This is a genomic window from Nostoc sp., assembly GCF_036919815.1.
Classification (GTDB): Bacteria; Cyanobacteriota; Cyanobacteriia; order Cyanobacteriales; family Nostocaceae; genus Nostoc.
Window position 1 is genome coordinate 1 of record NZ_JBALCE010000102.1, and the last position, 57,671, is coordinate 57,671.

48 protein-coding genes and 1 pseudogene (1 of these 49 running past the window's edge) are annotated in these 57,671 nt (G+C 41.4%); 26 read left to right on the top strand and 23 right to left on the bottom strand.

Going from position 1 to position 57,671, the window contains the following annotated elements; genetic code table 11:
* The first annotated feature begins 1,044 nt into the window (after positions 1-1,044).
* From thiD to V7K15_RS23675, 4 genes are all read left to right on the top strand, one after another.
* Positions 1,045-1,866 (top strand): bifunctional hydroxymethylpyrimidine kinase/phosphomethylpyrimidine kinase, encoded by an 822-nt coding sequence (thiD, locus tag V7K15_RS23660; RefSeq protein ID WP_334909378.1) that lies wholly within the window; start codon positions 1,045-1,047, stop codon positions 1,864-1,866.
* Positions 1,867-1,947: 81 nt separating this feature from the next.
* On the top strand, positions 1,948-2,157 hold the full coding sequence (locus V7K15_RS23665; RefSeq protein ID WP_334909379.1) for a hypothetical protein: 210 nt from the start codon (positions 1,948-1,950) through the stop codon (positions 2,155-2,157).
* Between the two features lie 60 nt (positions 2,158-2,217).
* Positions 2,218-2,826, top strand: coding sequence for a cell division protein ZapB (locus V7K15_RS23670; protein WP_334909380.1), 609 nt, complete (start codon positions 2,218-2,220; stop codon positions 2,824-2,826).
* 358 nt (positions 2,827-3,184) lie between these two features.
* Entirely contained in the window at positions 3,185-3,523 is a 339-nt protein-coding gene (locus V7K15_RS23675; protein WP_334909382.1) for a P-II family nitrogen regulator, read from the top strand.
* Between the two features lie 112 nt (positions 3,524-3,635).
* On the opposite strand, the gene rdgB is transcribed toward V7K15_RS23675, so the two are convergent.
* The 10 genes and pseudogenes from rdgB to V7K15_RS23725 form a co-directional block, all read right to left on the bottom strand.
* The gene (gene rdgB, locus V7K15_RS23680) at positions 3,636-4,214 is read right to left on the bottom strand and encodes an RdgB/HAM1 family non-canonical purine NTP pyrophosphatase (protein ID WP_334909384.1); all 579 of its coding nucleotides are present in this window, start codon (positions 4,212-4,214) and stop codon (positions 3,636-3,638) included.
* Between the two features lie 79 nt (positions 4,215-4,293).
* Positions 4,294-5,730 carry a phosphoglucomutase/phosphomannomutase family protein gene (locus tag V7K15_RS23685; RefSeq protein ID WP_334909386.1) on the bottom strand — a complete coding sequence of 479 codons (1,437 nt, stop codon included), beginning with the start codon at positions 5,728-5,730 and terminating at the stop codon, positions 4,294-4,296.
* Positions 5,731-5,860: 130 nt separating this feature from the next.
* The gene (locus V7K15_RS23690; RefSeq protein ID WP_334909388.1) at positions 5,861-6,460 is read right to left on the bottom strand and encodes a hypothetical protein; all 600 of its coding nucleotides are present in this window, start codon (positions 6,458-6,460) and stop codon (positions 5,861-5,863) included.
* 53 nt (positions 6,461-6,513) lie between these two features.
* Positions 6,514-10,905 carry a tetratricopeptide repeat protein gene (locus V7K15_RS23695; protein WP_334909390.1) on the bottom strand — a complete coding sequence of 1,464 codons (4,392 nt, stop codon included), beginning with the start codon at positions 10,903-10,905 and terminating at the stop codon, positions 6,514-6,516.
* Between the two features lie 321 nt (positions 10,906-11,226).
* Entirely contained in the window at positions 11,227-11,790 is a 564-nt protein-coding gene (locus V7K15_RS23700; protein ID WP_334909392.1) for a hypothetical protein, read from the bottom strand.
* An 88-nt stretch (positions 11,791-11,878) separates the two neighbouring features.
* A pseudogene (locus tag V7K15_RS23705) lies at positions 11,879-12,241 on the bottom strand (P-loop NTPase fold protein); the annotation flags it as partial.
* 66 nt (positions 12,242-12,307) lie between these two features.
* Positions 12,308-12,655, bottom strand: a complete 348-nt coding sequence (locus V7K15_RS23710) for a hypothetical protein (RefSeq protein ID WP_334909394.1) — start codon at positions 12,653-12,655, stop codon at positions 12,308-12,310.
* Between the two features lie 393 nt (positions 12,656-13,048).
* Positions 13,049-13,528: a plasmid segregation centromere-binding protein ParR gene (locus V7K15_RS23715; RefSeq protein WP_334909396.1), complete on the bottom strand. Its 480-nt coding sequence runs from the start codon at positions 13,526-13,528 to the stop codon at positions 13,049-13,051.
* 5 nt (positions 13,529-13,533) lie between these two features.
* Positions 13,534-14,679 carry a ParM/StbA family protein gene (locus V7K15_RS23720; protein ID WP_334909399.1) on the bottom strand — a complete coding sequence of 382 codons (1,146 nt, stop codon included), beginning with the start codon at positions 14,677-14,679 and terminating at the stop codon, positions 13,534-13,536.
* A gap of 236 nt (positions 14,680-14,915) precedes the next feature.
* A complete protein-coding gene (locus V7K15_RS23725) occupies positions 14,916-15,539 on the bottom strand; it encodes a DedA family protein (RefSeq protein WP_334909523.1) in 624 nt (207 codons plus the stop codon).
* Positions 15,540-15,961: 422 nt separating this feature from the next.
* Here V7K15_RS23725 and V7K15_RS23730 point away from each other — a divergent pair, with 422 nt between their 5' ends.
* The 5 genes from V7K15_RS23730 (at position 15,962) to V7K15_RS23755 (ending at position 19,149) form a co-directional block, all read left to right on the top strand.
* Positions 15,962-16,084 carry a hypothetical protein gene (locus V7K15_RS23730; protein WP_334909401.1) on the top strand — a complete coding sequence of 41 codons (123 nt, stop codon included), beginning with the start codon at positions 15,962-15,964 and terminating at the stop codon, positions 16,082-16,084.
* A gap of 902 nt (positions 16,085-16,986) precedes the next feature.
* On the top strand, positions 16,987-17,481 hold the full coding sequence (locus V7K15_RS23740) for a hypothetical protein (RefSeq protein WP_334909403.1): 495 nt from the start codon (positions 16,987-16,989) through the stop codon (positions 17,479-17,481).
* Positions 17,478-17,711, top strand: coding sequence for a hypothetical protein (locus tag V7K15_RS23745; RefSeq protein WP_334909405.1), 234 nt, complete (start codon positions 17,478-17,480; stop codon positions 17,709-17,711). Before V7K15_RS23740 ends, V7K15_RS23745 begins: the two co-directional genes overlap by 4 nt.
* 147 nt (positions 17,712-17,858) lie before the next feature.
* Positions 17,859-18,506: a pentapeptide repeat-containing protein gene (locus tag V7K15_RS23750; protein WP_334909407.1), complete on the top strand. Its 648-nt coding sequence runs from the start codon at positions 17,859-17,861 to the stop codon at positions 18,504-18,506.
* A 283-nt stretch (positions 18,507-18,789) separates the two neighbouring features.
* A complete protein-coding gene (locus tag V7K15_RS23755) occupies positions 18,790-19,149 on the top strand; it encodes a cupin domain-containing protein (protein ID WP_334909409.1) in 360 nt (119 codons plus the stop codon).
* Between the two features lie 69 nt (positions 19,150-19,218).
* Here the strand turns inward: V7K15_RS23755 and V7K15_RS23760 are convergent, their stop codons facing one another.
* The 3 genes from V7K15_RS23760 to V7K15_RS23770 form a co-directional block, all read right to left on the bottom strand.
* Positions 19,219-19,758, bottom strand: coding sequence for a hypothetical protein (locus V7K15_RS23760; protein ID WP_334909411.1), 540 nt, complete (start codon positions 19,756-19,758; stop codon positions 19,219-19,221).
* 213 nt (positions 19,759-19,971) lie between these two features.
* On the bottom strand, positions 19,972-20,778 hold the full coding sequence (locus tag V7K15_RS23765; protein ID WP_334909413.1) for an inositol monophosphatase family protein: 807 nt from the start codon (positions 20,776-20,778) through the stop codon (positions 19,972-19,974).
* A gap of 46 nt (positions 20,779-20,824) precedes the next feature.
* Positions 20,825-22,258, bottom strand: coding sequence for a BCD family MFS transporter (locus tag V7K15_RS23770; protein ID WP_334909415.1), 1,434 nt, complete (start codon positions 22,256-22,258; stop codon positions 20,825-20,827).
* Between the two features lie 306 nt (positions 22,259-22,564).
* On the opposite strand from V7K15_RS23770, the gene V7K15_RS23775 reads away from it, so the two are divergent.
* Complete coding sequence (locus tag V7K15_RS23775; RefSeq protein WP_334909417.1) at positions 22,565-23,362, top strand: Rpn family recombination-promoting nuclease/putative transposase; 798 nt, start codon at positions 22,565-22,567, stop codon at positions 23,360-23,362.
* 153 nt (positions 23,363-23,515) lie between these two features.
* Here the strand turns inward: V7K15_RS23775 and V7K15_RS23780 are convergent, their stop codons facing one another.
* Together V7K15_RS23780 and V7K15_RS23785 are read right to left on the bottom strand one after the other, a co-directional pair.
* The gene (locus V7K15_RS23780) at positions 23,516-23,809 is read right to left on the bottom strand and encodes a hypothetical protein (RefSeq protein WP_334909419.1); all 294 of its coding nucleotides are present in this window, start codon (positions 23,807-23,809) and stop codon (positions 23,516-23,518) included.
* 37 nt (positions 23,810-23,846) lie between these two features.
* Entirely contained in the window at positions 23,847-23,990 is a 144-nt protein-coding gene (locus V7K15_RS23785) for a hypothetical protein (protein WP_334909421.1), read from the bottom strand.
* Between the two features lie 32 nt (positions 23,991-24,022).
* Here V7K15_RS23785 and V7K15_RS23790 point away from each other — a divergent pair, with 32 nt between their 5' ends.
* The 5 genes from V7K15_RS23790 to V7K15_RS23810 all read left to right on the top strand — a co-directional run bounded on the left by V7K15_RS23790 (position 24,023) and on the right by V7K15_RS23810 (position 31,345).
* Positions 24,023-24,781: a DEAD/DEAH box helicase family protein gene (locus V7K15_RS23790; RefSeq protein ID WP_334909423.1), complete on the top strand. Its 759-nt coding sequence runs from the start codon at positions 24,023-24,025 to the stop codon at positions 24,779-24,781.
* Positions 24,782-24,805: 24 nt separating this feature from the next.
* Entirely contained in the window at positions 24,806-27,475 is a 2,670-nt protein-coding gene (locus tag V7K15_RS23795) for a hypothetical protein (protein WP_334909425.1), read from the top strand.
* Positions 27,472-29,580, top strand: coding sequence for a hypothetical protein (locus tag V7K15_RS23800; protein ID WP_334909428.1), 2,109 nt, complete (start codon positions 27,472-27,474; stop codon positions 29,578-29,580). The genes V7K15_RS23795 and V7K15_RS23800 overlap by 4 nt, the downstream gene beginning before the upstream one ends.
* 359 nt (positions 29,581-29,939) lie before the next feature.
* Positions 29,940-30,164 carry a hypothetical protein gene (locus V7K15_RS23805; protein WP_334909430.1) on the top strand — a complete coding sequence of 75 codons (225 nt, stop codon included), beginning with the start codon at positions 29,940-29,942 and terminating at the stop codon, positions 30,162-30,164.
* 233 nt (positions 30,165-30,397) lie between these two features.
* Complete coding sequence (locus V7K15_RS23810; RefSeq protein ID WP_334909432.1) at positions 30,398-31,345, top strand: aldo/keto reductase; 948 nt, start codon at positions 30,398-30,400, stop codon at positions 31,343-31,345.
* A gap of 10 nt (positions 31,346-31,355) precedes the next feature.
* Here the strand turns inward: V7K15_RS23810 and V7K15_RS23815 are convergent, their stop codons facing one another.
* The 3 genes from V7K15_RS23815 to rimO form a co-directional block, all read right to left on the bottom strand.
* The gene (locus V7K15_RS23815) at positions 31,356-31,934 is read right to left on the bottom strand and encodes a Uma2 family endonuclease (RefSeq protein ID WP_334909434.1); all 579 of its coding nucleotides are present in this window, start codon (positions 31,932-31,934) and stop codon (positions 31,356-31,358) included.
* A gap of 350 nt (positions 31,935-32,284) precedes the next feature.
* Positions 32,285-33,814, bottom strand: coding sequence for a DEAD/DEAH box helicase (locus tag V7K15_RS23820; RefSeq protein ID WP_334909436.1), 1,530 nt, complete (start codon positions 33,812-33,814; stop codon positions 32,285-32,287).
* Between the two features lie 245 nt (positions 33,815-34,059).
* Positions 34,060-35,379, bottom strand: coding sequence for a 30S ribosomal protein S12 methylthiotransferase RimO (gene rimO / locus V7K15_RS23825; RefSeq protein WP_334909438.1), 1,320 nt, complete (start codon positions 35,377-35,379; stop codon positions 34,060-34,062).
* 759 nt (positions 35,380-36,138) lie between these two features.
* Here rimO and btpA point away from each other — a divergent pair.
* The 4 genes from btpA (at position 36,139) to V7K15_RS23845 (ending at position 41,854) form a co-directional block, all read left to right on the top strand.
* Positions 36,139-36,987, top strand: a complete 849-nt coding sequence (btpA, locus tag V7K15_RS23830; protein ID WP_334909525.1) for a photosystem I biogenesis protein BtpA — start codon at positions 36,139-36,141, stop codon at positions 36,985-36,987.
* Positions 36,988-37,150: 163 nt separating this feature from the next.
* A complete protein-coding gene (locus tag V7K15_RS23835; RefSeq protein WP_334909440.1) occupies positions 37,151-38,137 on the top strand; it encodes a vitamin K epoxide reductase family protein in 987 nt (328 codons plus the stop codon).
* Between the two features lie 361 nt (positions 38,138-38,498).
* Complete coding sequence (locus V7K15_RS23840) at positions 38,499-40,700, top strand: CHASE2 domain-containing protein (protein WP_334909443.1); 2,202 nt, start codon at positions 38,499-38,501, stop codon at positions 40,698-40,700.
* An 836-nt stretch (positions 40,701-41,536) separates the two neighbouring features.
* A complete protein-coding gene (locus V7K15_RS23845; protein ID WP_334909445.1) occupies positions 41,537-41,854 on the top strand; it encodes a hypothetical protein in 318 nt (105 codons plus the stop codon).
* 22 nt (positions 41,855-41,876) lie between these two features.
* On the opposite strand, the gene nadB is transcribed toward V7K15_RS23845, so the two are convergent.
* From nadB to V7K15_RS23860, 3 genes are all read right to left on the bottom strand, one after another.
* On the bottom strand, positions 41,877-43,574 hold the full coding sequence (gene nadB / locus V7K15_RS23850; protein ID WP_334909447.1) for an L-aspartate oxidase: 1,698 nt from the start codon (positions 43,572-43,574) through the stop codon (positions 41,877-41,879).
* A 184-nt stretch (positions 43,575-43,758) separates the two neighbouring features.
* Positions 43,759-44,187, bottom strand: a complete 429-nt coding sequence (psbU, locus tag V7K15_RS23855; RefSeq protein WP_334909449.1) for a photosystem II complex extrinsic protein PsbU — start codon at positions 44,185-44,187, stop codon at positions 43,759-43,761.
* Positions 44,188-44,710: 523 nt separating this feature from the next.
* On the bottom strand, positions 44,711-45,490 hold the full coding sequence (locus V7K15_RS23860; RefSeq protein ID WP_334909451.1) for a DUF3120 domain-containing protein: 780 nt from the start codon (positions 45,488-45,490) through the stop codon (positions 44,711-44,713).
* A gap of 572 nt (positions 45,491-46,062) precedes the next feature.
* Here V7K15_RS23860 and V7K15_RS23865 point away from each other — a divergent pair.
* From V7K15_RS23865 to V7K15_RS23895, 7 genes are all read left to right on the top strand, one after another.
* A complete protein-coding gene (locus tag V7K15_RS23865) occupies positions 46,063-46,887 on the top strand; it encodes an undecaprenyl-diphosphate phosphatase (RefSeq protein ID WP_334909453.1) in 825 nt (274 codons plus the stop codon).
* 423 nt (positions 46,888-47,310) lie between these two features.
* Positions 47,311-48,651 carry a TIGR03279 family radical SAM protein gene (locus V7K15_RS23870; protein WP_334909527.1) on the top strand — a complete coding sequence of 447 codons (1,341 nt, stop codon included), beginning with the start codon at positions 47,311-47,313 and terminating at the stop codon, positions 48,649-48,651.
* Positions 48,652-48,748: 97 nt separating this feature from the next.
* Positions 48,749-51,523, top strand: a complete 2,775-nt coding sequence (locus tag V7K15_RS23875) for a family 10 glycosylhydrolase (RefSeq protein WP_334909455.1) — start codon at positions 48,749-48,751, stop codon at positions 51,521-51,523.
* 680 nt (positions 51,524-52,203) lie between these two features.
* A complete protein-coding gene (locus V7K15_RS23880; RefSeq protein ID WP_334909457.1) occupies positions 52,204-52,359 on the top strand; it encodes a hypothetical protein in 156 nt (51 codons plus the stop codon).
* A 551-nt stretch (positions 52,360-52,910) separates the two neighbouring features.
* Entirely contained in the window at positions 52,911-54,122 is a 1,212-nt protein-coding gene (locus V7K15_RS23885) for an EAL domain-containing response regulator (protein ID WP_334909459.1), read from the top strand.
* Between the two features lie 393 nt (positions 54,123-54,515).
* Positions 54,516-55,859, top strand: coding sequence for a PQQ-dependent sugar dehydrogenase (locus V7K15_RS23890; RefSeq protein ID WP_334909529.1), 1,344 nt, complete (start codon positions 54,516-54,518; stop codon positions 55,857-55,859).
* A gap of 159 nt (positions 55,860-56,018) precedes the next feature.
* A complete protein-coding gene (locus V7K15_RS23895) occupies positions 56,019-56,426 on the top strand; it encodes a phosphomannose isomerase type II C-terminal cupin domain (RefSeq protein WP_334909461.1) in 408 nt (135 codons plus the stop codon).
* 90 nt (positions 56,427-56,516) lie between these two features.
* Here the strand turns inward: V7K15_RS23895 and V7K15_RS23900 are convergent, their stop codons facing one another.
* Positions 56,517-57,275: a HEAT repeat domain-containing protein gene (locus V7K15_RS23900; protein ID WP_334909463.1), complete on the bottom strand. Its 759-nt coding sequence runs from the start codon at positions 57,273-57,275 to the stop codon at positions 56,517-56,519.
* A gap of 176 nt (positions 57,276-57,451) precedes the next feature.
* Positions 57,452-57,671: the end of a GNAT family N-acetyltransferase gene (locus V7K15_RS23905; RefSeq protein ID WP_334909465.1), read on the bottom strand. Its footprint extends 293 nt past the window's final position; only the last 220 of its 513 coding nucleotides appear in the window; its start codon lies off the right edge, out of view; it ends in the stop codon at positions 57,452-57,454.

The window sequence follows — 57,671 nt, forward strand, 5'->3', positions numbered from 1 at the left end:
ATTTCTCTGGACTTTTCAGGACAGTCACAGTTATCCGAGCGCGACTTGAAATCGCATCGGTTGTAGAAAGGCTGTTGTCAAACTGAAAAATTTTTTTCCTGTTCAACCGTTGATGGTTAAACTAGGGATATCAATACTGTTAATCGTCAGGGTTTTGTTGAGAGTGATCGGACGATTAGTGCATAGATACTTCGCCTCCGGGCTTGTCGTCAGATATCGTCTGATTAACAAGGCTGGATGGAGTCGAATTGAATCGTATCTTCATCTGTAGCAACCGCGTAGGAGTAGCCCGTCGTAGACATCGCTGCTCTTTGCGAGCTAGGTTTCCTATCTGCTATATTCGATACGATGATCATATTTGGCATAGGAATTCCTCTGAACTTTATCCGTTGTCTTAGGTCAGGAGGTTGCAAAATCGGTATGGTAAAATGCACCCTTGGCTAATAACTGGGGACTTAAAGTTACAGTGGTAAAAGTTAAATTGGTTGAAACTTGAGTAGGTTGACCCCTTAAGTTAAGGGAACTAATGTAAGAACTTAGTCGAACCTGTTGTAAGCGGTGTGACTCAGCCTTGTGGACTTATGTATTAAAACTAGCCTTTACAAATGGTACTTGATATCAGCAAATACGCTGAATCTAGTTATTATTTTTACAAAAAAAGAGATAATTTTACGCAAGTAACGTGGTGAGTGCTGTTAATTTCCAGAGTGATATGGGGATGGAGGGCGCTTTGTGCGAGGATTTGATAAAGTTTCTCTAAATATTTTTAAAGAAGCAATGCCTTCTCTACCAAACGCCATCAGCCGAACTTCTCCCTTGGCGTAGCGTCTGGTAGACAAGGGAAGCCACGGGGGGTTCTAAGAGTTGTAGCAAGTAGCGTGAGACGCTAAAGGCGAACGGTGACTGGGCACTTTTAAGTCAGGTTGCCGTAAATGTTTGTCGTTATGATCAGGCAGGAGGTAGGACGGAAGAGGGTTTTAGCCTAGTTGATCAATCTTTGAGATAGTTTGGTTTGATTGCCCCGACTTACTTAATCTTTATAATATGAACACTGAAATAAACTTCAGAATACCTGTTGCTTTAACCATTGCTGGTTCAGATAGCGGTGGCGGTGCAGGAATTCAAGCTGATTTACGCACCTTTGCTTTTCACTGTGTCCACGGTACTAGCGCTATAACCTGTGTCACGGCACAAAACACTCTCGGAGTGAAGAGGGTTGATGCCATGCCAACAGAGGCTGTTGTAGCGCAAATTCAGGCAGTAGTTGAGGATATTGGTGTACAAGCTGCCAAAACGGGAATGTTGCTTAATCAGGAAATTATCTTTGCTGTTGCCCAGCAGGTGGAAGCTTTACAAATCGATAATCTAGTAGTTGATCCAGTAATGGTGTCACGTACAGGAGCACAATTGATTGATGATGATGCTGTGAAGACTCTGTGCCATGCCCTGATTCCCAAGGCGGTTATTATCACGCCGAATCGCTACGAAGCCGAGATTTTGAGCGGTTTACAAATTAATTCCTTGGAGGATATGCAAGCTGCTGCTGAAATTATTCACAAAAGTTTAAGGACAAAGGCTGTTTTAGTCAAGGGCGGAGGTATGCAGGGAGATTTGCGTGGCGTTGATATCTGGTTTAATGGGGACAAGTTAGAAGTTTTGACTACAAAACAAGTAGAGACAAAAAATACCCACGGTACTGGTTGTACACTATCGGCTGCGATCGCTGCTAATCTGGCTAAGGGGAAAGACTTGTGGCAGGCGGTGCAACAGGCAAAAGAATATGTGACTACTGCACTCACTTACGCCCTAGATATTGGCCAAGGGCAAGGTCCCGTGGGGCACTTCTTCCCATTGTTACAAAATTAACCTTTTGTGATCAAGGGGATTGGGAACTGGGGCATGGTATGGGGGCAGAGGGAGCAAGGGAGGTAGAGGAGAAATCATTAAATGTCCAATACCCAATGCCCAATCCTTGATAATAAATCTTTGCCGTTTTGGCATTTTTCTATTATTCTTGGGCATAGTTTCAGGGCTAACCGAAAAATAAAAGGATACAAGCCTCTAAATTTATTTATGGGGATTATTAATTTTGAATTTGGAGCATACCCTTTTGAGGAAACAAGCTACGCGCAGCCTCTCCTTAGAGAAGCGACGTGACTATCTCTGTTAGCATCTCTGTACGATCTAATTACCTTGATTTTTAATACCAAGCCCCCGATGCGAACAACCATAGGTTCTGTTCACAGGAATTCACCAACACCGACTACTCAAGCCTACCCTCCCTCTGTACCACTATCTGTATACAGGGAATTGTCAACAGAGTTGCAAGCAGCACAGGCGAGGCTAAATGCACTCACCACCCAAAATCAGCAATTAGCACAAGAAAATCAACTATTACGCCAAGAAATTACCAAAGTCGTTGAGTCTTTTTCTCACTTGCAAAATTTTGTTAATTCCCATACTATACCTAGTTATCACCAAGTCCCCCAAGCTTCTGGCGACTTTAAAAGTGCTGCCAAACAGCCAGTAAGACAAGCGCCTCCACGTCAGCAGGTTTCTCGTTCGCATCCACCTGTTGTCCCCAAAGCCCCACCCGAAAAAAGCCGCCGCCAAGACTTTTCTAGACCTGTAATGGAAATAAATTTCCCGATACCAGAACCAGTTTTTATAGAAGAGCAACAAGTAAGTTATTATTCCACTACTCAACCAGATGCCAAGGGACTCAATGGCTGGTGGTTAATTATTACTATCTTGTTAATCATGCTGACTGCCTTTAGTGCTGGATATTTCGTTGTGCGTCCCTTGTTTGAACATCAGAAACGTTAGTTGACACTCCCACAGTCAGCAACAGCAGGCTTTCAGGCTACTGTGAAATTTGTCTGTAATCACTCTCTAAATATCCGAACAAATCTGCTAAATGGCGGAGTTGATCTATTTTTAGGTTATAAAAGCTACATAAAATGCTAAATTGATAGCAACTTCTTTATGTTAAAACCTTAAAGATTATCCAATTAATAAATCCTGGCTGGTTCTCATGTCCTAAACCCTCAAGCAAAGCATTTAGACTTTAAAAAAAGTGGTAATTATTACATATCTTTTAGGAAAAGCACTGCTAGTTACAGCTTCAGACAACGGATCTGGTTAGATATATAAACGAAGCTAGTAGAAGTCAGGAGTCAAGAAGATGAAAAAAGTAGAAGCTATTATCCGACCATTTAAGCTAGATGAGGTGAAAATTGCCTTAGTTAACGCTGGTATTGTTGGCATGACTGTTTCTGAAGTTCGAGGGTTCGGACGGCAGAAAGGACAAACTGAACGGTATCGCGGTTCTGAATACACGGTTGAGTTTCTGCAAAAACTCAAAGTGGAAATCGTAGTTGATGATGAGCAGGTTGATATGGTGGTGGATAAAGTTATTGCAGCTGCCCGCACTGGTGAAATCGGCGATGGTAAAATTTTCATCTCGCCTGTTGAGCAAGTGATTCGGATTCGCACCGGGGAAAAGAACACAGAAGCAGTTTAAAAAAGTTATGAGTTAAGAGTTAAAAGTTGTGAGTCAGGAATAATGAATGAGGATTTAGCAGAATTCCTAACTCCTAACTTCTGTAGAGACGCGATTAATCGCGTCTCAACTCCTAACTCCTAACTCTCTCCAGTTGTGCAAGTAAAGCTGTAAAAGCCTTGCCTCGATGACTAATTGACCCCTTCAACTCCCGTGTCATCTGAGCAAAGGTCAATTGCAACTCTTGCACATAAAAAATTGGGTCGTAGCCGAAACCACTATCACCACGAGGTGTATGGAGAATTTCACCGCGACAAATACCTTCAGATTCTAATACGATCGCACCATCAGGACGAGCGATCGCTACTGCACAAACAAATTGAGCTTGCCGATTGACTTCGTTATCTAATTCTCTCAATACCCTAGCAATGCGTTCTGAGTCCGTTTTGGCGTAACGTGCAGAATACACCCCTGGTGCGCCATTTAGGGCATCTACTTGCAAACCCGAATCATCAGCAATCGCCCAGTTTCCTGTGGCTTTAGCAATTTGTGACGCTTTCAGACAAGCGTTGGCGGCAAAAGTTTCGCCCGTCTCTTCAATTTCCAATTCTTCAGGTTTGAGGGTTAATTCCCAACCAGAATTTTCCAGGTAAGCTTGCATTTCTCGCAACTTACCTGGATTTCCTGTGGCTACTACAAGTAATTTGGTCATTGGTCATTGGTCATTGGTCATTAGTCATTAGTCATTAGTCATTTACTAAGGACAAAGGACTAATGACTAATAATTAATTTTACTCCGCCCAGTGTTTCGCCCAAGCAAGAGTTTGATGTACTTGCTCAATTGTCGGGGCTTCGCAGTAGAGGCGTAAAACTGGCTCAGTACCGCTAAACCGAATCATTAACCAGCTTTTATCAGCGAGGCGGTATTTGTAGCCGTCAATTGTCTGGCAATCAATTACAGCTTTCCCAGCAATTTCTGTTAAAGGTTGGCTTTGCAGTTGTTGCAAAAGACGCGATCGCACTTCCATACTTGCTAAGGGTAAATCAATGCGATCATAAGCTGAGGTAAACCCTGTCTGCTTCTGCAACTGGCGATAATATTCACCTAAATCCAAACCAGATTCTACAATTGCCTCTAACACATACAATGCTGACAGCAGGGCATCACGTTCGGGAATATGGCTGCCGTAACCAATTCCTCCCGACTCCTCCCCACCCAGCAACACTTTTGCTACTAACATTCTGTCAGCGATGTATTTATAACCAACTGCTGTCTCAAAGACTGAGAGGTTATGTAATGCTGCTACAAGGGGCATTAAGTCGGAACCACTAACGGTTTTGACTATTTCACCAGTAAAGCCGCGCCGTAGGGTTAAATGGTCGATTAATATCGGGATTAATACTTGGGAACTTAGGAAATTTGCTTCTCCATCCACAGCTGCAATGCGATCGCAGTCTCCATCAAATACTAACCCCACCGTTAAACCTGATTTATCGGTTTCTCGGTGAGCTTTGATGACTTCAAATAGCTTTGAAAGGTATTTAGGCAAGGGTTCCGGCGCACCGCCACCAAATAGGGGATCGCGTTCTGAGTTGATTTCTTTGACCTGATTGCCTAGTAGTCTCGCCAATCCGCCAGCAGCAGCGCCATGCATGACATCGGCAAATAAAGTCAATTTACCAGATGCGATCGCTTCTCGAATTTTGACGATATCAACTTTACCCTCTAGTGCTTGGGTATAACTAGGCCAAGGATCGAATTTCTCTTGCTTACCTGGGGTAGCTGCTAGTGGTACTCCAACCGACAACTGCGCTTCTATCTCTTTTGTGACTTCTGGCGGCACTGAGCCACCAAAACAACCCTTGACTTTTAATCCTAAATATGCTCCCGGATTATGGCTGGCCGTAATTACCAGCGCCCCTAAAGCATTCAGTTCTTTTGCTGCCCAACTATAAGCTGGGGTTGGGGCATAATCCTCGCTCAGAAGTACATCAAATCCAATAGCGGTGACAGTATCGGCAACAGCACGAGCAAAGTCTTCGGCCATGAATCGGCGATCGTAACCGACTATAATTGTGCGGCTACCCACCGTAGAATAATATGTATCATATAATACTTTTGCGGCAACTGGCGCGACCAGGGCTAGGCGTTCAAAGGTGAACTCGTCACCAATAACGCCCCGCCAGCCGTCTGTACCAAACTTGATTGAGTTAGCTACAACTGGCATCTAGGTATCCTAACTGTCTACTTGAGGATTTTAGCATTCCTACAGTGTATAAAGTAAAAAAAGAATCTAGTAATAATATTCGGCTGTTTCAACACAAAAGTGAGCAGACTTGTTTATGTAGGGGTGAATTCTAATCGCTAGGTATTCCAGTATTATCCAGATTTGAATGCATTAGCTGCTCTACCTCAGCAGCTTTTTCGCTTAAATCAAGCTCTCTGTAGATTTGTAGACTTTCAGTGAAAAATTGGGTAGCAGTTACCTTATTACGTGATTGATGATGTTGGGAGCGGTTCAAGTATATTTCGCCCAAGAGTTTACGAGATAAAGCTTCTAGTTCTCGGCGATTGTACTCCTGAAAAACTTGGAGGAATTCTTGGGCTAGTTCTTCGGCTCTGTCAAGATTTTTTAAGATGCTGACTTCCAGATAAGCACGAGCGATATCAAGAGCTTCATCTGCTCGATTTACTATCTGCCCCAGTTCGGCAAGATATGTCAAGCCAGTATTAGAATATTCTTCAAATTGGGCAATTTGTTCTTGCGTTAACGAGTCGTCAATAGACAACAGGCGTAAGCGTTCTGACCAGATTAAGCTAAAGATAATGTAGTCGTAAGCAAGATTTTTTTTATAGTCTCCTGTAGTATTTATTTGGATAGCTTGACGCATATTTTGTTCAGCTTGCGCCAGTAATTCAAAAGCTACTACTGTATCTGGAGTATTTTTTGCTAACAAACGTTGACTGTTACCAAGTTGCCTACAGCGTCTAGCTGCACTCTCATCATGGCCTAACTGCTGATGGAGATTTCGACTTTGCTGTAATACTCAATCGCCTTCATGTAATCCTTTAAATTGCGGTAGCAACTAGCGATCCAAGATAGTTGATTAGCTACATTCTCCTCTAGACCTAATTGCTCATAGAGGTCACGGCTTTGTTGGAAATAGGCGATCGCTTGTTCATATTTGCCCCATGCTTGATATATTCTTCCTAGTTGATTGTAGCCATCTGCTACATTTGTTTGGTCGTCCAGTTGTTGACGGATTGCTAAATCCTTGAGTTCATATTCGAGTGCCTGCTCATATTTGCCCCAATCTCGATAGCAACTAGCCAGCCAGTACCACATAGTTGCTACATTCTTCTCTTGACCCAATTGCTCATAAAGTTCACGGCTTTGTTGGTAGTGGGCGATCGCTTGTTCGTATTTGCCCCATGCTTGATAGATGTGACCTAACTGCCAGTAGGCAAGAGCTAGTCGGGGTTGCTCATCCAACTGCTGGCGGATTGCCAATTCTTTTTGCTCATACTCTAATGCCTGTTCATATTTACCCCATTTCCGATAGCAATTAGCCAACCAATAACACTGGCTTGCGACATCCTTCTCTTTACCTAATTGCTCATAGAGTTCACGGCTTTGTTGAAAATAGGCGATCGCTTCTTCATATTTGCCCCAAGCTTGATAAATTCGACCTAGTTGATTGTAGCCATCCGCTACATTTATTTGGTCATCTAACTGCTGCCGAATTGCCAAATCCTTTTGCTCACAGTCTACAGCTTTCTGATATTTACCCCAATCACGATAGCAACTAGCTAGCCGATACCACAAGTTAGCCACATTCTTCTCTAAACCCAATTGCTCATAGAGATCACGGCTTTGTTGGTAGTGGGTGATCGCTTGTTCATATTTACCCCAAACTTGATAGATTCGACCTAGTTGAAAGTAGGCACTAGCTATATCTGGTTCGTCTTCTAAGCGTTGACGTTGTACCAAGCACTTTTGCTGACACTTAAATGCTTGTTCATACTTACCCCATTCTCGATAGCAATCACCCAACCACTCCCACATAGTTGCTACAATCTCCTCTTGACCCAATTGCTCATAGAGATCACAGCTTTGTTGGTAGTAGGCGATCGCTTGTTCATATTTGCCCCATGCTTGATATATACGTCCTAGCTGATAATGAGCAAGAGCTATTCTGGTTTGGTCATCTAACTGCTGGCGAATTGCCAAATCCTTTTGCTCACACTCTACGGCTTCCTGATATTTACCCCAATCACGATAACAACCTGCTAAGTTGTACCACTGGTTAGCTATATCTTTCTCTTTACCTAATTGCTCATAGAGATCACAGCTTTGTTGGTAGTAGGCGATCGCTTGTTCGTACTTGCCCCAACTTTGATAAATGCGACCTAGCTGATAGTATCCTAAAGCTACATCTGATTGGTTTTCTAACTTCTGCCGTTTTGCTAGACACTGTTGCTGAAATTCAACCGCCTGTTCATATTTTCCCCATTCTCGATAGCAATTACCTAACCAATACAATTGGTTTGCTACATTCTTATCTAAACTCAATTGTTGATAGAGATCACGGCTTTGTTGGTGGTGGGCGATCGCTTGTTCATACTTACCCCACTCTTGATAAGTTTTACCTATATTCCACAGATCATTTGCTTCATCTTCAGACTTCTGACGTTCTCTGTCTATATTCAACGCTTGCTGGAAGCATTCTAGTGACTGCTCGTATTTGGTGTGTAAGCGGTAACAAACACCCCAATTTTTCCAGAACAGCCGAAAAGGTGATGGATGAAGATATAAAGCTAGTTTTCCGTAGCATTCTTGATAATAATCAATTGCTTGATCAAATTTATCTTGTTCCTGATAACAAGTTGCAATTGACCAAGCTATATAAGCACTGTGCCTGACATTTGGCTGAACATTGATTTCTTCTAGAAGCTCAATAGCTTTTGTATATTTATCTGTACGAATATAAGATATTCCCGTGAGTAAGTTTAATGAAATTTGAGAGTCTTGATCGCTACCATAATTTTCCCGACTATTTTCTAAAGCAGGTGTCATTTCTTCACCTACTTCTTTAACCAACTCTCTAAGACTACAAAATATATTAGGCTCTAGCTGATTAACAATATCAATGACACAACTAACTAATCCTGCCCCTGATTCACCACAAGCAACATAAAGAATAGCTATCTGTGCTTTTACCCGTATCTCTTCAGTAAGTATCGAGTCATTAGCAAATTCTTTCAGTAGTGCGAAAACTTCACCTTTCTGATTAAACAGTTCAATTTGGCGTAACAGCCTTAATAGTTGTTTAGTTGTATCATCCTCAAAGTCTGTATCTAAACTCAGATAGGTAATAACCAATTTTTGAATTAGCTTTTTCCGAGGACTGCTATTAATCTCAACTTGAGTTAAAACCTCACCAGCAAATAATAAATCTTTCAACTGTAATTCCGACTGCTTACAGTTAGTAGTTGATTCCTCTTGCAAACCTGACCAGATGATAATCGCATCCTGCGAAGATGCATTTTTTATTTTTAACTTACCACCTTGAATTACAGGTTTATAAGTCTCAATATTACTGAAAAACTGCTCAACTAGCTTATTAACCTGTTTAGGAGAATAAATTCCGTAATAGCCTAAAGCCAGTAGAATCGGCTCATTCCAACGCGGCTCATGCAAATGTTTACGGATGATTTCTAAAATATCGCTTACTTCATTGTCAGCGATATAACGTGCAGCAAAATACTCCTCAAATGTCAGGTGCATAAAGCCGTAGACTCCTGGCGCACGTTCCACAAATAGACCTGTGGTTTCCCGCACTTTTCGTAAAAACTCCTGCACGGCTAGCTGTACTAAGTCTGATTCCAGGTCAGTATCATTTAGTTCTGCTAGCTTTGCTGCTAACTGTTGTTCAACTTCTGCCTCAGTCACTAAACCAGAGGGCTTCTCCTCATGCATCCAGTAAGCCAGTGGTGCTAAAAATGCCACTACTTCATTTTGGTTCAGCAGCACTTTCGGAGCATCTGGCAACTTCTTACCTAGCTGCCAATCTTCGGTCAAGGTTTGCACAGCCAATTCATAAAGTTTCACCCGGCGGTTAGGTAGGCGCTCACCATTGCGGTGAATCAGTGCCAAAATTGTCAACAGTAGAGGGTTCGCAGTCAAGCGTTTTACACCCTCATTGTCTTTAATTGCCTCTAAAATTTTCCTTGCTTGGTCATCTCCGGCTTTTTGCCATTGCGCCTCATTAGCCTCTGGCTGCTGCGCTCGTTCTATCACCAAACACCAGCGTTCTAGGAATTTTTCTACCTGTTCGCCACCCATATCTTCAATAGTGAACTCAGCAAAACGGCTGCTCAGTTTCACATCGCGGTAGCCAGCTATCCGGCTGGTAATGACAAACTTATTAGTAGAGAAAGCATTGACAAACTGATCAATTCTTTCCACAATCAGCCTGCGGCTTTCTTGTTCAAATACCTCATCTAGCCCATCCAGCAGCATTAAGCACTGCCCTTGGTGCATTTTTTCTAATAGTAGGGTCGCCATCTCAGTTCCCGCTTCAGCTTCATCTTGAAAGTCAGCCTCCCACTGGCGGTAAAATTGGCGCAAATAGTCCAGCAGACTTAACTCAGGTTCTTGTTGAAGTCGTTCTGCATAGTCGGCAATGCGAAAGAAAATTGGCAACAGAGCTTTACCCAATTCTTCTTGGGGTTCGCCACCTATTACTGTTTCATTGCCATCACGTTTTGCTGTGGCAAAATGTAGCGCTAGATAACGCAGTAGCGTTGTCTTTCCCGCACCTGGAGCGCCGAGAATCACGCAGTGTTGGTTCTCCCGTACTGCATGGGATAAATCAATTCTTTGTGTTACTGTTTTGGTGCTAGTGGCAGGTATTGAACTTAGTAAAACTGGTTCATAATAGGAAGGTTCATCTAAATCGTAAGGGCTAGAGATGCTCATGCTCAACCTATGTTCAGCTTTGCGAAATGTAGTCATCTCTTGGTCTAGTTTCGATGTTTCAGTAATCTGCTGTCGCCTGACTGCTTGTAGTGAAACATAAATTTGATCCAGAAAAATATCCACTTGGCGCTGGACTTGCATCACGCCACTGATTTTGAGATAGGAATTCTCAGCTATCAACCACTCCAGATAAGGATAAAATAGGGGATTTACGGGTGGACGTGCTTCAAATTTCACCAACTTACCCCGCCAATCCCAGAAATCAGGCGCACGGTTACGAAACTCTTCTAAAAATTCCTCTTTATTCAGCCAAAAAATTATGCTCAATTCCCGACCAAATAGCGAATCTCTCCCTAAATTCAACTGCTTCATCTCTTGTTTCAGGCGTGATGTAGGCAGTTGATCAATTCCAAAGGCCATTATCAATTTGCGTTTATTTTGAGAATTATCCTGCCCAGTTTCATCTAAAGTGTAGAGAAAATTATATAGGGAATTATCACTGTAAAAAAAGTTTTTAGGTTCATTAAAAGTATAATCACGATCTGATAAAAGTAACTTGATTTCCTCGACTACCGGATGTTGTGGACTACTCTCCGGTGCAATAGCAAAAATTGTCGTTGTCCCACTAGATAATTCTAAGAAACTAACTAATTTCTTTAGCTATTTTGCGTCATTTGCACTTATAGAATCGTTAGAAGCCATTGTTCTTGATGAATAATTGCTGATTGCAAGAGAAAATAATTATTGAAGTTTGGGAGAGTTAGCAGCTTGCCAACGTTGTAAATCTTCTAATAGAATAGGGTTCACATCAAACCAGGATTTTTTGCTGCGATCGCAATAACCTAATACAAATTTGTTTTGCAAAAGCTCGTCACAAATCACAAACTGACCTTTATTAGGCAAACTATGGGTATTAGTAGTTAAGCAACCTATGCGGTGAACCTTATCTAGTTCGGGGAAATGGTAATCACTCAAGTTGTATTCTCTGCGTATTTCTTGCACAGCCTCTTTAGCAACATCTAAGTCTACATATATCAAATCTAGTCTTAAAGAAACTTCACAAGCTGTACGAGCTAGTCGTATCAAATCACGCATCACACCGCCACTTTTCTGAGAAATTAGTTCTAGCGCATCTGGATTAAATAAACCCTTATAAGCAACACCCAAACTTGCTAAACGCTTATGAATTACACTATTAAGAATGTCTCTCCCAAATTTATTAGGAATTGTAGTAGGACATAAATTTTCATCGCACTCAAATACTGGTGCATTAGTTAAATCTAAGCATTTTTGAAAGCTTTCCATTGGTTGACGAAAGCTTGGAGAATACCTGAGTGAAATGGGAATCGCATATATAATATGGCAACTTATACCAATTCTGTATGAAGATGCGTCAAATTATATGAGTAACGAACCACAAAGGGCGCAAAGGACACAAAGAAAGAAAGAATAAGCCAAGAAAATTTGGCGCAGCCTCACAAAGAAATGGTATTAGCTCAGTCAGCAGTGGACTAGCGAACATTTCCAACGCTGTAACTTGATCGTGTCGGTCAAGACCATCTACAATCACCAGTAACTTCTGCTTGTTTCTTTTCTCGGCAGCTTCTATAATGGCATTAACTCGCTCAATGATTTTACTAAGCTGCGGACGAATATTGAGAGTTGTAGTAACTTTTTTAGTTAGACCTTGTTTAAGAATCAAACCTAGTTTTTTGATAATTTCTGGAAGTTCAAGACCACTATTTTCAGCGTCTTCATCTTGATAAACTACAGTTTTTAGACTTTCGAGTAAATCATTTAATAAATCGTCTTTTAAACGCCACTATCGTTGAATAACTTTTTCAAAAATTTGAATTCCAATTAGGACTACAACCTCAGCATAGCCAATGTTGTACTGGTCGAGAGCAGTTACAGTATCAATCCAAATTACTGTATACTTGCTGTTAAAATGTTGTTCTAATCGCCGCAATTCTGTAGTTTTGCCACCGCCCCTGTGACCTGCTAGTAAAAATTTAGCTGGGTCGTCTTCCATATCTAAGAAAGTGATTAAATTCTCTACAGGACTGTTAGCTCGCTTGACATAAAAATTTCTCAGTTCTTCAGGTGTAGTAAGTGGTTCCTCTGGCTTAAAAAGCTGATAAGCAGGCTTCCAAAAACTAATATTACTCATAGTGAAAAATGTAAACTGACCTCAAAGGGTGTTTTGAATTACACTGATTTATCTCAGTATAACTGGGTGATTTGCTGCTGTAGATTCCTAGAAGTGAAAAACTTTATACTATAGTCTTAAATAATACTTTATCCCCCTTTGATCTCACACTAAAAATTGATGTGCGATCGCTCGTTTTAGATAACTTGATTAGCTGCATCTATGCATCTACGTAAAACGGGTTCCCGAACCTGAGTGCGTCTCCTTGGCGCAGCCTCTCGTAGAGAAGGGTAGTGGCTCGTTGCCAAATATTATATCTATACAAAATATATATAAACATTAATAATCCTTAATAGTATTAACTATTAAGGATTGTTGAGAGGAGCAAAATCTGCTCACAAACCTGATTGTTTCTTAAAAATCATCCAGAAACTGACTAAGGCGACTGATTAAGGGGTCAACCTCTTGAGGAGGGGTAGCAACAGTATAAGAAGTATTATTTACTACTTCTAATCGAGATGGAGACTGAATAATTGATCGATCATTGATTATGAGCGCCAGTTGTGCAACTTGTTGAGAAAGTTGCAGTAGATGGTTTTCCATCGCCTCCAAACGATTAGATCCCTTAGCAAAAGAACGTTCCTCAAGTCCAGCCACTTGACGTTGCAGTTCACCAATTTGTTGTTCAATCGGTGTTATTGCTGCTGTTTGTGGAGCAGGTCGTACAGATTCCGGTACACATAAAGATTGCCACAAGGCTTCTTTACAGAGGTCACTGAAAGTCTTGTCTGGTTGTTTTTCCAAATAACTTTCTACTTGCGCTAACAAGCTTTCATCAGCAAGCTCTGGGTTGAACGTGACGGATTTAACTACCTTTTTTGACCATTGGAACATCAGCTTTATGCCCTAGCAGCGCGATTTGAGGATAATTGTGCCTCTCCATAAATATACTGCCCCAAAGCATTCGCTTGTCGGGAAGGTGCTGCTAAATGAGCATTAATCTTTGCTTCTTTGAGCAGACGTTGAACGTCGTCCCAGAAGAACTCACCACCCCCTCCAGTCAGAATCACATCAGTGACGCGTTCTGGCAACCAGGCTAGCACACGGCTACAGATTTCACGAGAAAACATCTCCGTGAGGTTAGGAAGAAAATCATCTAGGTTGGTGGGCTTGCTAGCACCTTTAGGACGGTAATAGCGTTCACCTCTGGGTTTGTTCACCGCAGAAATCAGCGCTAGAGATTGACTATCTGCTCCCTCGATTTCGGCGGACACCAATTCATAAAACTTATTCATCCCGAAGTCTTCGCTCTTAGAAGCACCTCTGGCAAAACGGAAGTTATCTACCATCAAAAGATCGACGGTTTGATGTCCAATATCGACGATCGCTACCGATATTTTTGTAAAATCGGGACTGCCAGGGCTTTTCTTTGGTTGAGCTTCAGACCATAGTAGGCTGCCGTAACCCTCTGGCATTACCCATACTTTGCTGACGTTCAGCGAGATAGATTCGCCTCGGAAGTTCAACACATGAGGGCCACCTACTTGGCTAATCAACTGTGCTTTTTCCTTTTCAAATTGCTCTAAGGAAAGAAAAGGCAGACCCAGTACGACTGAAATATCATTTTTGAGTTTGAAGTAGCCAGCACTTGCTAACACTTTTACCAGTGCCGCCTCTACCTTAGATTGGCCGACTCCTAAATTTGCCCCAAAATCTGCTGCTAGTTGACCAACAGCATATCCATTTCCTTGATACTCCAGCCACAAATCCATTAAGGGGTCAGTAGCCCTGGCTTCAAAAACACCGCCGCGTACTTGTTCTATTGACATCTGCTTCACGTTGGCAGGTACGAACACCACATTGTTGGGTTCCCGACTCACACAAGTTTTTGTGGAAGTTCTGCCTAAATCAACACTGAGAATAGTTTTTCCACCTGCGACTGGGATGGTAGGAGTCACAGCATTGATGGGAGTCGATGCTGAGACTCTATTCATCGGTATAGCGGCGGCATTCATTGGGGTAGCGGCGGAAGGTTGGTCTGTCATGAAAGCTCCTAATTCAAACTTAACTGTAAAAAGTTGTCATGCTGATCTTACAAAAATACGAGCAACCAGAAATTCTAGGTTGGGTCAAGTGTAGCTAGAAATACGCCAAAAATTAATTCCGGCGATACATCTGGTGGATGCGAACATACATCTAGTATTATTTGGCATAGTGTAGGCGAATTTTGGCCAGATGTAACCCCTGCTTTCACTACTTTCAAACCAAAAGCGGCCGTGTTTCATCTTCTAGTACTTCTTAACTGGCGCTTGAATATCCAGAAAACAAATGCCAAAATCAAACCCCCAAGTACGATTTTGGATACAGGAGCAAGGTACTTGTCCACAAGTTCATACTGACTACCCAACGCGTATCCTGAGTATGTTAGCAAACCCACCCAAGCAGCGCTACCTAATGTTGTGTAAAACAAAAATGGTAGCAAGTGCATATTGCTGATACCTGCGGGAACAGAAATCAAGGTACGGATTCCGGGTACAAGACGACCAATTAATACTGCTTTTCTACCTTGTCGGTCAAACCACTCTTTGGCCTTGGTGATATCTTTACTAGATATAGCCAGCCATTTGCCATACTTATCAGCCCAAGCTTTCAAACGGGTTTCGCCTAAAAACTTACCCGGATAATACCAAATAAGTGCGCCCAATACAGAACCCAAAAGTCCTGCGAAAAACACACCAATGATATTCAGCTTTGCCCCTCCTGGTTGATATGGACTTGCTGTAAATCCAGCCAGTGGCATGATCAATTCTGAAGGAATGGGGGGAAAGAGGTTCTCTAGGAACATTAGTAGGGCGATTCCCCAATAGCCAAAATAGTTGATAGTATTAGTTATCCATTCAAGCATTGAGTTCATTTCTGAAATTGCTGGACTAGTCTTGTTACTAAATTCAGCCTTAGCTTTTTTAAAAGGTAATTATCCCCGCTTGCTAGAGTCAAGGTAACTTGGCTGCACTAAAAGTTGGCATCGCAACTCAGAATAGGTTTTGTTCTCTAATTTTTTAGATCCCCCTTAGCCGATTTTTTAAAAGAACTAGGGAGGATCTAAAAATTTGATGGCAAATTTTAAAATACACTTCAACGGGGAATCAGTGCAAGTGAATTAATACAGGGCTTACGTATTGAAAATCTGAAACCTCGATCCCCCCTAAAAATGGGGGGATCTATAAAAGCCCCCTTTTTAAGAGGGTTGGGGGATCTATTGTGCGTAAGTCCTAAATAGAGGAATAGGGACGGCGAATAAATTCGCTTTCCTGCTAGCCCCCATAAATGAATTTAGTTGCTCTGCCCACCGTTGCTATTTTGGTCAAGAAGGCGATCGCTATTTGTCCTGATGCTCAAAATAAATCTTTTGACTCAGATATTCAACAGAAGCGATGCCTAGGGCGGTAAACTACGCTCTCAACTAGAGATTTAAGCAGCACAAAAAATCGGGGCAGGTTTAAAACCCGCCCTGATCGCTTCTGATATATTGCGCCCAAGGGCTGTTGCTATAGGCTTTAAACTATCAACTAAATGCACCATATCTTTTAAAGAAAGTGCTTGACGAACATCACAAACAGATTTTTCTGTCGATTCACTCCCGGTGAACCACCTTAAACCAAAAATAAAACTAGGAATTTGTGTTAAGCATTTGTGGGGCTTTTGCTGGAAAACTTAAGAATTATACCTATGTCTGGTAAGATTACCAGGAAGAGTAGGCGGTGTCAACACCCCCACAAACCATAAAAAAGCGATAGACTCAGTAGAACTGTGGAAGTCAAGACTAGTACAGTTTGGCGTAAATAAACCACCGATTCCAAATCAATACTTCTCTACCAGACGCTGCGCCAACGGCAAGCTCAGAAACCAGGAAACCCTTACGCTGTATACCTATTTGAATTTGAAATTTGGAATTACGCCTGGCGTTAGTAGTTACTTGTTTGCCTAAAGGAAGAAAGTGGCTTGTGATTAGATATCACCATAGTTATATAAGTTTACAAATATTGTTGTGTCATGACTAATGAGTAGTGTAATTGATTAAAAATCAATAGTGAAAAATCTAAAAATTCCGAATATGGCCATTCTTTAATGAATAGAATACAGTCAACTCAAGGTAATCAGAGAGAACTCTAAATGGTGGCTTCCGTCCCTCAGAAGTTCAAAGAGCCAGGATTAAGAAATTAAAATTATAATTCTCCTGACTTGTCAGATCACCTTACGAAAATTGATTGCAGACAATTGAGAATCGCCATAGATTATTCTTACCCAAGTCCTCATGACCAGATAAACTTTTTAGGATCATCGGTTTCATTATGCTCAGTTCCAAAATCTTAGCCCAATCTTTCGACTATTATGGAGTTTACCCCTGCCCAGTCTGTCGGATAGGTAAGATTTCTCATATGCCATTGATGGAAGCTATGGCTTGTGACTTTTGCCAGGAAATTTTTACAGTCAACTTAGAACGACAGCAAATCAAGATGCCTTCTAGGCAACCACCCTTAAGTTGGCGTTGGAATGGGTTTAGTTGGACAGAAGGCCAGTTGGAAGGTGTGGAATTATGTTGGGGTTATGGACTAGCAGCAGCAATTTTTGTAATTCTTCCTACTACTCTAATTGGCATAGTAGCTTACTATTTTCCTGCTAATCTCAAGGAACCGATTACTTGGATGCCATATATTTGGACGATATTAACTTTCTTATCACATTTAGCAATTATTGTTTGGATTTTTATTGAAGTCTATCAGATTCCACTTGGAGCATATTTGAGAGCGATCGCTCGATGGAGAAATGGGGAAATAGGGAGATGAGGGAGAAATCAATTCAAAATTCACGCATTCAAAATTCACGCATTGTTCGCGTAGTCACTGAGCAGTTCGACAGGTCTTACCCTGAGCTTGCCGTTGGCGTAGCCTCTCGTAGAGAAGGGATCACTGTGCCACCTTGCCGTACCACTTCTCTACGAGACGCTCCGCGTAGCTTGTCCTCCGCAGGAGTACGTGGAAGCAAGCTACGTGCAGCGTCTGGTAGAGAAGAATAAAGACTGGGAGAGATGTAGCTTTCGTTTCCCGTCGGGTGGGAGATGAGCGAGTCAGAGAAATCAATGCCCAATGACTAATAACAAATGATGCAGCGAATAGATGGCTCCATCACTGATAATTAAGTTGATTGTCCATTAAAATATCGTATGAGCGATCTGGAGCGGTACTATAGAGTTTTGGAATTAGAGCCTGGGGCAACACTTGAGGAAGTGAACCAGGCTTACAAAGATTTAGTTTTTGTTTGGCATCCCGATCGCATTCCCAAAGACAATCTCCGTTTACAGCAGAAAGCACAAGACAAGCTCAAAGCCATAAATGAAGCTCGTGAAAAGTTGCGCTCTTTAAAAATCAAACATCAAACTATACTTAGTTCACCGCCACCTCAAGAAGAAAAACCATCTCAAACAACCCAGAAACCACCAAAGCAAAACTCAGACTTGAGTGGCAAAGACTACAGTCGGGCAAATTTGAGCAATAAAGACTTATCTGGCAGAAATCTGAGTTATGCCAATTTGAGTGGTGCTAATCTCAGTGATACTTTTATGCACAAAGTCAACCTCAGAGGTGCGAATTTATCGGAAGCAAATTTATTTCGGGCAAACTTACTTTTAGCGGATCTCAGGGAGGCGAATTTACGTGGTGCTAATTTGATTGGAGCTGATCTCAGTGGCACTGACTTGCGCGGAGCTGACTTGACGGGAGCGCGGATTCGCTCTGGCGAACGCCTTCTAGTTAAACTAATTGGTGCTAACTTAGCTGGGGCAATTATGCCTGATGGTGCAATTTATCAATAACTGAGGTTGCGCCATCACAATTCTTTAATTATGAATTATGAATTAATAATTATTTGGTCAACTTCAGCCCAAACCCCCTTTAAATTTTCGTTCGGGCTAGAAATTCTCCTGATTACGGTTCTGCCATAAGTGAATACTGATGATTATTGGTGGCAGCCCAATATAGGCATTCATATATTTGGTAATCTTTGTATGGTAATCTTTGTATATTAGAAAATGAAGTCAGGAAAGTAGGCTTATACTTCTATAGTGAGATTGAAAACCTCAAATCAAAAATTGATTCATGCTAATTCAAAAACTTCAAGACTGTCCAGAATTTATCGCAGGAGATAACACCATTCTGCGAGAACTTCTACATCCAGATAAGCAACCTCTGTCATTGCGCTATAGTTTGGCTCATGCAACACTGCCAATAGGAAAAACCTCTCAACCCCACTCGCTCTCTACCTCAGAAGTCTATTATATTCTCAGTGGCACGGGAGAAATGCACATTGATGATGAAACCCAGATAGTTCAGCCGGGAGACGCTGTGTATATTCCTCCTAATACACGGCAATTTATTTCTAACTCTGGTATCGAACCTCTGATATTTATTTGTATTGTTGATCCAGCGTGGCGGAAAGAAGATGAAACAGTTTATTAAAAACCAGTTACAGTCATAGTCTCAAAGTAACCGAAAAAAATCTCAACATTTTTGAACAATTACTCACTTTCAGTCGTCAATTTTACTTAACCAAGTAACCAAGTCATCTGAATCAAGTGATATCTCACTTCCTAAGGTTTTGATATACAGAAGTCCGTTACTAATAATTAAATCTCGGATTGGATACCATGAATCTCGTGTTCTAATCAAAAGTTCCAACGGAATTCCTGGTATTAAATTATACTTGCGATATTTCCACCAAGCTCGCCATAGAAGTACAGATTTAGTACAGTGCATCTGATAGCCTTTGGGAACTTTGCAGTATTGACACTGATAGAAACCGCGACTATCTACTTCTCCTTTGAGGAGATAACCATATTCTGCTAATGCCTCATTTATCAATTCCCACTGGGATGATTTTCGATAAATCAAGAATTCAGATAGCGTGTTAGATAGTTGAACGGTGGCAATTACGCCTTCAGATTTCGCTGTTAGTTGGTTGGTATTATACACTGTTTGCGCTGTCAAAGAATGATTTGACAACAAAACTTCTTTTTTCTGGATAGAGTTTTGCACAAACTCTCTAATTAAATCTAGATTAGATAACATAAAATTCTTCATACTAACTTAACCAGTGTAACCTAAGCTATATTAATACTTAAACTATTAACTACACTAGTCTTGCACTTATACCAGGGTTATTACTAGCTTTATTTATACTCAATTCTTTGTTTGACTAGAGTTTTGTTAAGTTTAATATCGATATGCCGCCTCCACTAGGCTGGTGAGAAAATTACTGTTTCCAGGCAGCAGAGCGGCAAATTAAATTTTTACGTCTTCAAGAAAAGGTTGAAATACCGGAACTAATTCCGGACGACTGACAACAAGGGTGGGAAAAGAGCGATCGCTATAATCTTCTCCTGGTGACAATGGAAACGGTTCTGACTTGGGCGATAACCAAACACCACCAGCCGCTTGGACGATTACCCAAGCCCCCGCTAAGTCCCAAACTTTTGGTGTCGCCTCAATCCCACCGAGAGTAGCCCCAGTAGCAACCATCAAAAAGTTATAGCTAGCCACACCCAACATCCGAATTTTGCAGGGAAAGCCGTTTTGGATGACTGCGGTGCTACGGGAACAGAGGTTAAAAAAGTGATTATTGCTGGGACTATCAGTACTGGTGTGGATGGGGTGGTGATTGAGAAATGCTCCTGTTGGTGTTGTTAAACCAGATGAACCTGCCCAGAAACCATGAAAAGCTTGATTTAAGGTTGGTGCATAAACATAACCAAAAATCGGTGTGCCTCGATACAGTAAACCCAGAGATATTGTCCAGATGGGAATGCCGCGTGTGAAGTTGGTTGTACCATCCAGAGGGTCAATTACCCAGCACCACTCAGTACCGGGAAATGACTGTTCGCTCTCTTCGCTCAAAATGCCGTAACCAAAAAAATTAGAAGCGATCGCATCCCGAATTTCCTGATCTGCCCATTTATCTGCTTGCGTCACCAAACTACCATCAGCTTTTTGCGAAGCCTGTACTTGCCCAAAATCTTGCATTAGCTGCTTGCCGACTCTGGTAGTCGTAGTTTGGGCAAAATCAAGAATTGTTGTCCAAAAATCATTCATTGGTTAATTGTCATTTGTCATTGGTCATTGGTCATTTGCCCCATGTTTAGTCTAAATCGCTTTCTAAAACTGAAGCAATCGCTTGCTTTGTACTTGTTTGAAATTCTGCCACATTCACCCGATTCAGAAACCATATCGACACCACCATTCCTACAGCTTCTAGAGCAAATACCAGTCCATAGGCTAACTCTAGGCTAGGTAGCAGCTTGCGTCCAATATCCAAAATGCCACCGCCTGCCACTACCGCCACTCCCCTAGCCATAGCTTGCGCTAGTCCCCATGCGCCAATAAACGTACCTGCGCTTTCGGCAACTGTGAGATCCAACATCAAGCTAATTGCTGCCGTAGTTAAGAAACCAGTGGCTAAACCGAACAATACCAAACCTAACTTCAGGAAGGATGGATTAGCAGTGAATCCTGATATTCCTAGCAATACAGAACAGAATGCTACCAATATACAGCCCAAGCGTGCAGTTTTGCGCTTACCCAAACGCGGCACAATGTAAAAGCCAGTAACGCCGTAGGCAATCAGTATACCAATTCCGTAAAAAACATTCAGTTTGGTACTTTCTGCTAAGGGCATTTTAAACACTTGACCCGCATAAGGTTCTAAAATTGGGTCTTGCATAAACAAGCTGATAGTCATTACCACTAAAAAGGTGAAAAATATACCTGTTTGTGGACTCGCTGTCAAGATTTTCCAAGCATTGCCCAGAGTAATGCTATCTTCCCGGTTTACGACTGTGGAACGGCTTAAGTATTGGGAGTATTTTTTTTCTACGCCTAATGTTGCTGCGATCGCTAAACCAAATACAATTGCTGGGACGATAGTAAACAGCCTATTGATCGCCGCCTGCAAGGTTGCGGTTGTTGCTTCTGGCGTTAATTGCTTCAACAAGCTAGCACTAATAATTGCCCCAACAATAATCCCCACCATTAGCATCGACCAAACCACACCTACCACTTTGGAACGGTTATCTTCTTCAGATATATCCACCAACAAAGCAGCAAAGGCAGTACCGCTAGCACAAATTCCTAGACCGTATATAGCAAAAACTAAAGCCAAAAGTGCTGTCCAGCCGATTGTTTGGGTTGTCCATGTCCAACCACCTGCACTACTTGCGGCATTATTGAGTTGCCACATTACTTGTACAGCTAAAAAAGCTGCGATCGCAAATATTGCTGCGCCTACCCAAACATAAGCCGTGCGATGGTATCCCCATAACGGCTTGGCATCGGAAATCTGGCCGAACCAGACACGCGAAGGAGCAACAAATAAGGGCAGTGCTAGAACTACTGATACCAGTGTCGCCGGAATTGCTATTTCTTGAATCATGACTCTGTTGAGTACCCCCAGAGTCAAAATGGACATCATGCTCAACCCCATCTGAAATAAACCCAGCCGGAACATCGTCAGCAGGTTTACCTTTGGCAGAGATAGGGATTTTGTTTTGGTATCAAATACTTCACCGCTTGCCATAGCTACTTTTTCGTATAGTTTATCGGATTTAATCTCTCTCTTTAAATAAAGATAAACCCTACCCGCTCCAAATCAGCGAACGAAAAGTGGAACTTGCGATGGCTTCTCTTCTCTACGAGAGGCTGCGCCAACGAGACGCTACGCGAACACCCGCCACAGGCATCGCAGTTATTTAGCAAGCAGTTATACACCTCGATTAGCGTATGCTTCAGCCAAGTTAGGATTAATCTTTATGGTTTGGTTGTAATCCGCGATGTCTACGACGGGCTACGCCTACAGATAACGAGACAATTTTAGGATGAAGTAGTGAAACGAGACTCCATTTACTATCAAATTTTTAAGCGCTTTCCTGGGTTACTCTTTGAACTAGTTGATAATCCTCCTCTGCAAGGGCAAAACTATCGATTTGAATCACTTGAAGTCAAAGAAACCGCTTTTCGCATCGATGGTGTGTTTTTACCGCCAGAGGATGCAACATCCAGGGTGATCTTTTTTGCTGAAGTTCAATTCCAAAAAGATGAAGCTCTTTACCATCGGTTCTTTACCGAGTCGATGATGTACCTGAACAGGAATCGTTCTCAGTACGATGACTGGTACTGTGTGGTAATTTTTTCATCACGCTCTTTGGAACCAAGCGATAAAAAAACTCATCGAATATTTCTCAACAGCGACCAAGTGCAGCGAATCTATTTAGATGAGTTAGGCGCGACTAATCAGCAGCCAATAGGTATCAACTTGATGCAGTTGACTCTAGCATCGGATGAAGTGATGGCACAGCAAGCTCGTCTATTGATTGAGCGGGTAAAATTAGAGTCAACGGACACACTGCCGAAAAACGAAATATTAGACATCATAACCACAATTGCCGTTTATAAGTTTTCTTCGTTGAGTAGAGAGGAAGTTGAAGCTATGCTGGGATTGACTTTGGAGCAAACAAGGGTTTATCAGGAAGCGAAAGCCGAGGGTCGAGAAGAACGGGAAGTTGAAATGTTGAAACTTACCGTGCCTCTGTTACTAAAAACAGGGATGAGTGTGGAGCAGATTGCTCAACACCTCAATGTTGATATAGAAGCTGTCCAGCTTGCAGCACAGTCAAGTACATAGAATGGACATTTAATTAATTACTAATTCGTAATTCGTAATTTTTGGGTTTAATTCCGCAACTCTATTCAGATGCACTCGCCTTTGTGTATACGTGGCTTTGTTTCAGTCGGGGTCTAAATCGCCGTCTGAAACAGTCTCTTGCCTGAAGTCCAACTATATATATAGTCCCGTGTATCGCTGTGCCGTCCTGAGCAATGTACCACCAATTGCATAAACGGCATCAAAACCAATTCTTTCTCCCCAAAGTGCTGCATCAGTTTGCTTGGATCGTAATCGAAGACTCGTTTCGACTAAATCATCACCGATTTCGTAATCTCCTGTTTCAACATTAATCGAGATAATTTTGCCAATGTTCTCTTTTGTCTCAACTTTGGCACGGATACTTCTTTCATAGAGTTCCTTTCCACGTCGGGCGACTTCTTGGCTACTGAGCGTCGGGTGGGACATAAATAAATCCCCTGTTTCAGCTGCTAGATTCTTCGCTTCATTGTAAAGCATCGCGCCAAAATGTTACATGGCCATTAATAGCAGCTAACTGAAATAGTTGCTTACTTCTGCTTTTACTGCTAATACTGGTGTCATAGTTGGCGATCGCCATATAGATGTAAGATATATCATTGACATCCAACCATCTCAAATTTTACTAAGGTTATCAGGGATATGGAACAAATATTAAACGAATACTGTAAACAAATTAATCCTGGACTGCTGCTCCTGAGTAGGCCAACTGGTTCTGGTAAAACATACACTGTTCTCAATTTTATCTATTCTAATTACGAGGAATTTGCTGCTCAAAAAAGGAAAATACTGTTTATTACCAACCTTAAGAAAAATCTGCCACATTACGAACTTAAAGAACGTTTTATTGCTGACGGAAAGGAAGATGAATTTGACAAGTATGTTCTTTTTATTAATTCTAATATTGACACAGTTATTAAACAGTTACTCGCAATTGATGATAAAATTCCCGATCAATTCAAGACAGAAAGTTATAAGAAATTAAAGTCTCATATCAAAGTACTCCAAGAACGTCAACTTCCCAAAGAAGTTAAAGATAGCTGGGAAACAGAAATTCGCAAAAATATTGAGCCAAAATTCCGAAAAACTATTATAGAAGCATTAAAGAATAATTTTAAAACAAAAAAAGACCGCCTTTCAGCTATAAAGAATGATCAAAAATATCAATGGATTGGAAAATTATATCCCGCAGTATTTACAGATGAGAAAACTGTTTTTTTCCTTAGTATAGATAAGTTCATTGCTAAAAATACGACACTTGTTGAGAATTCATATTATTTTAATGAACGCTTTATTGATAAAGCACTTATTTTTATTGATGAGTTTGATACTACCAAAGAAGCTGTACTCAACAATATCATCAAATCCGGCTTACAGCATCGAGTGGATCTTCTTGATTGATTCTTGAATATTCATAGCCATCTTATGCAAAATGAATGTCCTGAATTGCTTATAAAAGAATCTGAATGGTTCCATAAAATCTCTAATGGTAAAAATTGGTTATCCCCGCGACAACGGATTGAAACCTTTCGAGAGAAAGCTAATCACATATTCACCACATATAAATTACAGCATACCTGTAAATCTCATGAAGACTTTTCTACAAAGAAAAGGAACTTTCTGTTTTATGACTATCAATTCCATAATGTAATGGATCGTCATCAGCGTATCGAGATTATTGAAGATTCACAAAACCTTACAAATTGGATTAAGGCTTCTGATACTAAAACAGAACCAACTGGTGTTGATATTCACAAGCTACTGAGTAAGATAACCGGATTTTTAACCTACTTTCAGACAGGAATTAAGTATTTAGCGGATAACTATCGCCATTTGAAAGACGAAAATAAGAGCATTAACGAAGCCTTTTCCCTTGAATTTGCTGTTAAGAGCGTTCTTAATCATTTTCGCCTTGATGATACAGATGTCGAATTTTTAACTAGTAAAATTCTGGAAGATGACTTTTCCTATGGCTTGCAAACTGACAAAGGAACAATCCAGCGTCAGGGATTCTATGATACAGGCTTTCGTTACCACGATATCGTCGATAGTGATGAACATGATACCTTATCGAAAATATATATGTTCAACTTCAGCCGTACACCCGAATCCTTTTTGGCTGGAGTTTGCTCAAAGGCTATGGTAGTAGGCATTTCTGCGACTGCTGGACTTTATACCAACATTGGAAATTACGATCTGGAATATCTGAAATCCCGTTTGGGAAATTCGTTTATACGTCTTAAAGAAGATGCTATTATCAGGCTCAAAAACGCCTATTATGAAGCAACTAAAGGATACGATCAAGTTGTCATAAAAACTGAATTTATTGGAACAGATTCGCAGAAGGAAGCAATCAAACAGCTTGAGGAGCTTTTGCGTGACCGAGAAGCAGCACAGGATTTATGGAACTATCTTCGTCATAAAAATACTGATGATGATGAGAAGAGTATTGAATTTTCATTTTGCCGTTATGTGAGAGCGTTAACTGCATGGAAATATTTTCTGGATCACCCTGATTGCTATGCGTTTCTTTGCCTCTTCAATAAATTACCACAGCCTTCTGATCCACAGTTCGACCTAAATATATTGTATGATTACGCGAAATTACTATTGGATGACAAGAAAGATGTCATAGATGGTAGTGTATATGATACGATTTTCCTGCTTAAGGGAGATAACTTTGACGAAAATAAAAAGAAACTGCTAAATGATCTGAAAGATAACAAAGGCCGATTCATTATCTCTACCTACCAAACAATTGGAGTTGGACAAAATCTACAGTTTCGCATTCCTTCTAAGCTAGAGCCAATACACATTAACAGCTTTCCCAATCATTCAGATATGGATATTAATGGGATTTATCTAGATAGACCAACTAATTTACTTGTAAATATTTTTGAGAATAATCTCGAAGATGATAAATTTATAAAATACATTTTTCAATTGGAATTTCTTCGTGAAAATGGAGCCTTTTCCCTAAACACATTTAAGAGCAAGTTGGATGAAGCCTTTCATAGATATATAGGAAGATATAAGCCTAAGCTCAAGGCTGAGGACTTCATCAGCTTATATAAGACAAATGCTTATTCACGCTTCTTGAATAAAATAATTATTCAGGCAATAGGTCGGATATGTCGAACCAATATGAAGGCTTCAACAATCCATATTCTTGCTGATGCTTCAATCCGAAAACATCTAACCCAATTTTCTCTGCCAGACGATATTATTCCTGTTCGTGAATATACTGCTCTCCTGGAATTAGCTGGTGAATCGACTAAGCAATCTGAAGATTTAATCGAAGCGCAAAACCGTGCATCCCACATAAGTAATCAGACTTATGCTTACATCCGCCGCAAACTGAATACGCCGTGGAGACCTAAGACTATTAAAGAATGGCAGGATCTTAGAGAGCAAACTCTCCATCAACCCGCTATTACCAAAAAGTCAGAATGCAATCCAAACTGGAATAGTATTTACCTTCATTTGCTAAAACCTGCCGATTCATATTATTTTTCACATGAAAATGACTATGATGAAATTGAAGTTTTCTTTTCTGATGGATACGGTAAAAAAGAAGTTAAACAAGTGAGTGAAGGAACTGCCCGTCTTTTAGATTTAATGAGAATCGATATTCTACATAAATTGTTCCTTGATTCTGGCTGGGCAACAGAATTTCCTGAATCTGAACTTATGCTGACACCTCCAATGTTCAACAATATTTATAAAGGGGCGTTAGGCGAAGTATGCGGGAAACATATTTTTCAAAGCCTTTTAAATATTCACTTGCTAGAACTGGATGTGGATGAATTTGAATGCTTTGACTTCAAAACGGAGCAGAACATTTATATAGACTTCAAGTTATGGAACGATCGGGTTGCAGTACCAGCTGATGACTTAATTGATAAAATCCGTGAGAAAATGGCGATCGTTAAGGCAGAAAAGGTTTTTGTCATCAACATTCTTGGTACTTCAAATACACCCTTTCGTCCAATTCCGTCATTTGGCGGAAAAATTGTCGAAGTTCCTTATCTCTGTAAAAACGATAAAGTTGACAATAAAGCAATTGAATTTATTCTGAAGGAATTTCATAAATGAGTATTTTTACGAATCGAATTAAGATAGATTTTAATATTAATGCTATTAAACAAGACTTTGTTTTTACTCGATTCAAACGAGAACGAAACGGCAACTGGTGGGGAGCAGAAGAACTGGATCGTCTTATTGGCGACGATTATAAAGCTATGTCCGTTGGGTATGCTAAATATGCTTATGCTATGTTTGAAAAAAAATCAAATAATACTTATGCATTACTTCAAAAACTGAGAACAGATCCTAAATTTGCTAGTCTATGTGCAATTGAGGTAGAGCCACAGGCTTTTTATACTGGAAATGAAGAATGTATATGTGAAGCAACACTTGCCCGCTTATTAATAAACTCTTTGGGGTCATCTCGATCAAGATTTAAGCATTTACATTTTTCAAATCTTACCGGAACATTACTTCAAGTTCCACCATTTATAGATAAACTCTATGATGCCATCGGTGTTGCTGAAATAACTCTTAGTTATGACGATAGTCAAAAAAACGAATTCTTATTGAATGTTAATGTAGCCTCTTATCGAAAAAAGGTTTCCATCTTAAAAGAATATAGAGGTGTGGAATTAAAAAAAATTCTTAAAAGACCTGAATATGTTTTCCATAGTGGCACAGCAACTCTGAGAAGGTGGCTTCCTTCTGATGGTAAAGATACAGATCCTACAAAGTCTTATATAAAATGCGGTAAAAAAGGCAAAAAGCTTCATACTAATTTCCTTGAATTTGGAAGTATCAAAGACTTTGAGAACAGCCGAGCAGGTATTTTGTATCAAGTTTTCAAAAGTATCCAAGACCATTTATCTGAATACATGAGCGTTGATTTTTCCACCATTGAAATCAACCACAGCATTGAACTCACGAACACCTTACTTAAAAGTCCAAAACAATTGCACTCGAAACTTGATGCTCAGGCAATACATATAGTTGATAAGGTGGATGATGAAGAATCTGCTGATTTAGTAATGACACTCAAACAATTACTTATTCCTTATATCACTGATGAAAAGCTAATTACTGTTGGTAAAAGTGATAAAAAAGACCCTCTAAATTTTAGAATTATTCATGATGCTGACTTTTATAACAAGATGGGGCAGGAAGACGAATATCTCCCTTCAACAGATAAATTTCGCAGACAGCACCTCACAATTGAATCGACCAAAAATGTCTCTGATGCTATTGTTAAAACAATTATAAAAGAACAGCTTATAAAGCGTGATATTAGCTCTCGAACATTGAACCTGTTTGATTGGGCTAAACTTGAATTAAAAGGAGTTTGGACTTTTGCTGCTTGGGATGAAGATAGAAATCACGTTATTTTTATGGAAATCCAGCCCAATGGTAGTTTTGAATTCTATGAAAGAGAAGATATAGACCTATTTAACTGGGAAAAATTTGACAAATATAAAGATGCTATGATAGATAGTAGCTCTGGAGCTAAAACCAGGACATTGGAAGGTCTTGTTATTTCTGATACAGGTGATATAAATCAGATATTCCGTAGCGATGAAATCACCATTCCTGAGCTTTCTAAAATTGAAGCTATTATCAACGAAGTCGAAACTGAGTTTCCCCAAAATAATCGAAGTGGAAACGCTTTGGCAGGATTGATACAAGAATTTATGACTGAAAGTTCTAGGAAAGATAATGAAGAACTTGTGAGATTTTCCGATGAATTGGAAATTTTGGGTAGCAATGAACTAGACAAAAATAGCTTTAAAAAGCTTATGAATAAAAGTCTAGGAAAGAGTTCAAATATTTCGTCTGAATTACGGAACTATGTTCTAAATAAACATCACATAAGGTTGATTTTTTCAAAACAGAAGGAAAATATTGAAGATTTATTTGACGCTTCTCTCAATATAAAATATTTCGGTGAAACTGAAAAAGAAGCATATTATTTCGTGGGTGATCGAAATGTAAAAGATTATTCTTTCAAAGATGCCTGTCATCTCCGTCAAATCGTTGCGGTAAAAGAATCGAAACTGATATTCAGACAACTTCTTCAAACTATGGATGTTGATTTTGTCCGCACAGGGCAAAGTACCGTAATCCCCTTTCCATTTAAGTATATTAGGGAGTATCAAAATTTTGGCGTTGCTAAATGACTGTATGAATCAGTATTAATCAACTGCAATAACTCTTTGTTTGACACATTAAAATAGCGATCGCACTCCAGCAACTACAATGAGGGTACAACACTATTTGTACCTCCAGAGATTGATAAAATGAAACGGATATTCTATATTCTTGATGAGTTAAAGATTTTAAAGTAAACCCAATAGTAATGCTGACTAGAATTATCGTATTGTTCTGTAACTTTATTTGACGCAATCAAGACATATAAAAATATTAATATTAAAATGTGGTTTTAACTACGCTATTCCATTGAATTAGTAAGATAAACTTGCCGGATGTATGTCATCAAACTACTTACCTTCATCTAGTAACCAAAAAGGCATAAGCAATGAGTAAAGAACCAGTCAAAGTAATATTATGGGAAGAAAACCAAAAAGATTTTCTAAAAAAGTTCTATGATCTCCAATTTACTCCCAGAGTAGGAGAGGAAGTTTACCTAAAAAAGGAGAAATGGAAAGTAACCAGAGTTGAGCATGATATAGAAATTAGTGAGATTAATGTCTACATGGAATTAGTCAAAAAAGCCAAGCAGGATAAATCATCTAATTCTTAAATACAAGTAAATACACTCAACTATCATATAGCGTTTCTCAGTTGAGTCCAATAGAGACCTAACAAGAACAGCCCCTTCCCTTGTAGGGAAGGGGAGTAAGACTCTCACCTCTCTCCTTTTAGGAGAGAGGTGAGAGTCTATGGCCAAGTAGTAGCGATCGCACTGTGAAGATATTGCATCAACCATTTCGATAGACTATAAAAGTAAAGAAATATAAATTAAATTTTGCAACCGTGGAAACCATCACATTGGGGCAAAATGGCCCAGCAGTTACACCTTTGTGTATCGGTACTTGGGCTTGGGGTGATAAACTATTTTGGAATTATGGCGATCGCTATGGCCCAGAACAGTTACAAGAAGCCTTCACAGCAGCCTTAGAAGCTGGTGTTACCTTCTTTGATACTGCGGAAATCTACGGAACGGGAAAGAGCGAGAAATTTTTGGGGCAATTTCTGCAACAGACACAACAACCTGTGCAAATCGCTACAAAATTTGGCCCCCTACCGTGGCGATTTACAGCCCAATCCGTCTCTGATGCTTTAACAAACAGTCTCAAACGCTTACAATTAGAGCGAATTGCCCTGTACCAAGTCCATTGGCCTTTTGCCTTCTTTTTAAGTCAAAAAACCTTAATGAATGCCCTAGCAGATGAAGTGAAGCGGGGCAGAATTGCCGCAGTCGGTGTGAGTAATTACTCAGCAGAGCAAATGCGAGACGTGCATCAAATATTGGCAGCCCGTGGAGTGCCTTTGGCTGTGAATCAAGTACGCTATTCTTTACTCAGTCGCCAAGTTGAAAGTCAAGATATTATCACAACTGCCCGTGATTTGGGTGTGACTATCTTGGCCTATAGTCCTTTAGCACAAGGATTACTCACTGGCAAGTACAGTATTGATGGTGCCCAAACCCCCAGTGGTGCGAGGAAAATAGACTCACGATTTAAGAAAGAAGGTCTGCAAAAAATTGCCCCAGTCATATCTTTACTACGCAACTTCGGGGAAAAATACGATCGCACTCCTGCCCAAGTTGCTCTCAACTGGTTAATTGCTCAGGGTAACGTTATTCCCATTGCTGGGGTGAAGACAGCCGAACAGGTGCGTCAGAATGCTGGTGCTTTGGGCTGGAGATTGAGCGATGATGAAATTGGAGAATTAGAACAAGTTAGTCGTCCTTGGCTGTAGTATTTCTAAACTACTCAAACACAGGCGGCCAAATTTCTGACACTACTAGCTCCCAACCTGGTAATAAATCTGGTAGTGTTAGTTTGTCGTTTTCCTGCAAAAGTATTGGTTTTTGATTGAGTCGATAAACTGTGAGCGTCAATTTGTCAGGATCAATCAGGATACCAACTGTACATCCGAGTTCTAAGAATAGCTGAATCTTTTCTACTAATGGTTTGATCCGGTCTGACTTAGATTTTATCTCTACCATCAAATCAGGCACCAGTTCCACAAAGTCGCGCGTGCTTGTTTTAAGTCTATCAGCACGAACAAAAGATACATCAGGAGCGCGAAGATTTCGTTTTTCGTGATCAGCTTCTTTCCCGTTTTCAGTTTCTAATGTAGGCAAAATAAAACCAGCGCTAGAACCAGTTACCCGTCCTAGTCTCTGTGGGCGCACCCAGTTGCCGAGTAATCTAATTAACTCAGCACCTATTTCCTCTGACTGATAATCTGATGGCCCCATAACAAGTATATTTCCGTCTACTAGCTCCATCTGCCATTCTGGATGCTCTGCTTGTAGTTGCTCTAAGTCTGGGATAGTGAACATAAGACCACGAAGAATGCATCTTTAACGTGAGTTCGATGAACCTCTCCCAGACTTCAACTAAAGTTCAAGTCCGTCCCTCTCCGAGTCGGAGAGGGACGGTTTTGCGTAGTAAAACCAGGGAGAGGTTTCTTTATTTACGGTAATTAGGCAGTTACTACATGAGCCGTCAAACTCACGTATTTTTAATTTATCTTCCTACAAACTGGTAGAAAAAGCTACCCAAAAAGCCAAAAAGTCAAGAGCCAAAGTCAAAATCTTGACTCTTAACTCTCAACTCTCCCATTTTAGATTTGGATTTTGGATTGAAGAAAAAATCTAAAATCCAAAATTGATTAACTTCTAACTGTTAACTAAGAAGCTGATTCCCTAGCTGTAGGTGAACCTATCTTTTTACTAGGGGATGCAGAAGACTCGTGTCCACTTGTCCGCAGTTTTGGCTTGGGAGAAGAATGTCTTTCTTCACCATTGTTGCTATCTGATTTCCAGGCAGAACGAGGGCGATCGCTGGAAGATTCACGACGTTTGCCCACTCTTGGTTTAGGAGCGGAAGATTCCTCTTGGGGAATTTCTACGTCTGAGTTCAACCAAGCGGGACGAGTTTGATCGTAAGCGATTTGTAGTGCTGCTGCGGCGATCGCCTGAGCATCGTATTCTTCAATTAGCTCGCTAACAATCGGCAAGAATGAAGCCAAACGCTCACCTGTCAAAGCTTCTCGCACTAGTTCTTGCAATTTCAGAATGTGTTTTGCTTCAATCTGGGCGCGTGTGGGAATCGTCAGCACTTGCCAATTTTGGCGGTTATGACGTTCAAATGTTTGCTGCTTGCGGCGCTCAAATGGCTGTACTAAAGAAATTGCTGTTCCTTCTTTACCAGCACGACCAGTACGACCAATGCGATGGACGTAGGTTTCTGCACTATCGGGTAAGTCGTAGTTGATCACATGGGAGAGTTGATCGACATCTAACCCTCGTGCAGCAATATCAGTTGCTACCACCCAACGAACTTGACGGTTACGGAATCTGAGTAATAAGCGTTCCCGCGCTTGTTGGGACAAGTCACCGTGATATTCATCGACACTATGACCAGCAGATTGTAACTGACTGGTGAGTTCTGCGGCTGTGCGTCTGGTGCGGACAAAGATTAAAGCTGTTTCTGGATCTTCCATTTCCAGAATCGGCTGTAAAGCTTTGGCTTTTGTCCAGTGGCGGGGGATCAAGTAAGCTACCTGATTAATCTTGTTGGGAGAGGCTTTTGGCTGCTCAACGGTGACAGTTGCAGGCGATCGCAAGAACTTGTTCACCAACATCCGAATCGATGGTGGCATTGTTGCCGAGAATAAAGCTGTTTGGCGATCTACGGGCGCTTGAGAGAGGATTTTCACCACATCATCAATAAAGCCCATGCTCAACATTTCATCAGCTTCATCTAACACAAACCACTTCACTTGATCGAGCTTTAAACAGCCGCGATCGAGCAAATCGATCACCCGTCCTGGGGTGCCCACGACCATGTGAACGCCACGTCTGAGTTGTAACATTTGGCGGTCAATTGATTGACCACCGTAGATTGCTAACACCCGCAATCCTTCATCGCCGATGAACTGAGCGATCGCATCGTGAACTTGCATTGCTAATTCACGAGTTGGTGTTAAAACTATGGCTTGCACGGCTTTTTGATTAATATCCAGCCGCTCTATGATTGGCAGTGAAAATGCTGCCGTTTTGCCTGTTCCAGTTTGAGATTGACCAACCACATCACGACCAGCAAGCAATTGAGGAATTGCTTGCACTTGAATGTTAGTCGGTTCAGTAAAACCGATTTTTTCTAGTTGTTCGACACGTTCTTGGGAAATGCCTAATTCTTGAAATGAAAGAGTCATTAATTCTCCTAAATTTTTTGTAAGGATTTTTGGATTAGTCATTAGTCATTAGTTATTAGTCATTAGTCATTAGTCAGCCAAGGACGATAGCGTAGCTTCAACTCTTGGAGAGGTTATGCCAGCGAGTCCGCCAGCGTTTCAGGTAAATCCTCATGAAAACTGCCATTGCAGCGTTGACCTCAGATAAAGGTCAATCTGTAAGGGTCATTTAACAATTGGACTTTGGACAAAGGACAAATGACAACTTAGTTATTGACTACTTGACCATAGAGGTCGTATGTATCAGCGTGGTGAATCGCTATTGGCACGATGGTTCCTAACTTTGCCTGGCCTTTGACATACACCAAGCCATCAACCTCTGGGGAAAATCTACCTGAACGACCGATTAATTCACCACTTTCAGGATTTTCTTGCTCAATCAGGACATCAACGATTTTGCCTACTTCCTGTTGATTTTTCTTTTGGGAAATCGGTTGCTGGATTTCCATAAGTTGGTATCGGCGCTCGTCCATCACCAATTGCGGCAACTGATTTGGTAACTTGTAAGCTGGAGTTCCTTCCTCAGAGGAAAAGGTGAAGACACCAACATGATCGAATTCATGCCGTTGAACAAACTCTAGTAGATGCTCAAAATGCTCGCTTGTTTCTCCTGGGAAACCAACAATAAATGTTGTTCGCAATACGGCTGTTGGTAGCGCCGTTTTGATGCGATCTATAATCCCATCATTTACACGTCCTTGCCAGGGACGATTCATGGTGCGGAGGATCTCTGGATGGGAATGCTGCAAGGGCAAATCCAGATAAGGCAAGACGTTGGGTGTTTCTTGAATCGCCGCGATCACATCTGGGGTCAGTCCCGTGGGATAAGCGTAATGCATTCTGATCCACGGTATATCTACTTTCCCCAAAGCGCGAAGTAATTCGGCTAATTTTGGCTGACCGTAAATATCTAGACCGTAATTAGTGGTGATTTGGGAAATTAAAATAATTTCCTTTACCCCTTGACTAACTAACTGCTCCGCTTCGGCGACTATAGATTCAATAGTACGCGATCGCTGGTTCCCTCGAAGATGAGGAATTATACAAAATGCACAACGATAATCACATCCTTCCGCAACCCGCAGGTAAGCTACGCCCTCGGTTGTAGTGCGATAGCGCGGTGTAGTTTCATCGGCAATGTAGGTTGGCTCAATACTAACCTCTTTGACCCGCTCACCTTGTTCTACACGCTCAATTACATTTACAATTTTGTGATAATCCCCAGTCCCCACAACGGCTACTGCTTCGGGCAACTCCTCCAAAAGTTGTTCTTGGAAGTGTTGCGCCATACAGCCAGTGATGACGATTTTTTTGTTTGCCTCTGCCAGTTCTACCAAAGTTCTGACAGATTCAAGTCTCGCTGCTTCAATAAAACTACATGTATTAACAATAACGTAATCTGCTAACTCTTCGTTTGTATCTACACCGTAGCCTGCTTCTACGAGCATTCCTAGCATATGTTCTGTATCAATTCGATTTTTCTCGCAGCCCAGGTGAGAAATCGCAATTGTTGGCTTGTCACCCATATTTTAAAAATATCTTCATTTTTTTTTCTTCTAGTCAAAAATTCCGGCGCTAACTTTGCTTTTTTGCTATCAGCATCCTCATGAAAACAGTACAGTGGCAAATTCCCACTGTCACCAACTGTCAGTGGAGTTATGACCCTATAAATAATAAAAATAGAGGTCATGTTATGATATTTTTATCAATCTGTTCCCCAGGCTAAATTGAAGTGTCTTTGGGTACATTTGACACTTGTAATGTTTTTTAACAGTTTGCCTATTGGTATTTTACATTACCGCAGCGTCTGCGTTGTTAACTTACCCATCGGGAAGCCGCCCAAAGGGCTTGTTGTGAGAAGTCGCTACCCTCAGGGAAATCGACGAAAGCGACTACGCCTATAAAGCAGTAATGCTACCCTGGCGATTGGCAAGTCCTACGACTGTGCGCGGACCTGACGCCTAAACCACGGAAAGCTGCCTTGCGTCTAGTGAGTGGCAAAACTCCTCTTGTAGCCAAGTTTTATCTTAACATATCTTATGGGAGGTTTCACGCCAATTTCTATCTGAGGAAGAAGCTAGTAAACCGACTATCACAAAACACATTTGACTATTTAATGAAAAGTCAAGAGTCAAGGGTCAAGAGGAGCCAGTCACGTGCGGGGTTTCCCCCGTTGAAGAGCCACCCCCGTTTGGAGGTTCCCGACATTCACGGGAGTGGCGTTGAACTGGCGTTCAATAGTCAAAAAATTCTGGACTCTGGACTCCGCGAGGCGGATTAAAGACGTGGACTTATATCAGATATTTAAAATTCGCTCACCAATTATTGGCGTGGTTCACCTGCTGCCACTGCCTACCTCACCCCGTTGGGGAGGTAGCCTAAAAGCGGTGATTGACCGTGCCGAACAAGAAGCCGCAGCCCTGGCAAGTGGAGGGGTTGATGGTCTGATTGTAGAGAATTTTTTCGACGCGCCGTTTACCAAAAACCAAGTTGATCCAGTGGTTGTGAGTGCTATGACCATTGTGGTGCAGAGGATACAGAATTTGGTGACTTTGCCTATAGGCTTAAATGTTTTGCGAAATGATGCCAAAAGTGCAATAGCGATCGCTAGCTGTGTACAGGCACAATTTATCCGCGTCAACGTTCTCACAGGTGTAATGGCAACCGATCAAGGATTAATTGAGGGAGAAGCTCATCAATTACTCCGCTATCGTCGGGAGTTAGGCTGCGATGTTAAAATCCTAGCCGATGTGTTAGTGAAGCACGCCCGTCCTTTGAGTTCTCCAAATCTCACAGTCGCCGTCAAAGACACCATTGAAAGGGGTTTAGCAGACGGAGTTATTTTGTCTGGTTGGGCTACTGGTAGCCCTCCTAACTTAGAAGATTTAGAACTAGCTTGTGGTGCAGCAAATGGCACACCAGTCTTCATCGGTAGTGGGGCTAATTGGGAAAATATTGATACATTGATGCAGGCAGCAGATGGTGTAATAGTTTCCAGTTCCCTGAAACGTCACGGACGCATAGAGCAACCAATTGACCCAATTCGCGTCAGTCAATTTGTGGAAGCCGCACGTCGCAATTGGAACTCCAAAGGTGAAAGTAAATCAGCAGAACAAGTGAAGTTACATTCTTAACTAGGGCATGGGGCATAGGGCATGGGGATAAATAAATAATACTCAATACCCAATTACCAATCCGCAATCCCCAATGGGGAGAAATAACTAATACCCAATGCCCAATGCCCAATGCCCAATGCCCAATGCCCAATGCCCAATGCCCATTAACCAATAACAGTTTATGATTCGCCGCCGTTCTACTCCTTGGATTCATAAATGGTCACGTCCATTGATTGCCGCGATCGCTGGATGTGGTGCCCTGACAACAGCTTATCTCACTATAGAAAAGTTAACAGGAGGCAGTGCAGCTTGTATGGCACAGGCTGGTGTCAAGGGCTGTAATGATGTCCTTTCCAGTCCTTGGGCAACAGTTTTTGGCCAGCCATTAGCTTTGTTTGGGTTTTTGGCATACACCAGTATGGTGATATTTGCTTTAGCTCCTTTGGTATTCAACTCAGGGGACAACAATCGCCGCAAACAATTGGAAAATTGGACGTGGTTGCTGCTGCTGGGCGGTGCGATCGCTATGTCTGTCTTTAGCGGCTACTTAATGTACGTGCTGGCATCTCAAATTAAAGCTATTTGTCCTTACTGTATCGGTTCAGCTTTATTTTCCCTCAGTCTTTTGGTGCTGACAATTATCGGTCGAACTTGGGAAGATATTGGACAAATCTTTTTTACTGCCATTATTGTGGGGATGGTGACGCTGATTGGCACTTTAGGCGTCTATGCTGGCGTGAATAAATCAGATATTACAGCTGGTGGAACTCCTGGACAACCCGTAAACATTTCCTTTACTCCCAAGGAAAACCCTAACCCAGCGTTCGGTTGGGAAGTTACCACTACTTCTGGTGAGGCAGAAATAGCCTTAGCACGCCAGCTGGCGAAAGTAGGCGCGAAGGAATACACTGCTTATTGGTGTCCTCACTGCCATGAACAAAAGCTGCTTTTTGGTAAAGAAGCCGAGGAAATAATCAACAATAATATTAGGGTAGAGTGCGCTGCCGATGGACTCAAAGCTCAACCAGAACTGTGTAAAGCCGCAAAAATTGAAGGCTTCCCCACTTGGATCATCAATAGTAAAAGCTATAGCGGAGTCCAAAGCTTAGAGGAACTAGCGAAAATTTCTGGTTACACAGGCTCTCGGAACTTCAAGTATTTCAAATAATTGACTTAAGTCAGCCTCAGCGTCAGTTTTCAATGAATTGGTCAGCCTACACCGAAATACCCACAGTCAACTGGATGAATACAGCAAAGTCTGTTTCTAGTTGGCTTTTTTGTTTTTTGCAATAGATAATAGGTATTGGAAAATATGCAATTACCAATTTTCCTCCAGCTTTTATCTGCAAATATCTCAAGCTGAAGGAAATTAATTAAATATAATTGTCCTCAATATATATATGATAATAGATCACAAATACCACGATGCCTTGAAGAACCTTGCCGAGTTGAAAGAACTCTTAGAAACTCTATTTAGCTCCGGCTTGAGCTATTTTAGCCCGATAGTTAATAGCTATAGGAAATAGAGAATGAATCAGCAGCTAGGCAAGCGTTTTGTGAAGTTAATCTTAAGACTGCAATCGCTTAGTCGAGGACACAGAGAATTCATGACTGCAACGCTGGTGGCAGTCTGTGTCGTGCTTTTCCACTTCACCGGATTATTGCAATCTTTGGAATTGGCAGCTTTGGATCAATTTTTTTGTTTACGTCCAGATGAAGCGCCAGAAGAGCGGATTACGATCGTAGTCATTGATGAAACCTATTTAAAGGAAGTAGGTTCGTGGCCGATTCCAGATACGAATATTGCCCAGTTGTTGCAAAAATTAAACGTCCACAAACCCCGTGCTATTGGCTTAGATATCTACAGAGATTTGCGAGTAGAGCCTGGTAATCAAGAACTGCGTAATGCTTATAAGTCAATGCCCAACTTGATTGGTATTGAACTATTAGCAAATGACAAAAATAAAAACATTAATGTTTCGCCTCCACTGGGATTAAATCAGGATCAAGTGGGCTTTAACAACGTGCTATATGATCTTGATGGTAAAGTACGTCGCAGTTTGTTGTATTGGCACGTTGATAATCAGGTACACGAAAGTTTTGCCCTGAAATTGAGTTTATTGTATTTAAAATCAGAAGATATTACTCCCACCAAAGCAAAAAGCAACCCTGAGTCTTTGCAATTAGGTAAGGCAGCATTTACTCGTTTTGAGGCTAATGATGGTGCTTATGTGGGAGCTGATGCTGGAGGCTACCAAATTTTGACCAATTTTCCCAAACCCAAATGTCAAAGTTCATCTGGAGAATTTTGTCATTTTAGCCAGGTATCGATCAAAGATGTACTGGCTGATAAAGTCAAAGAAAACTTAATCAAAGATCGGATTATACTCATTGGCTCCACTGCACCCAGTCTCCAGGATTTTATATTCATTCCTTACTCCAGCAGTCTAATGGGTACGGTAAAGCCTGTGCCTGGTATTCAACTGCAAGCTTATTTTATTAGTGAGTTAATCTCCGCTGCTCTACAAGGACGATCATTACTCAAAGTCTGGCCTGACTTAGTGGAATACTTGTGGATTTTTATCTGGTCTTATCTGGGAGCCATGACGACATGGCGGATACGACACGCAGCTATAAGCCTGCTCAGTATCCTAATTTCTTGTTTTGTATTAACTCTGAGTGCGTACCTTGCTTTCTTGTCTGGTTGGTGGATACCGCTCATTCCCTCACTGGTTAGCTTTGGCAGTTCAGCTATTTTGATCACCAGTCATATTGCCCATAGCCAGCAAGAGTCGAAACGCTCCAAAGAATTTTTGTATCATGTAATCAATACGATTCCTGATCCAATTTTTGTAAAAAATCAACAACACCAATGGATTGTTTTAAATCAGGCATATTGTGAATTTATTGGTTATCCGAATGAGTTATTAATTGATAAGTCAGACTATGACTTTTTCCCTAAACATGAAGCTGATGTGTTTCGACAACAGGATCAGGTTGTTTTTCGGACTCAGCAACCCCAGGAACACGAAGAAGAATTTACAAATGCCGATGGTCAGACTCATCAAATTGCCACTAAGCGATCGCTCCACAAAGACTCAGCTGGCAATTTGTTTTTAGTTGGGGTCATTCGAGATATTACTCAGCGCAAGCTCAATGAGCAACATCTCAAGCGTACTGCTGATGAATTATTCCGCTCTAACAATGAATTAAAACTTAAACAAGACCACTTGCGTTATTTAGCATATCACGATCCCCTAACAGGTTTATCCAATCGCAAATTTTTTGCTGAACAACTTTACGAGTCGTTAGATTGGTCCGAACACTACAACTTGTCGCTGGCACTGCTGTTTATTGATTTAGATGGCTTTAAGCAGATTAATGATACTCTAGGGCACGAGATGGGCGATCGCTTGCTAATCACTATCGCTGCAAGACTTAGCAACTCTTTACGCGCTAGTGATACAGTTTCTCGTTTGGGTGGCGATGAATTTACTGTGATTTTACGGGCAATTCCTAATGTTCAAATAGCTGCTAAAGTCGCCAAAAAAATTTTAAGCAGCATTAACAAGCCAATTCTTTTGGACGGCGATACAATCCGAGTCTCTGCCAGTATTGGCATTAGTATCTACCCAGACAACAGTCAAGACAGTGAAACTTTGATGGAACAAGCAGATGCAGCAATGTACCGTGCCAAGCACCTGGGTAAAAATCGCTACGAGTTTGCTTAATTAGACAAGAGTCAAGCCTCCAGATTGTTTTCACTTTAGTCAGTATTTTTACCTTTAAATTAGGAATGTGGACTTGCAATGCGTTCAAAGCCAATTTGGGATACTCTCAGTAGCTTTTTAGGCAAGATGGAGACCTAGCAAGGCTTTTTTACCTGAGGACTAAACTTAATAACATAAGTAAGAAAAGAATTAGTCATCAGAGGTAATGAGAAAACTAACTTAATTTAGTAATAGGACTTACGCACAAGTTACGGAATAACGTAGACGCTTCGGCTTGCCGCAGGCTACCACAGAGGCGCAGAGAAGGCAGTGCGTTGCGGGGGTTCCCCCCGTTGTAGCAACTGGCGCGACACAGAGAAATCAGAGTTTGAGAGATATTCTGCATAAGTCCTAAGTAAGTATTTTTGCTTTCTAAGAATATACTGGTACTTACTAGTGTAATTGCGGTATCGCATAGTTCCATAGTTTTTAAAATTTTTGTAATCTCGCAATTTCATTGTTTTATATTTATGTATCTTTACTGTGATTAAATCTTAACTATCGAAGTAAACAAGTATTATTTGATATTTTTCTCAGCCTAATTATTCACTAAATATAGTGTTTTTACTTACGAGCTTTAAGAGATTATAAAATAGTAGTAATAAATAGTGACTTAGGCACAATACTTACACGAATTTATCAACATATCTAACTTTAGACTGATGTAAAAATAGGATATTAATAATGATACTTAAGCATAAAGATTGTTTATTACTAGCAGATTAACGTTGATCTACAAGCACATACCACTATTACTTGTAGACTAGCAGCAAAGGTTTAATAAAGTTGAAATCTCTTTGCCAAAAAAGCCAGTAAATATACGTTGTAAAATAAAAAATACACTTCTCAAGAAAAAACTAGTAAATTTACTGAAAGCTATGAAAACTAACTTCCAAATCACAAAGTTTATGATATTCTTTATAGGTGCTTACATACTAATATCAGAAATTCCAGCTTGCACAGGTATGTTCAGTATTGCAAGTGCTAATGCCTTTAGCGCTACTAACAGTAATATCTTAATCGGCGGCAAAGTCAATTCTGAAAATTTAAAAGAGATATATATCGCACCAAATTATGGTGGCCCCGACAGTCAGCATGGTAGCGGCACACGCTAATTAGCTATTCGGCAAATTTCAATCAAGACAATAGTGGAGATTTCCACCAATGATGTGTTTGTACAAGTGTGTGGACTTGCCAATTTGGATCTGGTTGAGGATAATCTAAACGGTAGTGTCCGCCTCGGCTTTCGGTTCTAAAAGCAGCACTTTTGAGAATTAAATCAGCCACATCTAATAAATTGCGGGTTTCTGCCCAAAGTCCCAATTGCCGTTCAACATTTGGTAGGTCAAAAGTAGCTGGTTCTGCGGGACGTAAAGCAAGCAAGAATTGACTTAAAGGCAAGATAGCGAAATCTTGTTGCCAAGATTTAATAGTAGCGATCGCAGTTTCCAACCTTGATTGCTCCCGACAAATACCAGCATTTTCCCACACTAGACGCGGTAATTTCTCCCTAAGTGTTTCTAGCTGTGCTTGCTGGATTTGCCACTCACTACCATCAGCACTAAATTTGCGTAATGGCAACACTGGTGTTTCTGAGGGCAGCCCAATATTTTCCAACTCAATATTAGCCATCTGCGCCCCAAAGACAATACATTCCAGCAGGGAATTACTGGCAAGGCGATTTGCCCCATGCACGCCGGTACTAGCGGTTTCACCCACTGCATACAAACTCTTGATATTTGTACGATTCATCAGATCGGCGACAATTCCACCCATCCAGTAATGGGCAGCCGGCGCTACAGGAATTGGTTCATGGAAAACATCAATGCCCCAATGCTGACAAACTTTGATGATGTTGGGAAAGCGGTGACGAATCTTGTCGGCGGGGATGGGGCGCATATCCAACCACACATGGGCAGTTGCCAGATCAACGGCGGTACGTTGTAAATGGCTGAAAATTGCTCTACTGACCACATCTCTGGGTGCTAGTTCACCTGCCGGGTGGTAGTCAAAGGCAAAACGCCGTCCTTCGTCATCGACAAGGTGCGCCCCCTCGCCGCGTACAGCTTCGCTAATCAGAAAGCGATCTGCACCAGGTTTAGTCAGGGCAGTAGGGTGAAATTGCACAAATTCTAAATCGCGGAGGATAGCGCCGATACGAGCTGCGATCGCAACCCCATCACCCGTACTCACAGCCGGGTTGGTAGTTTGGGCAAATACCTGACCACCGCCGCCGGTTGCCAGTACCACAGCACCAGCTCTTACCCAGGTGATTTCACCTTGATAAAATAGGCTTATTCCTTGACAGCGTTGGCGTAGCCCGTCGGAGACATCGCTTTCGGGTTCAATCCACAGACTCAAAGCCAAAGCTTGCTGAATGACTTGAATATTCGGACGACGTAATACTTGGTTGGTGAGGGTGGTGGTAACTTCCCTCCCTGTGGTGTCGGCGGCGTGGAGAACACGGTTGCGAGAATGGGCAGCTTCTAAAGTTAAAGCCAAAGCTTGGCCATGACGGTCAAAAGCAACGCCCAAGTTAACTAGCGATTGTATGCAGTTAGGGGCAAGTTGGGCGAGAAATTCTACGGCAGTGCGATCGCATAAACCTGCACCTGCCCGGATCGTATCTTCAATGTGCAGCGTGGGAGAATCTTCCGGGGCAACAGCTGCGGCAATGCCACCTTGGGCCCAATCACTGGCGGATAAAGCAACAGTTTCTTTGGTAATCAAGCCGACTCGCAAGGATTCTGGCAGACACAAGGCTGTGTATAGTCCAGCAGCACCAGCGCCGACTACTAAGACATCAAATTGGCTAGGAATATCTATCTGAGGCAAGGTAATGGGGAAGTTATAAGAGTGAGGAGTTAGAGACGCGATTAATCGCGTCTGTACAAGATTTAGGAGTTAGAAGTGAGGAGTTAGAAGTTTTGAATTTTTAACTCATAACTCCTAACTGATAATCCTATCCCACTCCCTAGAATCAGGAGGGGGCTGGTATTTGCTAGATTAACTGCAACAGTTATCTGTAGATGCCGTTGTTAAAGCGATCGTCTCCCTCGTTGAAGGCAGGCTCTAGTTCTGTCACGGTGAATTTATCGAAGTTGGCTTCCAAGGTTTGTTTTTGGCCATCGCTCAATCCGGGAAGATCCAATACATCCTCTACCTTTTTGTAGGGAGCATTTGTGATGATTTTCTTAGCCAGGGTGGGATAAAGCCCTGAATACTGTTGAAAAGCTCGGACGTTGGTATTATTCAAATCAATTTTTTTACCAAATTCCGTTCCTAGTTTAGCGTCTGCCCGATTCTGCCGCTCAATTGCCAGAACTGGAACTTGCGGAAAAGCAAAACTGTTGAAACTAGCAGCTTGGGCTATCTGAGTTGTTCCCAACCATCCCCAGCAACTAAGTAGCAAACTAAACACTGTTAATAAATGCGCTAATCTTTTCACGATTTTTCTACCTCTTTCCATCAAACAGAAATAAAAGTTTTAAGCTAACAGCCGTCAGCAGTCATTAGTCATTAGTCAGAGCGCCAAAGACAAAGGACAAACAGAGAAGTCTGTAGCAAGATCCCGCAGGGTGCGCTGGTTTTTAGCATACAGAACTTCCAAGACAAAACCTGATAGCTTAATCAACACAGCAGTCATCAAAAACTAATATACAGCGTATTAATATCCACAATATTTGCCGTTACTGGGTTTGACTGTACTTTTGCCAAAAATTTTCATCCTGGTAAGAGTGCCTGCATAGCTGCAATAGGGTTGCATCCATGATCCTGGTAGCATTAAGAGCTAGACGAAACCTTTTCGGGGTGGCTGATTCTGGCGATTTATAATACCAAAAACCCGATCAAAAAAGACTTGATGGTGATCGACTGTTATGTAATATTTCTTAACTAATTAATCATTATTGATGTGCAGTAGACTGGGCTGGAAAAAGTTTCGGTTTTGATATTACAGAATTTTTTAATATTTAGGCAGCGATCGCAGCTAACAAAAATAGGCTGTCTACCAAAATTGTGCTTAAAACAGCGCCACTAAAAGCATACCAGTGTCTTTGATTTCGACCTAAAGGGGAAATTCCGATTGTTAACAGCAGTAAGGCGAGAATTATCGCCCAAGTTTGTCCCCAAGGTGTTTGTACTTGGATGAGGGCATTTTGTAAAATTTGTGGTGCTAAATCTGCATCTACTCTCATAATTTGCCGCCAATAGGGCATCAAATCTACTATATAAAAATATACATCTGTTAAAACTGTACCGAGTAAAGAACCTAAATAAAACCAGTTACCCACCTTGCCCCAATTCTTCGCCAAACACCAGCAAGCAAACGGTAAACCGATCAACTCCACTGGCAGATGCCATAAAGGTTCCCAACGTAACCAGCCCCAGTAAATCGCTCCGGCTAACCAACTCCAGCTAAATCCTAAGAGCAAATCCCCCCAGACGTAAGTTGCAGGACGTGACATTAAGCGAAAACTTAGCCACACCCAAAATGCTGTCAGCCCTAAACTTAGACTTGGTAGCGATCGCACTATTGGCGCTTCTATAAATACTGGTACTGTTACCAAAAACACCGCCGCCGCAAAGACTAACCAAGTTTGCCGGGTAGAAATAGATAAAGTGACACGGCCAGAAGAAGAGAGTGTAGATTCCAATTGCCTGATACCATTCTGTCCAGTATCAGCTAAATCTAAGTCGGTATCAATAGAAGGGGTAGAAGCTGTGTAGCAGGATAGTGTATTATTAATCAAAGTTTTTAATATTTGTTACTAAACTTTATCTTATTTGAAGATATCACACTTTTAAATACCCCTGGGGGGGATTTTAATTATACTGAAATTTTCGCGGAGCGCTGGCGCAAACCAAAGGGAACATTCTGCGCCAAGCCAGACTAATCCACTAAAGTTGCACTATCAAGACTTACACATTCAAAATCTGAAACCTTGATCCCCCTTAAAAAGGGGGGAATTTACAAAGCCCCCTTTTTAAGGGGGTTGGGGATCTATAAAATGCGTAAGTCCTATGTACAGAGATCCTATGTAGTGCCTTGTAAATGGGTATTACAGAAAGGTAAGGGTAAATTTAACAGTTAAAAAGTGAACTGGCATTAGTCCCCTAAATATTAAAGTTTGATGAATTGCCAAAATTGCGTTGACTTATTGAGATGAGTGTAAGAACATGGCCAGCGTCTTCGATGATGTTATTGATCAGTAAAATTGAATTTTCTCGAAGATTGGGTGCAGCAAAGAGTATATAAAGTAACATCATCAACTAAAGAATGTTCATAATCACGTCTAGAACCGGAAAAAGGTATTAATTGCATATGGAGTTTATTCAAGCTTTTATTTTGGGTATTGTTCAAGGTATTACAGAGTTTTTGCCAATCAGCAGCACTGCACATCTTCTGATTGTGACAAAGATATTTGGTTGGAAAGAATTAGGTTCTAAAGATTTTGTTGATGCAATTCAATTTGGCAGTGTTATCGCAATTTTGGGGTATTTTTGGTCACTGATTTATAGTATTGTCAAAGGTGGAATCGAAGCACTAAAAGACAAAGACTGGCAACGTGAGGAGTGGAAAATTCTTGTCGGTATTATAGTAGGAACACTGCCTGCTTTAATTTTCGGCTTTCTGTTGAAAGACGTTTTACCGGAGAGTGCATTAATTATTGCCATTATGTCAATCATCATGGCACTTATATTAGGTTTGGCAGAAAAAATTGGCACTCGCAAGCGAGGTTTTGAGTCATTGCAGATTCGGGATGGGATTTTAGTTGGATTGGGACAAACACTTGCTTTGATTCCGGGCGTTTCTCGTTCAGGCTCGACGTTGACAACTGGCTTATTTTTAGGATTAGAACGCGATACAGCCGCGAAATTCTCATTTTTGTTAGGGTTTCCAACTCTTACGATTGCGACACTGTATAAAAGTTTGAAAATATTCAAGTTGTTTCAAGCCCACCAGTTGCCAGATAACATTGTTGGACTGTTAATTGTCGGGATTATTTCAAGCTTTATTTTTTCCTACCTATCAATTGCATTCTTGATCAAGTACTTACAAACCAAAAACACTTTAGTTTTTGTTTGGTATAGATTAGCATTTGGTAGTTCTATCTTACTAGCGATCGCATCAGGTTGGAAAGGATAATAAACCTCATCTAAGTTTATAAGCGTAGTTTTTGCCCTCACCCTAAATCCCTCTCCCAAATTTGGGAGAGGGACTTTGAAATTCTGGCTCCCCTTCTCTCAAATCTGGGATTCGGGGTTGGGGGATGAGGGCAAATCCTTTTCATCACCGAAGAACTACAGATTTCAAGATAGACGTGGTTTAGCTATTAGTTATTAGTCTTTGTCCTTTGTCCAAAGCAAATGACTATAGCGATGTCTACGACGGGCTACGCCTACGCTCGTTTGTATGAAATACAATCCGACCTTTCTCCTAAAAGGAGGGAGGCTTTGAATGTTACTCCCCAACGCTACAAGGGTTGGGGCTGTTCTTGTTAGGTCTGTATTGGACTTAACACAGAAGCGCTATAATGCCCAATGCCCCATGCCCAATTCCCAATACCCAATGACTACAATTCATCCTGCCCGAATTATCAAGGTTCTTCCTGACTCAATAGCTGCAGAAATTGGCTTTGAAGCCGGGGATGCGATCGTTGCAATCAATGGTACACATCCCCGTGATTTAATTGATTATCAGTTTTTGTGTGCTGATGAAGTTTTGGAATTAGAAGTTTTAGACGCTGCTGGTAAAACTCATAGTTTGGAAATCGAAAAAGATTACGATCAAGACTTGGGGTTAGAATTTGAAACTGCCCTATTTGATGGCTTAATTCAATGCAATAACCGTTGCCCATTTTGCTTTATCGATCAACAACCACCAGGTAAGCGCACCAGCTTATATTTAAAAGACGACGATTACCGTCTGAGCTTTTTGTACGGCTCTTATCTTACCCTTACCAATCTATCAGAAAGAGAATGGGGGCGGATTGAGCAAATGCGCTTGTCTCCATTGTATGTTTCTGTTCACGCCACCGAACCCGAAGTCAGAATTAGACTCCTAAAAAATCCGCGTGCGGGACAAATCTTGCAACAACTCAAATGGTTTCAAGAAAGGCGGCTACAAATTCATGCTCAAGTGGTTGTTTGTCCTAGTATAAATGATGGCAAAAATCTGGAACAAACTCTCAAAGATTTAGCGTCATTTCATACTGGTGAAGTGCCTGCGGTGGCATCAGTGGCAGTTGTGCCAGTTGGGTTGACACGGTTTCGGCCTCCAGAAGATGAACTCACACCCGTAACTAGAGAAAAAGCCCAAGAAGTGATTTCTCAAGTGCAAATGCTCTCGCGGCAATTTCGCCAACAATTCGGTTCTAGCGTTGTTTGGTTAGCCGATGAGTGGTTTTTGATTGCAGGTGAGGAATTACCCAGCGAATCTGAATATGAAGAATATCCCCAAATTGATAACGGAGTTGGTTCGATTCAATTATTTATTAAGCAATTTGCCACGGTTGCGGCAGAATTACTCCCGTCAAAAGTTTATCCTAAGAGGAAATTGACTTGGGTAGTGGGCAACGCCGTAGAAAAAGCATTTCAACCAATTTTGAAACGCTTAAATTTGGTTGAAGGTTTAGAAGTCAATATGCGTGCTTTATGTAGTGATTATTGGGGGCAGACTATCAGTGTAACGGGATTATTAACTGGTCATGATTTGCTTTTAAATTTAGAAGGCGAAGATTTAGGTGATGGGATTTTGCTACCGAATGTCATGTTAAAAAATGGTGAATTAGTGTTTTTAGATGATATGAGTATTGAGGAATTATCTGGGAGACTAAATACAAAAATTTTCCCAGTAGCAGGAGTTGAAGATTTAATCAAAACATCTATTTTAAATTCTGTTCCGGTTTAGTTATCAAAGATCAGTTGTTTCTCGGAGGTAATTTGTTGTGATGGTAGATGATAAATAAGAAGTAATCCCTAATAAATAATCCACTGAGGAGTCAGGAGTGAAGTATCAGGAAAAGTATCATAAAAACGTAAACTCACAAATAAAAAAAGCTGGATTATTTATTTTAAGTTTGAATTTTTTAATTTTAAATAGTTTTAGTATTTTGCCAGTAAGGGCGGCGACTGAAGAACCTGCATTGAGCGTAGTGTATGGCCAAGAAAATGCAAATCAATGGACAGGAATAAGCGATCGCTTACAGGCAATCGGGGTGAAATATTGTGTAATTCCCCTAAATGATGTCAAAAGTGCGGCAGATTGGGGCGATCGCCGGATATTATTTTTGCCAAATGTTGAGACATTAACGCCAACCCAAGCGATCGCCCTAGAAGAATGGATGAGTAAGGGAGGGCGGTTGATTGCCAGTGGGCCTGTAGGTAATCTCTCATCGCCAGGAGTGCGCCAATTATTGCGATCGCTTTTGGGAGGTTATTGGGGATTCAGCCTCAGTGATATAGAACAGATTAAACCCGCAAAAACCAATATCCCAGAATGGGCGAATCAAACTCAACTCTTTGGCAAAATACGCGGCGGCGTGATGATTCCTAATGATATGGGCACTGAATCTCCTGCTGTTTGGAATTCCAAAGATAATCTTGCCGCAGTAGTCACAACTGAGCGTTCCACCCTTTTGGGCTGGCGCTGGGGAACAGATGCAGTCTCAGCCGCCGAGTTAGATAATGCTTGGTTAAAAGCTGCTCTCAATCACTATTTGACAGCGCCACCGCCATCTAATCGCATGAAAAAAGTACCAGGAGGTTCCCAAAACTGCTCTACAACGGTGGCGGCTGCACCAAGGACAGAGGGGACCAGAGGCAGTTTATCCCCCTCATCTCCTCCTCCTAAAACTGCCACTGCTCCCATACCTAGACCACTGACTATAGTCAAACCCCCAAATTCTCAGGAGGCTATAGACCAATTGGAACAAGCGGTGCGTCTGGATGTTGCACCTAATTCCAATCAGCCGATTGATAACAACGAAGCGATCGCTCTCCAGCAAGAGCTAGAAAATCTGATTGGTCGGGTGGAAAGTGCTAATTTAGCGGTATCAGCTGATGCGGCTAATGAAGGCGTTGGGATATCTGAGCAAAAGCAGTTCTCTAGGCATCTGGACACCTACACCCCCGAATCTGTTAAGCAGCAGCCGATGCAATTGGCCTCAACTAAATTGGGGGGGCTAATCAAAAGTAAAGACCAAACTTTGGCACAAGTAAGGGTAATTGCCAAAAACTTACCTATATTGATTGCCCAAAAAAACTACGCTCTGGCTCGTCAGCAGTGGCTAGTAGCGAAGACGATTTTATGGCAGCAGTTTCCTGTTGATCGGAGGCTGGCTCAACCAGAAATTCGGGCAGTTTGGTTAGATCGGGGGACGATTGTTCGTGCTGGTAGCAAAGCGGGACTAGCTCAGATTTTTGATCGCCTAGCCCAAGCTGGGATTAATACCGTCTTCTTTGAAACTGTTAACGCTGGCTATACCATTTATCCCAGCCAAGTTGCAAAAGAGCAAAACCCATTAATTCATGGGTGGGACCCTCTGGCAGAAGCAGTGAAATTAGCCCATGAGCGCGACATGGAATTACACGCTTGGGTTTGGACTTTTGCTGCTGGCAACCAACGGCACAATCAAATTATCAACGCTAATCCTAATTATCCTGGGCCAGTACTGGCGGCTCATCCCGATTGGGCAAACTACGATAACCTGGGTAACATGATTCCCATTGGGCAGACTAAGCCATTCTTCGATCCAGCCAATCCCGAAGTGCGGCAGTATTTGCTCAAACTGTACGATGAAATTGTCACTCGCTATAACGTCGATGGTTTACAACTAGACTACATTCGCTACCCCTTTCAAGATCCATCAGCCGGTCGAACTTACGGCTATGGCAAAGCTGCAAGAGCGCAATTTCAGCAACTTACTGGTGTAGATCCGATAAATATTTCCCCTAGCCAACCAGAACTGTGGCAAAAGTGGACGACATTTCGCACCGAGCAAATTGATAGCTTTGTCGCCCAAGTTTCACAGCAGTTGCGACAAAAACGACCAAATTTGATTTTGTCGGTTGCAGTATTTCCTCTGCCAGAAGTAGAGCGGATTCAGAAAATTCAACAAAACTGGGAAGTTTGGGCAAGGCGGGGAGATGTAGATTTAATCGTTCCCATGACTTATGCTCTGGATACTTCTAGCTTCCAACGACTAGCTCAACCCTGGATCGCCTCTAAACAATTGGGAGCTACATTGTTAGTGCCGGGAATTCGCTTACTTTCTTTGCCAACAGTTGGAGCATTCGATCAACTCCAGTTGGTAAGGGACTTGCCAGTTAGTGGTTACGCACTCTTTGCCGCAGAGAATTTTAACAACGAGCTACAAAAACTCTTTATTAACACCCAAGGTAGGGTTCAATCCCCAACAACTGAACCGATTCCTCACCGCCAGCCTTTTCAATCTGCCGCCATCCGTTACACCGCGCTGCAACGGGAATGGAAGTTTATTTTCCAAAATGACCAACTACAAAGGTCTGCTCAGACAATATCAGATTTTAACAACCAGGCAGAAATTTTACGCAGTGCTTTAAATCAGCTTGCTGCTTCTCCTTCTCCTAGTAAGTTACTAGTGGCGAGAGCCTCTCTAACTCGGTTCCAGTCTCAATTTCAGGTATTGATGAGCCAAGAGCTTAAGTCAAATTCCTATCAAGTCAAAGTTTGGGAAAATCGGCTTGTAACTATAGAAAGGCTATTGCGTTACGGCGAACGACGGGTGCAGTTGCATCCTTAGAGGATGAATGAACAAGTATTGGGCGAATAGAATTCGCTACTACACAAACTCTCGTCTTCCTCCGTGGACTAATACAAAATCAAATGTTTTTAACCTGCGGAGGCAGGTAAAGTCTCGTGTAGCCAAGCCAGTGCGTTGGGCGGCTTTGCCGACTTGAAGCACCTGGCGTGCGACTGGAAGTCGCCCGGTGAGTAATAAATTAGACTTTTTAAACAACCTCTTAGTACAGAACACCAGGACTTACGCAAATAATAGCCGAAACCCTGATTTTTAGGTAGGGGCAATACCCTGCGGTCAGCTAAAGCTACATGAATTGCCCCTGAGTGCGTGTAGTTTCGCGTAAGTCCTAAACACCACAAAAAGGGTATGGAATTTAATCATTCGTAGGTTGGGTAGAACGTAGTGAAACACAACATCAAGTCTGAATATTTCTGAACCCCTTTTACGGTGACGTGTACTTAGTGAAGAGGCAGGGAAAGCAGTGGTAGCAGGGGGAAATAACCAATGCCCCATTCCCCATTTCTAACTAGCTGGATATCAGCTAGTTTGTAATTGTTAACACACTTTTTCTTGTCTTCATAAGCAAAATATTACTACTTATTTTGCGTCAAAATATTGGAAAATATTTAAGTAAGGAGTTTTAGATAACTATTTTTTAATAATAGCTATCGTAAAAATATATGCAAGCCTTACCTCAGATTCTAAGGCTACAATGCTTAGAGTCAATAATTGAGCGATCGCAGCAGATGATTGTGCCGAAAACACCACTATTAGATGCGATGTTTACGACGGACTACGTCGGAGCACTGATGCCAGCACGGGGCAGAGTGTCTTAGGTTCTTCATCTTCGCAGGTAGTGGTGTAATTCCCCAAGCATGATATGGTGATACTTGTAGCTTCAGGAACTAGCTTGAAAACAGCCAAGATTTTTGAAGGTATGCATATCTTGACAATGATATGGAACGTGTCATAATTTTAAAGGATAGGCTCAGTGGTATTACTGTTGCATCAGCAGTTATATCTACTGCCAGTTATAGATAAATAATATCAAGTTGTTAGTCTTGTCAATCCTGAAAGTATTTGTTAAGCACTAGCATAAAAAATAAAGAAAACTACAGCGAATGCTAGTACTGATTCATTTGATGTAGTACATCAGTTTCTCGTTGAGAGACAATTGATAAAGTATAAATACTTATCAGTGGATACTATAGCACTGAGATACACCATAAACCAGCTCGCCTCATTAGAGTTTTTGTGGATACTACATTTTAAAAAATTCTATAAATATCAACCAAGGTTAAATATTTTGTCACAGCTACGTTGGGATTTGGTACAAAGTTTCTTGTCCTTTTTACATTACAAAATAAAATATAAATTGAGGTAAAATATGCCCAGGATTTTAATAATAGAAGATGAAGAAGCCGTTCGTGAAAACCTTTTAGATATGCTAGAAGCAGAGGATTTTGAAACTCTTGCTGCGGCTAATGGCAGAATCGGGTTACATTTGGCTATCACAGAAGTTCCCGATTTAATTCTCTGTGATCTGATGATGCCAGAAATTGACGGTCATGGCGTGCTAAGAGCGTTACGCGAAGATCCATCAACGGCAACAATTCCCTTCATTTTTTTAACTGCCAAATCTGCCAAATCTGACTTCCGTCAAGCTATGGATATGGGTGCAGATGACTATATAACTAAGCCATTCACTCGCGCTGAGTTATTAAGTGCGATCATGAACAGGTTGGAAAGGTACGCTACTTCAAAAAGGTATTTCTCTCATCAGACTGTAATTAACAACTTGTCTCCTCAAATGCATCTGTTAGAAATTAGCTTACATCGGGCTATCAAACAACATAATTTTCAAGAATTTGAAGTTTATTATCAACCAATAGTCGATATTGATTCGGGGAAAATAGTAGCTGTTGAAAGTTTATTGCGCTGGCAAAGTCCAGAATTGGGGATGATTTACCCAACAGAATTTATTCCGTTAGCAGAGTCTACAGGTTTAATTGTTCCAATTGGTAAATGGGTATTAAAAAGGGTCTGTCAACAAATTAAAAGCTGGCGTGATGCCGGAATTTATTCCTTTGTTGTTGCTGTCAATCTGTCAGTAATGGAATTTAATCAACCAGATTTGATTCAGAAAATAGTGAATTTAATAGCTATCAATGATTTGGAACCACATTACTTAGAAATAGAACTAACTGAAAGTATGATTATGCAAGATGTAAATGGGGCGATCGCTACTATGAAAAAATTGCAATCCTTGGGGGTAAAAATTGCGATCGATGATTTTGGTACGCGCTACAATTCTTTAATTAATCTGATAACCTTACCAATTAACACATTAAAAATTGACCGTTCTTTTATCCATAATATTGCTAACGATCCACAGAAATCAGCCATTACTCAAGCATTAATCCAAATGGCTCACAATCTCAATCTAAATGTAGTTGCTGAAGGTGTAGAAACAGAAGCAGAACTGGCTTTTTTGCGCCAACATAACTGTAATTATATGCAAGGTTTTCTATTTAGTCGTCCCTTACCAGCAGCAGAATTTGAAAATTTTTTGTTAACTAAAAAATGCTTATATGTGTAAATAGTTGACAAAATAATTATTAATTCATAATTCATAATTCATAAATTTTAGAATGGGTACAAAGCCAACACGGTCATTTTTAAATTAGTGGTCTTAAAGAGCGTGGAGAGTTCAGAAGCTCAGACGCTCTTTAAATTATCAATTATGAATTACATTGGCGGGATGGGGCACTTATACTGACTTGTACTGAGCGACGTCGTTGGCGCAGCCTCTCGTAGAGAAGTAGCGTTGTCGTTGGCGCAGCCTAAGAAGAGAAGTATTGAAGATTGCGAAGAGAATTTAGTCCCCAGTACCTTATGAGGTTAACTAATCAAGAAAAATCAAACTTTAGACTGGCGACAATTGTTGAGTTTGAAGTCTAAAGTAGGAAAAATGTGTATAGTGTCTACCGCCATGAAAGTCCCTGCGCGTTTCTTGCTGCCTGTTTTGTTACTGACGTTGACAGCAGGCTGTAACCAGACTCGCGCCTCTTCAGATAATCCCACACCACAAACATCTGTACCTTCTGCTCAACAGACACAGAATCCTACACAGCCAAAAAATCTCGTCCGTACTGAAGCACTTTTACCTACAGCTATTCGGATAAATCTAAAGAATTTACCAGCAGCCTTCGCAACAAAAAGTGCCTCTAAGCAACCTAAGATTGTGTCCATTCCGCAAAATCCGGTGCTGCGTGTACCATCAGGCTTTACAGTTAACGTCTTTGCCGAAGGTTTAGATGCCCCACGCTGGCTAGCTTTAACCCCCAGTGGTGATGTGCTGGTTACTGAAACTAGGGAAAATCGCATTCGTCTGTTGCGTGACAGCAACGGCGATGGCATAGCTGATGTCAAAGAAACCTTTGCTAGTGGGGACAACGGCCTCAATAGACCCTTCGGGATGGCTTTTGCAGGTAATTCTTTTTTTCTGGGGAACACAGATGCTGTGGTGCGTTTTCCCTATACTCAAGGTCAAAATAAGATTACAGGTAAGGGGAAAAAAATCGCTGACTTGCCTGCTCAAGGTTATAACAACCATTGGACGCGCAATGTCGTTGTCTCGCCCGATCGCAATAAATTATATGTTTCAGTCGGTTCAGGAAGTAATGTGGATGAAGAACCCCTACCACGGGCTTCGATACAGATAATGAATTTAGATGGTTCCCAGCAGCAGACTTTTGCTTCTGGCTTGCGTAACCCTGTTGGTTTAGACTTTCATCCTCTAACTAAGGAACTTTACGCCACTGTTAACGAACGGGATGGAATCGGTGATGACTTGGTTCCAGACTATCTGACACGGGTTAAACAGGGGGCATTTTATGGCTGGCCTTATGCTTATCTGACACCAAACAACCTCGATCCGCGCCAAAAGACGGGTGACAAAAGTAAACGCCCCGACTTAGTAGCCCGTACCCAAACGCCTGATGTGCTGTTCCAGGCGCACTCAGCAGCATTGGGTTTGCAGTTTTATGATGGTAAAACGTTTCCAAAAAAATACCGTAACGGTGCTTTTGCGGCTTTTCGCGGTTCTTGGAATCGCGATCGCGGCACTGGTTATAAAATTGTATTTGTTCCCTTCGATGCTAAAGGGCGATCGCAAGGCTACTATGAAGATTTTCTCACAGGATTTTTACTAAATCCTTCTGTACCAACCACCTGGGGACGACCTGTTGGCTTACTTGTGTTGCCAGATGGTAGTCTACTACTAACAGAAGAAGCCAATAATCGGATTTATCGGATTCAGTATAGGGGGAGTTAAATAATTCATAATTCATAATTCATAATTCAAAAGTCACAAATTACGAGGTAAAATCCATTACCAGGGGTCAAGTTAGAGCAGTTTAGAATCCACGTACCTTTAGGTACGGGGAGAACATCAATTAAAAATAGTGATAATTATCTAGTTGAGAAATAAGTTATGGCTCAGAATGACAATAATACCCAGTCAAATATCAACGAATTATCTCCACATTCAGGTACACGATATTGGGGTGAGGTGGAGGTGATCGAGGTGGGAGAAACCTATAGAATTAGTCGTGTTGAAATCAAGCCCCGGCACGGCATTAAACCACAAATACATTATCATCGTAATGAACATTGGGTTGTAGTCTCTGGTGTGGCGAAGGTGACTTGTGGCGATACAGAAATATTACTGAATCGGAACGAATCAACTTATGTTCCCGCAGCAACCCTACATAAAGTAGAAAATCCCGGACATATTCCCTTAGTTATTCTGGAAATTCAAAATGGGGAATATTTAGGTGAGGATGATACTGAGCGTCCTTATGACTTAAATTTGCTCAAACCTGTAGCTGAAGGTCAGTAAGTGCTGAGTGCTGAGTGCTGAGTAAAGAATCTTACTTCTTACCTCATAACTTGGAACTCAGAACTGTTTTGCCCAATGCCCAATGCCTAATTAAAACCATCCTTCTTGTTCCAGGGTTTCAATCAACTGTAAGCCACGGGGATCACCCACTCCTAAAAGTGAGGCTTTAGCATCTTCCCGTACTCCCAAATCTTGATCTTCAGCAAAGGCTTGAATTAAGGCATCGATCGCTGTGGCATAAACTACATTAGAAGGTAGTTCGCGGCACAGTTGACCAATTGCCCAAGCACAGTTACTCCTCACTGCTGCCACGGGATCTTGGACTAAGGCTTCAATTAATGGTGGTATTGCCCCGATAACTGCTTCGTAACCCACTTCTGCCATCTGTGCCAAGGCGCTAGCAGCCCATAAACGCACTGCGGAAATGTCGGTTCTTAAGGCATCTGCTAAGGGTGGTAAAGAACGGCGATCGCGACAGTTTCCTAAAGCCCAAACAACACCTTTACGCACATAGCCATTCCAATCACTGTTTAGTTGAGCAATTAACGGACTCACAGCTTCTGAACTGGGATTGCGTCCGATGCCATAGGCTGCACTCACCCGCACTAAGGGGCAGGTATCAGTTAACAGGCGAATCAGATGGGGGGTAGCACGCGCATCTTCTAGATCACAAAAAGCACGCGCCGCTAACATTCGTTGCTGGGGCTGGGGATTTTCTAGCAAGGCTAGCATCACTTCTGGATCAGGCTTCGCAACTTCTGATTCGGCAGTTAGCGGTTCTATTTTATCTAAGGGGCTTTCTAGCTCCTCCTCAACATCGAGTAGGCTTAGATCGTCTTCGTCATACATAATTTCATTTCAATCCCGAAAAGGGATTAACATATACCCCCGCGCCAATAAGTTAAAGCCTTATAAATATTAGTTGCAATATTATACACTTTATTTTCACCCTCGTTGAGTTTTATCCGAAGGAGAACTGCCATAACTTCAGACGCTAAAGTATGTTATCGCTATGCTTTAGTTTATTATTCTGCACTCAGGAATTTTACCATCCAGAGGGATTGGGTTTGATAACCTAACTGATTGTAAAGATTTAATGCGGGTTTGTTAGATTGAAACACTTGTAATCCAATCTGGCGATCGCCTCTTTGAATAGCCCAATTTTCCACATATCCCATCAAAGCTTTACCAATACCCTGTCGCCGATGTTCTGGTACAACATACAGGATAAAGATGTGAGCATGA

Excerpts from the sequence above, each read along its gene's own strand:
- V7K15_RS23865 (WP_334909453.1), top strand. The coding sequence starts at position 46,063 with ATGGAGTTTATTCAAGCTTTTATTTTGGGTATTGTTCAAGGTATTACA.
- V7K15_RS23740 (WP_334909403.1), top strand. The coding sequence starts at position 16,987 with ATGCTCAGTTCCAAAATCTTAGCCCAATCTTTCGACTATTATGGAGTT.
- V7K15_RS23700 (WP_334909392.1), bottom strand. The coding sequence starts at position 11,790 with ATGGAAAGCTTTCAAAAATGCTTAGATTTAACTAATGCACCAGTATTT.
- V7K15_RS23765 (WP_334909413.1), bottom strand. The coding sequence starts at position 20,778 with ATGAATGATTTTTGGACAACAATTCTTGATTTTGCCCAAACTACGACT.
- V7K15_RS23805 (WP_334909430.1), top strand. The coding sequence starts at position 29,940 with ATGAGTAAAGAACCAGTCAAAGTAATATTATGGGAAGAAAACCAAAAA.
- V7K15_RS23720 (WP_334909399.1), bottom strand. The coding sequence starts at position 14,679 with ATGACAGACCAACCTTCCGCCGCTACCCCAATGAATGCCGCCGCTATA.
- V7K15_RS23880 (WP_334909457.1), top strand. The coding sequence starts at position 52,204 with ATGCAAGCCTTACCTCAGATTCTAAGGCTACAATGCTTAGAGTCAATA.
- V7K15_RS23820 (WP_334909436.1), bottom strand. The coding sequence starts at position 33,814 with ATGACTCTTTCATTTCAAGAATTAGGCATTTCCCAAGAACGTGTCGAA.
- V7K15_RS23780 (WP_334909419.1), bottom strand. The coding sequence starts at position 23,809 with ATGTCCCACCCGACGCTCAGTAGCCAAGAAGTCGCCCGACGTGGAAAG.
- V7K15_RS23745 (WP_334909405.1), top strand. The coding sequence starts at position 17,478 with ATGAGGGAGAAATCAATTCAAAATTCACGCATTCAAAATTCACGCATT.
- rdgB (WP_334909384.1), bottom strand. The coding sequence starts at position 4,214 with ATGACCAAATTACTTGTAGTAGCCACAGGAAATCCAGGTAAGTTGCGA.
- V7K15_RS23895 (WP_334909461.1), top strand. The coding sequence starts at position 56,019 with ATGGCTCAGAATGACAATAATACCCAGTCAAATATCAACGAATTATCT.
- V7K15_RS23795 (WP_334909425.1), top strand. The coding sequence starts at position 24,806 with ATGCAAAATGAATGTCCTGAATTGCTTATAAAAGAATCTGAATGGTTC.
- V7K15_RS23675 (WP_334909382.1), top strand. The coding sequence starts at position 3,185 with ATGAAAAAAGTAGAAGCTATTATCCGACCATTTAAGCTAGATGAGGTG.
- V7K15_RS23670 (WP_334909380.1), top strand. The coding sequence starts at position 2,218 with ATGCGAACAACCATAGGTTCTGTTCACAGGAATTCACCAACACCGACT.
- V7K15_RS23750 (WP_334909407.1), top strand. The coding sequence starts at position 17,859 with ATGAGCGATCTGGAGCGGTACTATAGAGTTTTGGAATTAGAGCCTGGG.
- V7K15_RS23760 (WP_334909411.1), bottom strand. The coding sequence starts at position 19,758 with ATGTTATCTAATCTAGATTTAATTAGAGAGTTTGTGCAAAACTCTATC.
- V7K15_RS23725 (WP_334909523.1), bottom strand. The coding sequence starts at position 15,539 with ATGCTTGAATGGATAACTAATACTATCAACTATTTTGGCTATTGGGGA.
- V7K15_RS23790 (WP_334909423.1), top strand. The coding sequence starts at position 24,023 with ATGGAACAAATATTAAACGAATACTGTAAACAAATTAATCCTGGACTG.
- rimO (WP_334909438.1), bottom strand. The coding sequence starts at position 35,379 with ATGGGTGACAAGCCAACAATTGCGATTTCTCACCTGGGCTGCGAGAAA.
- V7K15_RS23890 (WP_334909529.1), top strand. The coding sequence starts at position 54,516 with ATGAAAGTCCCTGCGCGTTTCTTGCTGCCTGTTTTGTTACTGACGTTG.
- V7K15_RS23755 (WP_334909409.1), top strand. The coding sequence starts at position 18,790 with ATGCTAATTCAAAAACTTCAAGACTGTCCAGAATTTATCGCAGGAGAT.
- thiD (WP_334909378.1), top strand. The coding sequence starts at position 1,045 with ATGAACACTGAAATAAACTTCAGAATACCTGTTGCTTTAACCATTGCT.
- V7K15_RS23840 (WP_334909443.1), top strand. The coding sequence starts at position 38,499 with ATGAATCAGCAGCTAGGCAAGCGTTTTGTGAAGTTAATCTTAAGACTG.
- V7K15_RS23715 (WP_334909396.1), bottom strand. The coding sequence starts at position 13,528 with ATGTTCCAATGGTCAAAAAAGGTAGTTAAATCCGTCACGTTCAACCCA.
- V7K15_RS23800 (WP_334909428.1), top strand. The coding sequence starts at position 27,472 with ATGAGTATTTTTACGAATCGAATTAAGATAGATTTTAATATTAATGCT.
- V7K15_RS23665 (WP_334909379.1), top strand. The coding sequence starts at position 1,948 with ATGTCCAATACCCAATGCCCAATCCTTGATAATAAATCTTTGCCGTTT.
- V7K15_RS23900 (WP_334909463.1), bottom strand. The coding sequence starts at position 57,275 with ATGTATGACGAAGACGATCTAAGCCTACTCGATGTTGAGGAGGAGCTA.
- V7K15_RS23685 (WP_334909386.1), bottom strand. The coding sequence starts at position 5,730 with ATGCCAGTTGTAGCTAACTCAATCAAGTTTGGTACAGACGGCTGGCGG.
- V7K15_RS23815 (WP_334909434.1), bottom strand. The coding sequence starts at position 31,934 with ATGTTCACTATCCCAGACTTAGAGCAACTACAAGCAGAGCATCCAGAA.
- V7K15_RS23870 (WP_334909527.1), top strand. The coding sequence starts at position 47,311 with ATGACTACAATTCATCCTGCCCGAATTATCAAGGTTCTTCCTGACTCA.
- V7K15_RS23730 (WP_334909401.1), top strand. The coding sequence starts at position 15,962 with ATGAATTTAGTTGCTCTGCCCACCGTTGCTATTTTGGTCAAGAAGGCG.
- V7K15_RS23770 (WP_334909415.1), bottom strand. The coding sequence starts at position 22,258 with ATGGCAAGCGGTGAAGTATTTGATACCAAAACAAAATCCCTATCTCTG.
- V7K15_RS23695 (WP_334909390.1), bottom strand. The coding sequence starts at position 10,905 with ATGGCCTTTGGAATTGATCAACTGCCTACATCACGCCTGAAACAAGAG.
- V7K15_RS23835 (WP_334909440.1), top strand. The coding sequence starts at position 37,151 with ATGATTCGCCGCCGTTCTACTCCTTGGATTCATAAATGGTCACGTCCA.
- V7K15_RS23710 (WP_334909394.1), bottom strand. The coding sequence starts at position 12,655 with ATGAGTAATATTAGTTTTTGGAAGCCTGCTTATCAGCTTTTTAAGCCA.
- V7K15_RS23885 (WP_334909459.1), top strand. The coding sequence starts at position 52,911 with ATGCCCAGGATTTTAATAATAGAAGATGAAGAAGCCGTTCGTGAAAAC.